43 protein-coding genes, 1 tRNA gene, 2 rRNA genes and 1 pseudogene (2 of these 47 running past the window's edge) are annotated in these 57,671 nt (G+C 71.1%); 31 read left to right on the forward strand and 16 right to left on the reverse strand.

Features of this window, described 5'->3' with window-relative positions; translation table 11 throughout:
* The 3 genes from KK483_RS26775 to KK483_RS26785 all read left to right on the forward strand — a co-directional run.
* Positions 1 to 1,603 (forward strand): 23S ribosomal RNA (locus KK483_RS26775) (it extends 1,516 nt beyond the left edge of the window).
* Positions 1,604 to 1,683: 80 nt separating this feature from the next.
* A 5S ribosomal RNA gene (gene rrf, locus KK483_RS26780) occupies positions 1,684 to 1,800 on the forward strand.
* Between the two features lie 176 nt (positions 1,801 to 1,976).
* Positions 1,977 to 2,049: transfer RNA gene (locus KK483_RS26785), tRNA-Thr, on the forward strand.
* Between the two features lie 74 nt (positions 2,050 to 2,123).
* On the opposite strand, the gene KK483_RS26790 is transcribed toward KK483_RS26785, so the two are convergent.
* Complete coding sequence (locus KK483_RS26790) at positions 2,124 to 4,778, reverse strand: SpoIIE family protein phosphatase (RefSeq protein WP_262007772.1); 2,655 nt, start codon at positions 4,776 to 4,778, stop codon at positions 2,124 to 2,126.
* A gap of 323 nt (positions 4,779 to 5,101) precedes the next feature.
* On the opposite strand from KK483_RS26790, the gene KK483_RS26795 reads away from it, so the two are divergent.
* The 10 genes from KK483_RS26795 (at position 5,102) to KK483_RS26840 (ending at position 20,371) form a co-directional block, all read left to right on the forward strand.
* Entirely contained in the window at positions 5,102 to 10,618 is a 5,517-nt protein-coding gene (locus tag KK483_RS26795) for a HAMP domain-containing protein (protein WP_262007773.1), read from the forward strand.
* 306 nt (positions 10,619 to 10,924) lie between these two features.
* A complete protein-coding gene (locus KK483_RS26800) occupies positions 10,925 to 11,605 on the forward strand; it encodes a two-component system response regulator (protein WP_242330216.1) in 681 nt (226 codons plus the stop codon).
* Positions 11,606 to 11,962: 357 nt separating this feature from the next.
* Positions 11,963 to 14,797, forward strand: a complete 2,835-nt coding sequence (locus KK483_RS26805) for a DNA translocase FtsK (RefSeq protein WP_262007774.1) — start codon at positions 11,963 to 11,965, stop codon at positions 14,795 to 14,797.
* A 213-nt stretch (positions 14,798 to 15,010) separates the two neighbouring features.
* Positions 15,011 to 15,856 carry a helix-turn-helix domain-containing protein gene (locus KK483_RS26810; protein ID WP_262007775.1) on the forward strand — a complete coding sequence of 282 codons (846 nt, stop codon included), beginning with the start codon at positions 15,011 to 15,013 and terminating at the stop codon, positions 15,854 to 15,856.
* Between the two features lie 82 nt (positions 15,857 to 15,938).
* Positions 15,939 to 17,495, forward strand: a complete 1,557-nt coding sequence (gene rimO, locus KK483_RS26815) for a 30S ribosomal protein S12 methylthiotransferase RimO (RefSeq protein WP_262007776.1) — start codon at positions 15,939 to 15,941, stop codon at positions 17,493 to 17,495.
* Positions 17,492 to 18,184, forward strand: a complete 693-nt coding sequence (gene pgsA / locus KK483_RS26820) for a CDP-diacylglycerol--glycerol-3-phosphate 3-phosphatidyltransferase (protein WP_262007777.1) — start codon at positions 17,492 to 17,494, stop codon at positions 18,182 to 18,184. The genes rimO and pgsA overlap by 4 nt, the downstream gene beginning before the upstream one ends.
* Positions 18,181 to 18,798, forward strand: a complete 618-nt coding sequence (locus KK483_RS26825; protein WP_262007778.1) for a CinA family protein — start codon at positions 18,181 to 18,183, stop codon at positions 18,796 to 18,798. Before pgsA ends, KK483_RS26825 begins: the two co-directional genes overlap by 4 nt.
* 109 nt (positions 18,799 to 18,907) lie before the next feature.
* Positions 18,908 to 19,291, forward strand: a complete 384-nt coding sequence (locus tag KK483_RS26830) for a helix-turn-helix domain-containing protein (protein WP_262007779.1) — start codon at positions 18,908 to 18,910, stop codon at positions 19,289 to 19,291.
* A 166-nt stretch (positions 19,292 to 19,457) separates the two neighbouring features.
* Positions 19,458 to 19,928: a Dps family protein gene (locus KK483_RS26835; protein WP_262007780.1), complete on the forward strand. Its 471-nt coding sequence runs from the start codon at positions 19,458 to 19,460 to the stop codon at positions 19,926 to 19,928.
* Between the two features lie 188 nt (positions 19,929 to 20,116).
* Positions 20,117 to 20,371, forward strand: a complete 255-nt coding sequence (locus KK483_RS26840; RefSeq protein ID WP_262007781.1) for a hypothetical protein — start codon at positions 20,117 to 20,119, stop codon at positions 20,369 to 20,371.
* Here KK483_RS26840 and KK483_RS26845 read toward each other — a convergent pair.
* The 3 genes from KK483_RS26845 to KK483_RS26855 form a co-directional block, all read right to left on the reverse strand.
* Entirely contained in the window at positions 20,319 to 21,083 is a 765-nt protein-coding gene (locus KK483_RS26845; protein WP_262007782.1) for an SDR family NAD(P)-dependent oxidoreductase, read from the reverse strand. The two genes, KK483_RS26840 and KK483_RS26845, sit on opposite strands and share 53 nt — an antisense overlap.
* Positions 21,084 to 21,232: 149 nt before the next feature.
* On the reverse strand, positions 21,233 to 22,060 hold the full coding sequence (locus KK483_RS26850) for an Fpg/Nei family DNA glycosylase (RefSeq protein ID WP_262007783.1): 828 nt from the start codon (positions 22,058 to 22,060) through the stop codon (positions 21,233 to 21,235).
* Between the two features lie 125 nt (positions 22,061 to 22,185).
* Positions 22,186 to 26,811, reverse strand: coding sequence for an ATP-dependent helicase (locus KK483_RS26855; RefSeq protein ID WP_262007784.1), 4,626 nt, complete (start codon positions 26,809 to 26,811; stop codon positions 22,186 to 22,188).
* Between the two features lie 55 nt (positions 26,812 to 26,866).
* Here KK483_RS26855 and KK483_RS26860 point away from each other — a divergent pair, with 55 nt between their 5' ends.
* The 3 genes from KK483_RS26860 to KK483_RS26870 all read left to right on the forward strand — a co-directional run bounded on the left by KK483_RS26860 (position 26,867) and on the right by KK483_RS26870 (position 29,006).
* Positions 26,867 to 27,700, forward strand: coding sequence for an AraC family transcriptional regulator (locus KK483_RS26860; RefSeq protein WP_262007785.1), 834 nt, complete (start codon positions 26,867 to 26,869; stop codon positions 27,698 to 27,700).
* 125 nt (positions 27,701 to 27,825) lie between these two features.
* Positions 27,826 to 28,701 carry an AzlC family ABC transporter permease gene (locus KK483_RS26865; RefSeq protein WP_262007786.1) on the forward strand — a complete coding sequence of 292 codons (876 nt, stop codon included), beginning with the start codon at positions 27,826 to 27,828 and terminating at the stop codon, positions 28,699 to 28,701.
* Positions 28,698 to 29,006, forward strand: coding sequence for an AzlD domain-containing protein (locus KK483_RS26870; RefSeq protein WP_262007787.1), 309 nt, complete (start codon positions 28,698 to 28,700; stop codon positions 29,004 to 29,006). Before KK483_RS26865 ends, KK483_RS26870 begins: the two co-directional genes overlap by 4 nt.
* 82 nt (positions 29,007 to 29,088) lie before the next feature.
* Here the strand turns inward: KK483_RS26870 and KK483_RS26875 are convergent, their stop codons facing one another.
* Positions 29,089 to 29,994 (reverse strand): hypothetical protein, encoded by a 906-nt coding sequence (locus tag KK483_RS26875; protein ID WP_262007788.1) that lies wholly within the window; start codon positions 29,992 to 29,994, stop codon positions 29,089 to 29,091.
* Between the two features lie 79 nt (positions 29,995 to 30,073).
* Here KK483_RS26875 and KK483_RS26880 point away from each other — a divergent pair, with 79 nt between their 5' ends.
* The 4 genes and pseudogenes from KK483_RS26880 to recX form a co-directional block, all read left to right on the forward strand.
* The gene (locus tag KK483_RS26880) at positions 30,074 to 30,268 is read left to right on the forward strand and encodes a DUF3046 domain-containing protein (RefSeq protein WP_262007789.1); all 195 of its coding nucleotides are present in this window, start codon (positions 30,074 to 30,076) and stop codon (positions 30,266 to 30,268) included.
* A 441-nt stretch (positions 30,269 to 30,709) separates the two neighbouring features.
* Complete coding sequence (locus KK483_RS26885; protein ID WP_313879517.1) at positions 30,710 to 31,873, forward strand: AI-2E family transporter; 1,164 nt, start codon at positions 30,710 to 30,712, stop codon at positions 31,871 to 31,873.
* A gap of 191 nt (positions 31,874 to 32,064) precedes the next feature.
* On the forward strand, positions 32,065 to 33,198 hold the full coding sequence (gene recA / locus KK483_RS26890) for a recombinase RecA (protein ID WP_262007790.1): 1,134 nt from the start codon (positions 32,065 to 32,067) through the stop codon (positions 33,196 to 33,198).
* Positions 33,174 to 33,785 (forward strand): annotated as a pseudogene (gene recX / locus KK483_RS26895) (recombination regulator RecX); the annotation flags it as partial. The gene recA and the pseudogene recX, both read left to right, overlap by 25 nt.
* Positions 33,786 to 34,118: 333 nt before the next feature.
* Here the strand turns inward: recX and KK483_RS26900 are convergent.
* The 7 genes from KK483_RS26900 to KK483_RS26930 all read right to left on the reverse strand — a co-directional run bounded on the left by KK483_RS26900 (position 34,119) and on the right by KK483_RS26930 (position 40,495).
* Positions 34,119 to 34,526 (reverse strand): rhodanese-like domain-containing protein, encoded by a 408-nt coding sequence (locus tag KK483_RS26900; protein WP_262007791.1) that lies wholly within the window; start codon positions 34,524 to 34,526, stop codon positions 34,119 to 34,121.
* Positions 34,523 to 35,056, reverse strand: a complete 534-nt coding sequence (locus KK483_RS26905) for a cysteine dioxygenase (RefSeq protein ID WP_399016182.1) — start codon at positions 35,054 to 35,056, stop codon at positions 34,523 to 34,525. The genes KK483_RS26900 and KK483_RS26905 overlap by 4 nt, the downstream gene beginning before the upstream one ends.
* 224 nt (positions 35,057 to 35,280) lie before the next feature.
* Complete coding sequence (locus tag KK483_RS26910) at positions 35,281 to 36,915, reverse strand: FAD-dependent monooxygenase (RefSeq protein ID WP_262007793.1); 1,635 nt, start codon at positions 36,913 to 36,915, stop codon at positions 35,281 to 35,283.
* 169 nt (positions 36,916 to 37,084) lie between these two features.
* The gene (locus tag KK483_RS26915) at positions 37,085 to 38,023 is read right to left on the reverse strand and encodes an amino acid ABC transporter permease (RefSeq protein ID WP_262007794.1); all 939 of its coding nucleotides are present in this window, start codon (positions 38,021 to 38,023) and stop codon (positions 37,085 to 37,087) included.
* Complete coding sequence (locus KK483_RS26920; protein ID WP_262007795.1) at positions 38,020 to 38,670, reverse strand: amino acid ABC transporter permease; 651 nt, start codon at positions 38,668 to 38,670, stop codon at positions 38,020 to 38,022. The genes KK483_RS26915 and KK483_RS26920 overlap by 4 nt, the downstream gene beginning before the upstream one ends.
* Before the next feature lie 107 nt (positions 38,671 to 38,777).
* A complete protein-coding gene (locus tag KK483_RS26925) occupies positions 38,778 to 39,629 on the reverse strand; it encodes a glutamate ABC transporter substrate-binding protein (RefSeq protein ID WP_262007796.1) in 852 nt (283 codons plus the stop codon).
* An 80-nt stretch (positions 39,630 to 39,709) separates the two neighbouring features.
* A complete protein-coding gene (locus KK483_RS26930; RefSeq protein WP_313879485.1) occupies positions 39,710 to 40,495 on the reverse strand; it encodes an amino acid ABC transporter ATP-binding protein in 786 nt (261 codons plus the stop codon).
* Between the two features lie 292 nt (positions 40,496 to 40,787).
* On the opposite strand from KK483_RS26930, the gene KK483_RS26935 reads away from it, so the two are divergent.
* The gene (locus tag KK483_RS26935) at positions 40,788 to 41,495 is read left to right on the forward strand and encodes a response regulator transcription factor (RefSeq protein ID WP_242330237.1); all 708 of its coding nucleotides are present in this window, start codon (positions 40,788 to 40,790) and stop codon (positions 41,493 to 41,495) included.
* Positions 41,496 to 41,509: 14 nt separating this feature from the next.
* Positions 41,510 to 42,907, forward strand: coding sequence for a HAMP domain-containing sensor histidine kinase (locus tag KK483_RS26940; RefSeq protein ID WP_262007797.1), 1,398 nt, complete (start codon positions 41,510 to 41,512; stop codon positions 42,905 to 42,907).
* A gap of 757 nt (positions 42,908 to 43,664) precedes the next feature.
* On the opposite strand, the gene KK483_RS26945 is transcribed toward KK483_RS26940, so the two are convergent.
* Complete coding sequence (locus KK483_RS26945) at positions 43,665 to 44,666, reverse strand: TAXI family TRAP transporter solute-binding subunit (RefSeq protein WP_262007798.1); 1,002 nt, start codon at positions 44,664 to 44,666, stop codon at positions 43,665 to 43,667.
* A 229-nt stretch (positions 44,667 to 44,895) separates the two neighbouring features.
* Here KK483_RS26945 and KK483_RS26950 point away from each other — a divergent pair, with 229 nt between their 5' ends.
* Positions 44,896 to 46,137, forward strand: a complete 1,242-nt coding sequence (locus KK483_RS26950; RefSeq protein ID WP_262007799.1) for a hypothetical protein — start codon at positions 44,896 to 44,898, stop codon at positions 46,135 to 46,137.
* Between the two features lie 77 nt (positions 46,138 to 46,214).
* Here the strand turns inward: KK483_RS26950 and KK483_RS26955 are convergent, their stop codons facing one another.
* Positions 46,215 to 47,171 (reverse strand): hypothetical protein, encoded by a 957-nt coding sequence (locus KK483_RS26955; protein ID WP_262007800.1) that lies wholly within the window; start codon positions 47,169 to 47,171, stop codon positions 46,215 to 46,217.
* Between the two features lie 201 nt (positions 47,172 to 47,372).
* Between KK483_RS26955 and miaB the strand changes: the two genes are divergently transcribed.
* Together miaB and KK483_RS26965 are read left to right on the forward strand one after the other, a co-directional pair.
* Positions 47,373 to 48,893: a tRNA (N6-isopentenyl adenosine(37)-C2)-methylthiotransferase MiaB gene (miaB, locus tag KK483_RS26960; protein ID WP_262007801.1), complete on the forward strand. Its 1,521-nt coding sequence runs from the start codon at positions 47,373 to 47,375 to the stop codon at positions 48,891 to 48,893.
* Positions 48,894 to 49,107: 214 nt separating this feature from the next.
* Complete coding sequence (locus tag KK483_RS26965; protein WP_262007802.1) at positions 49,108 to 49,902, forward strand: class III extradiol dioxygenase subunit B-like domain-containing protein; 795 nt, start codon at positions 49,108 to 49,110, stop codon at positions 49,900 to 49,902.
* Positions 49,903 to 50,010: 108 nt separating this feature from the next.
* On the opposite strand, the gene KK483_RS26970 is transcribed toward KK483_RS26965, so the two are convergent.
* Together KK483_RS26970 and KK483_RS26975 are read right to left on the reverse strand one after the other, a co-directional pair.
* Positions 50,011 to 50,295, reverse strand: a complete 285-nt coding sequence (locus KK483_RS26970; protein WP_262007803.1) for an antitoxin — start codon at positions 50,293 to 50,295, stop codon at positions 50,011 to 50,013.
* 25 nt (positions 50,296 to 50,320) lie between these two features.
* Positions 50,321 to 50,566: a gliding motility protein gene (locus tag KK483_RS26975; RefSeq protein WP_262007804.1), complete on the reverse strand. Its 246-nt coding sequence runs from the start codon at positions 50,564 to 50,566 to the stop codon at positions 50,321 to 50,323.
* Between the two features lie 250 nt (positions 50,567 to 50,816).
* Between KK483_RS26975 and miaA the strand changes: the two genes are divergently transcribed.
* The 6 genes from miaA to hflX all read left to right on the forward strand — a co-directional run.
* Complete coding sequence (gene miaA / locus KK483_RS26980; protein WP_262007805.1) at positions 50,817 to 51,755, forward strand: tRNA (adenosine(37)-N6)-dimethylallyltransferase MiaA; 939 nt, start codon at positions 50,817 to 50,819, stop codon at positions 51,753 to 51,755.
* 107 nt (positions 51,756 to 51,862) lie between these two features.
* A complete protein-coding gene (locus tag KK483_RS26985; protein WP_262009706.1) occupies positions 51,863 to 52,423 on the forward strand; it encodes a hypothetical protein in 561 nt (186 codons plus the stop codon).
* Between the two features lie 43 nt (positions 52,424 to 52,466).
* Positions 52,467 to 53,387 carry a diaminopimelate epimerase gene (gene dapF / locus KK483_RS26990; RefSeq protein ID WP_262007806.1) on the forward strand — a complete coding sequence of 307 codons (921 nt, stop codon included), beginning with the start codon at positions 52,467 to 52,469 and terminating at the stop codon, positions 53,385 to 53,387.
* A 235-nt stretch (positions 53,388 to 53,622) separates the two neighbouring features.
* Positions 53,623 to 55,722 (forward strand): bifunctional (p)ppGpp synthetase/guanosine-3',5'-bis(diphosphate) 3'-pyrophosphohydrolase, encoded by a 2,100-nt coding sequence (locus tag KK483_RS26995; RefSeq protein ID WP_262007807.1) that lies wholly within the window; start codon positions 53,623 to 53,625, stop codon positions 55,720 to 55,722.
* Positions 55,723 to 55,844: 122 nt separating this feature from the next.
* Positions 55,845 to 57,335: a M1 family metallopeptidase gene (locus tag KK483_RS27000; protein ID WP_262007808.1), complete on the forward strand. Its 1,491-nt coding sequence runs from the start codon at positions 55,845 to 55,847 to the stop codon at positions 57,333 to 57,335.
* A gap of 201 nt (positions 57,336 to 57,536) precedes the next feature.
* Positions 57,537 to 57,671, forward strand: partial view of a GTPase HflX gene (gene hflX, locus KK483_RS27005; RefSeq protein ID WP_262007809.1) — the beginning only. Its footprint extends 1,359 nt past the window's final position; only the first 135 of its 1,494 coding nucleotides appear in the window; it begins with the start codon at positions 57,537 to 57,539; the stop codon falls past the right edge of the window.

Consider the following 57,671-nt stretch of genomic DNA (forward strand, 5'->3'; position numbering starts at 1 on the left):
GCTTTGAAACGCCCAATATCGAGCCCATTAATGCTAAGGCCGTGAAGCCGTCGGGTGCGTCTTCGGACAATCTCGGAGTGGTGGAGCCGCCGGTCCAAGGTGGTAGTAGGTAAGTGATGGGGTGACGCAGGAAGGTAGTCCAGCCCGGGCGGTGGTTGTCCCGGGGTAAGGGTGTAGGCCGTGTGGTAGGTAAATCCGTCACACATTGAGGCTGAGACCTGATGCCGAGCCGATTGTGGTGAAGTGGATGATCCTATGCTGTCGAGAAAAGCCTCTAGCGAGTTTCATGGCGGCCCGTACCCTAAACCGACTCAGGTGGTCAGGTAGAGAATACCGAGGCGTTCGGGTGAACTATGGTTAAGGAACTCGGCAAAATGCCCCCGTAACTTCGGGAGAAGGGGGGCCACGTCTGGTGAGGGAATTTACTTCCTGAGCTGGGGGTGGCCGCAGAGACCAGCGAGAAGCGACTGTTTACTAAAAACACAGGTCCGTGCGAAGCCGTAAGGCGATGTATACGGACTGACGCCTGCCCGGTGCTGGAACGTTAAGGGGACCGGTTAGCTCCATTTCGGTGGGGCGAAGCTGAGAACTTAAGCGCCAGTAAACGGCGGTGGTAACTATAACCATCCTAAGGTAGCGAAATTCCTTGTCGGGTAAGTTCCGACCTGCACGAATGGCGTAACGACTTCTCGACTGTCTCAACCATAGGCCCGGTGAAATTGCACTACGAGTAAAGATGCTCGTTTCGCGCAGCAGGACGGAAAGACCCCGGGACCTTTACTACAGTTTGATATTGGTGTTCGGTTCGGCTTGTGTAGGATAGGTGGGAGACTGTGAAGCGGCCACGCCAGTGGTTGTGGAGTCGTCGTTGAAATACCACTCTGGTCGTGCTGGATGTCTAACCTGGGTCCGTGATCCGGATCAGGGACAGTGTCTGATGGGTAGTTTAACTGGGGCGGTTGCCTCCTAAAGAGTAACGGAGGCGCCCAAAGGTTCCCTCAGCCTGGTTGGCAATCAGGTGTTGAGTGTAAGTGCACAAGGGAGCTTGACTGTGAGACCGACGGGTCGAGCAGGGACGAAAGTCGGGACTAGTGATCCGGCGGTGGCTTGTGGAAGCGCCGTCGCTCAACGGATAAAAGGTACCCCGGGGATAACAGGCTGATCTTCCCCAAGAGTCCATATCGACGGGATGGTTTGGCACCTCGATGTCGGCTCGTCGCATCCTGGGGCTGGAGTCGGTCCCAAGGGTTGGGCTGTTCGCCCATTAAAGCGGTACGCGAGCTGGGTTTAGAACGTCGTGAGACAGTTCGGTCCCTATCCGCTGTGCGCGTAGGAGTCTTGAGAAGGGCTGTCCCTAGTACGAGAGGACCGGGACGGACGAACCTCTGGTGTGCCAGTTGTTCTGCCAAGGGCATGGCTGGTTGGCTACGTTCGGGAGGGATAACCGCTGAAAGCATCTAAGCGGGAAGCCTGCTTCGAGATGAGGACTCCCACCTCCTAGAGAGGGTAAGGCTCCCAGTAGACGACTGGGTTGATAGGCCGGATATGGAAGCCAGGTAACTGGTGGAGTTGACCGGTACTAATAGGCCGAGGGCTTGTCCTCAGTTGCTCGCGTCCACTGTGTTAGTTCTGAAGTAACGAACTCGCCTTTTGCCGGCTGGTAGTTCGATATCTTCATAGTGTTTCGGTGGTCATAGCGTTAGGGAAACGCCCGGTTACATTTCGAACCCGGAAGCTAAGCCTTTCAGCGCCGATGGTACTGCAGGGGGGACCCTGTGGGAGAGTAGGACGCCGCCGAACAATCATTCAGGAAAGCCCCGGACCGTCACAGTCCGGGGCTTTCCTGCGTTCAGTGTCCTGAGACCCCGTCAGAAACTGGCGTCCACGCTGGCGTTCGGCGAGCGGGCGTTTGGACGCCCGGGCCGGATGGGATATGCTTCTTTCCGTTGCCGAGGGGAACGTCCCGAGGACAACAGGCCCCTATAGCTCAGTCGGTAGAGCGTCTCCATGGTAAGGAGAAGGTCAACGGTTCGATTCCGTTTGGGGGCTCCGAACGGAAGAAGGCCCTCGCCTCACGGCGAGGGCCTTCTTCGTGCTGTCCCACGGTCAGCCGGCTCACCGGCTCAGCTCTTGGGCGGCTCCGGGACACGCATCGCGAGGATCGCCATGTCGTCCGAGGCAGGCTCGGCGGCGAAGCGCTCGACCGCGCGCAGGATGCGGGCCGCGACCGCGCCGGCCGTCAGGCCCGTACAGGTCGTCAACACGTCGATGAGGCCGTCGTCGCCCAGCATCCGCGTGCCCTCGCGGCGCTCGGTGACGCCGTCCGTGACGCAGAGCAGGACGTCGCCGGGCTGGAGCGTGACCGTCTGCTCGTACAGTTCGAGGTCGTCGATGACACCGAGCAGCGGCTGCGGCTCCGCCGCGGGCTCGACGGAGCCGTCCTGGCGCAGGCGCAGCGGGAGTGGATGGCCGGCGCAGACGACCTTCAGGAGCGCCGAGCCGTCCTCCTGGGGCCACAACTCGCCGTAGAGGAGCGTGAGGAAGCGGCTACGGGCGCCCTCGTCGAGGATCGCCGCGTTGAGCCGCTCCAGCACCGCCGGGCCGCCGAAGCCCTCGCGGGCGAGCAGGCGCAGCGCGTGGCGGGCGAGGCCCGTCACGGCGGCCGCCTCCGGGCCCGTGCCGCAGACGTCGCCGATGGCGAAGCCGTAGGCGCCGTCGCGGATGGGGAAGAGGTCGTAGAAGTCGCCGCCCACCTCGTTGCCCTCGCCGGCCGCGCGGTAGATGACCTCGACCTCGACACCGGGGATCTGGGGGAGGCCGGGCGGCAGGAGGCTGCGCTGGAGGGACTGGCTGATGGCCGTGCGCTCGGAGTAGAGGCGGGCGTTGTCGAGGGCGAGGGCGGCGCGGCGCGAGAGGTCCTCGGCGAGTTCGAGGATCTCCTGGCGGAAGTGGTCGTCGGAGGGCTTGCCGAGCGTCAGCATGCCGATGACCCGGTTGCGGGCGACGAGCGGGAGGACGACGGTCTCGCCGCCGACCGCGGAGGCGGTGGTCAGCGTCGTTCCGATGCCGGAGGACAGCGGTGAGGCGGCGAGGCCCAGTTCACGCATGGAGGTGCGCAGGGCGGCCTGGTGGGCGGCCTCGGCGGGGGCGGTCCAGACCCGGGCGCCGGGGGTGGGGACCGGGTCGGGCGGGTCGATCCGGGACAGCAGCGCCTTGAGGCCGTCGATGCGCTCCTCGTCCTCGTGGAGGACGTACGAGAGGTATGGCTCTGATGCCTGGTCGGCGATCGTGTAGACCGCGCACCAGGTGGCGAGGGTCGGGACGGTCATCTGGGCCATCAGGGCCAGGGTCTGGTCCCGGTCGAGGGTGCCGGCGAGGAGGTCGGATGCCTCGACGAGGAAACTGAGGGAGCCGCGGCGCAGGCGTTCCAGCTCGCCGAGGCGGGCGGACTCGACGGCGAGGGCGATGCGGTCGGCGGCGAACTGGAGGCGCAGGGCCTCCTCGTTGGAGTACCGTCCCGCGGATTCCGCCGCCACGCCGAGGGAGCCGGTGAGGCGGCCCTCGACCTTGAGCGGGACGGTGACGACCGAGCGCATGCCGGTGCCGCCGAGCAGCGGGACGGCTCCGGGGACGGCGGTGAGGTCCTCGTGGACGGCCGGCATGCGTGCGGAGCCGTACCGACCGGTGCCGGCTTCGACGGGGACGCGGGCGAAGCGCTGGCGGGCCGAGGGGAGCCCGGTGGTGGCCCGTACTTCGAGCTCGGTCTCGTCGTCCGTCGCGAGCAGCAGGAAGGCGGAGTCGCCGTCGAGCATGTCGCGGGCGCGCTCGACGGTGCGCTGGAGGAGGCCGTCCAGGTCGTCGGGGGCGGGGGAGCCGATGAAGACCTCGAAGGGGTCCGCGTTGCGGTTCTCGGAGCCGACTCCGTCGTGGGAGGGGGCGCGCGTGGGTGTCTGGAGGACCGCGCGTTCGTAGTCGCGTACGAGGAGGCAGACGGTGCTGGCCTCGCCTTGGGTGTCGCGGACGCGGAGGTGGGAGGCGTAGACGGGAACGACGCGGCCGTCGGTGCCCCGGATGCCGTAACTGCCCTCCCAGCGGGAGAGTTGCAGGGCCTCGGCGATGCCGGTGCCGATGCCGGGGGTGTGCGGCCAGGCGGCGAGGTCGCCGAGCGGCTTGCCCAGCACCTTGGCGGCCGCGTACCCGAAGAGGTGTTCGGCGTCGTCGTTCCAGGCGCTGATCGCGCCGCTCCGGTCGATCTGGAGGACGGCGACGCGGACGCGCTCGTCGGCGACGGGGAGCAGGTCGGTGGGCAGGACGGGGCCTGCGGACCGGGTGCCGACCGTGCGCTGCGGGAGGTCGAGTTGGAACCAGACCTGCTTGTGGGTCTGGGTGTAGTCCACGCCCCAGCGGGAGGCGAGCGCGGCGCAGAGCAGCAGTCCGCGGCCGTTCTCACGGTCGGGGTGGGCGAACGCTCTCCCACCGGACTGGAGGGGGATCTCGCGCTCCGGGTAGCGGTCGGCGACCTCGACCCGTACGCCCTCGCCCGTGCGCAGGCACAGTACGTCGGCGGCGGTGCCGGCGTGGATGACCGCGTTGGTGACCAGCTCGCTGGTGAGGACGACGGCGTCGTCGACGACGTCGGTGTACCCCCAGCCCTGGAGCGTGTCGCGGACGAAGGCCCGGGCGGTCGCGACCGACCGCCCTACCGGGTCGAAGCTGGCAGCCGCCCGCGCGGTGATCACAGAACTCCTCGTACGCGTCTCGACGCCCGGCTCGGCCATGGTCGGTGCCTGCCCCTCCCGGTGCCCGGTGGTAGTCCTCGCTCCGTCCCGCCCCCCGCCGGGCGACCGGGGCGGTTGGACAGCCGGATGCCAGGTTACTTACCTTCGCTGTCCGAGTGGATGCCGGTCACCGCCGTTTCCGTCCTACGGGGGCGGGGACGCTACAGGTTGTCTCATGGATCACGCGAGCCCGGACCGGTCCATGAGACAACCTTTGAGCGAAGCTGCCGAACTGTTATGGCCTGGTTCGGCTGTGGTGAAACACTGGGAAAGCTTCCTGAGACAGCACGAGCATGACGGTCAACCCCTGTGGGAGGGACACGGTGGAGTCTGGTGCAGCGGCGCGGAGCACTGGCACGCGCGCACAAGGCGGACAGTCCCGGAGGAATCAGCCACGCGGGGGGATGACTGCGGTGGACACCGCGGAGCTGAACCGGTTGCTGGCGGCGCTCGTCTCGATGCGGGACGGGAACTTCCGTAAGCGCCTGACGGTCTCCGGCGACGGTGTGATGGCGGAGATCGCCGCCGTCTTCAACGAGGTCGCCGACCGCAATGTCCATCTCACCGGCGAGCTGGCCCGCGTGCGCCGGGTCGTCGGCCGTGAGGGAAAGCTCACGGAGCGGCTGGAGACCGGTGCCTGCGAGGGCTCCTGGGCCGCCGCCATCGACGCGTCGAACGCGCTGGTGGACGATCTGTCCCGGCCGGTGTCCGAGGTCGGCAGGGTGCTGTCCGCGGTCGCGGAGGGCGATCTGCAGCAGCGCATGGAGCTGAAGTCGCACGCGTCGGACGGCGACGGGGCGGTGCGGCCGCTGCGCGGTGAGTTCCTGAAGGTCGCGCGTACGGTCAACAATCTGGTCGACCAGCTGTCGGCGTTCACCGACGAGGTGACGCGGGTCGCGCTGGAGGTCGGCACCGAGGGCAAGCTCGGCGGCCAGGCCCAGGTGCGCGGTATGTCCGGTTCGTGGAAAGACCTCACGGATTCGGTGAACACGATGGCGTACCGGCTGACGGCCCAGGTGCGTGATATTGCTCTCGTTACGACGGCGGTCGCCAAGGGCGATCTGTCGCGGAAGGTCACCGTCCATGTGGCCGGCGAGATGCTCCAGCTGAAGAACACCGTCAACACGATGGTGGACCAGCTGTCCTCGTTCTCCTCCGAGGTGACGCGGGTCGCCCGCGAGGTGGGTACGGAGGGCGAGCTCGGCGGTCAGGCGGCCGTGCCGGGCGTCGCCGGCGTGTGGAAGGACCTCACCGACTCCGTCAACACGATGGCGGGCAATCTGACCTCGCAGGTGCGGGGCATCGCCGAGGTGACGACCGCGGTCGCCAACGGTGACCTGTCGCAGAAGGTCACGGTCAGCGCGCGCGGCGAGGTGGCGCAGCTCGCCGAGACCATCAACCAGATGACGGAGACGCTTCGTACCTTCGCCGACGAGGTGACCCGGGTGGCGAGCGAGGTCGGCGCCGAGGGTCTGCTGGGTGGTCAGGCGCAGGTGCCGGGCGCGGCGGGCACGTGGAAGGACCTGACCGACTCGGTCAACACCGTCTTCCGCAACCTGACGACGCAGGTGCGGGACATCGCGCAGGTGACCACGGCGGTCGCCAACGGTGACCTGTCGCAGAAGGTCACCGTCGATGTCGCGGGCGAGATGCTGGAGTTGAAGAACACCGTCAACACGATGGTGGACCAGCTCCAGTCGTTCGGTTCCGAAGTGACCCGGGTGGCCAGGGAGGTCGGCGTCGAGGGCCGGCTCGGCGGTCAGGCCGAGGTGCCGGGCGCGGCGGGCACGTGGAAGGACCTCACGGACTCGGTGAACACGGCGTTCCGTAACCTCACCGGCCAGGTGCGGGACATCGCGCAGGTGACGACGGCGGTCGCCAACGGCGATCTGTCGCAGAAGGTCACGGTCGACGTGGCCGGCGAGATGCTGGAGTTGAAGAACACCGTCAACACGATGGTGGCGCAGCTGTCGTCCTTCGCCGACCAGGTGACGCGGATGGCCCGGGACGTGGGTACGGAGGGCCGGCTCGGCGGCCAGGCCCGCGTCCCCGGTGTCTCCGGCACGTGGAAGGAGCTCACCGACTCCGTCAACTTCATGGCGGGGAACCTGACCTCGCAGGTGCGGCAGATCGCCCAGGTGACCACGGCCGTGGCGCGCGGTGACCTGTCGCAGAAGATCGACGTGGACGCGCGCGGCGAGATCCTGGAGCTGAAGAACACCATCAACACGATGGTCGACCAGCTGTCCGCGTTCGCCGAGCAGGTGACCCGGGTGGCCCGCGAGGTGGGTACGGACGGGCGGCTCGGCGGTCAGGCGCAGGTGCCGGGCGTCGCCGGTGTGTGGCGCGATCTGACGGACTCGGTGAACGGCATGGCCGGGAACCTCACCGCCCAGGTGCGCAACATCGCCCAGGTCGCAACGGCGGTGGCCCGGGGTGACCTGTCGCAGAAGATCGACGTGGACGCGCGCGGCGAGATTCTGGAGCTGAAGAACACCCTCAACACGATGGTGGACCAGCTCTCGAACTTCGCGGAGCAGGTGACCCGGGTGGCCCGGGAAGTGGGCACGGAGGGCATCCTGGGCGGCCAGGCCGAGGTGCAGGGCGTCTCCGGCACCTGGAAGGACCTCACCCAGTCCGTCAACTTCATGGCGAACAACCTGACCTCGCAGGTGCGCAACATCGCCGAGGTGACGACCGCGGTCGCCAAGGGCGACCTGTCGAAGAAGATCACCGTCGATGCCAAGGGCGAGATCCTGGAGCTGGTCACGACCGTCAACACGATGGTGGACCAGCTCTCCAACTTCGCCGACGAGGTGACCCGGGTGGCCCGCGAGGTGGGCACGGAGGGCATCCTCGGCGGTCAGGCCCGGGTGCGGGGCGCGACCGGCATCTGGAAGGACCTCAGCGACAACGTCAACACGATGGCCGCCAACCTGACCAGCCAGGTGCGGAACATCTCGCGTGTGTCGTCCGCGGTCGCCAACGGCGATCTGACGAAGAAGGTGACGGTCGAGGCGCGCGGCGAGGTCGCCGAGCTCGCGGACACCGTCAACACGATGGTGACGACGCTGTCGTCGTTCGCGGACGAGGTCACACGAGTGGCCCGCGAGGTGGGCACCGAGGGCGAGCTGGGCGGCCAGGCCCGCGTCCCCGGCGTCTCCGGGACGTGGAAGGACCTCACCGAGTCCGTGAACTCGATGGCGTCCAACCTCACCGGCCAGGTGCGCCAGATCGCCACGGTCACCACCGCCATCGCCAAGGGCGATCTCACCAAGAAGATCGACATCGACGCCCGCGGTGAGATCCAGGAGCTGAAGAACACGATCAACACGATGGTCGACCGGCTGTCGTCGTTCGCCGAGGAGGTCACGCGAGTGGCCCGCGAGGTGGGAACGGACGGCATGCTGGGCGGTCAGGCGCGGGTGCGGGACGTCGACGGCACCTGGCGCGACCTCACCGAGTCCGTGAACGAGATGGCGGGGAACCTGACCCGGCAGGTGCGCGCGATCGCGGCCGTGGCCACCGCGGTGACCCGCGGCGACCTCAACCTCAAGATCGACGTGGACGCGGCGGGCGAGATCCAGGTCCTCCAGGACAACATCAACACGATGATCGCGAACCTGCGCGACACCACCCTCGCCAACGAGGAGCAGGACTGGCTCAAGGGCAACCTGGCCCGTATCTCCGGCCTGATGCAGGGCCGCCGCGACCTCGACGACGTCGCCTCGCTCATCATGAGCGAGCTGACGCCGGTGGTGTCGGCGCAGCACGGCGCGTTCTTCCTGGCGATGCCGACGGGCGGCGGGGAGCTCGGCGGTGGCGAGGCTTCGTACGAGCTGGTCATGCGGGGCAGTTACGGCTACTCGGCGGGCTCGATGCCCACGTCCTTCCGGCCGGGGGAGACCCTGATCGGGACAGCGGCCGAGGAGAAGCGGACGATCCAGGTCAATGTGCCGCCGGGCTATCTGAAGATCTCCTCGGGGCTCGGAGAGGCCTCCCCGGCCTATGTGATCGTGCTGCCGGTGCTGTTCGAGGGCAAGGTCCTCGGAGTGATCGAGCTGGCGTCGTTCCAGCCGTTCACCCAGATCCAGCGGGACTTCCTCAACCAGATCGCCGAGATGATCGCGACGAGCGTCAACACCATCAGCGTCAACACCAAGACCGAGGTGCTGCTCAAGCAGTCGCAGGAGCTCACCGAGCAGCTGCGGGAGCGCTCGGAGGAGCTGGAGAACCGGCAGAAGGCGCTCCAGTCGTCCAACGCCGAACTGGAGGACAAGGCCGAGCTGCTGGCCCAGCAGAACCGCGACATCGAGGTGAAGAACACCGAGATCGAGGAGGCGCGGCAGGTGCTGGAGGAGCGGGCCGAGCAGCTCGCGGTCTCCATGCGCTACAAGTCCGAGTTCCTGGCGAACATGTCGCACGAACTGCGCACCCCGCTCAACTCGCTGCTGATCCTCGCCAAGCTGCTCGCGGACAACGCCGACAGCAACCTCACGCCGAAGCAGGTGGAGTTCGCCGAGACGATCCACGGCGCGGGCTCCGATCTGCTCCAGCTCATCAACGACATCCTCGACCTGTCGAAGGTCGAGGCGGGCAAGATGGACGTCAGCCCGACCCGTATCGCGCTCGTGCAGCTCGTCGACTACGTGGAGGCGACGTTCCGGCCGCTCACGGCGGAGAAGGGGCTCGACTTCTCGGTGCGGGTGTCGCCGGAGCTGCCGGCCACGCTGCACACCGATGAACAGCGGCTCCTGCAGGTGCTGCGCAACCTGCTGTCGAACGCGGTGAAGTTCACCGACACCGGCGCGGTGGAGCTGGTGATCCGGCCCGCCAACGCGGATGTGCCGCAGTCGATCCGGGAGCAGCTCCTGGAGGCGGGCTCGCTGCGCGACGCCGACAGCGACCTGATGGCCTTCTCGGTCACGGACACCGGCATCGGGATCGCGGCCAGCAAGATGCGGGTCATCTTCGAGGCGTTCAAGCAGGCGGACGGCACGACGAGCCGCAAGTACGGCGGTACGGGCCTGGGGTTGTCCATCAGCCGGGAGATCGCGCGGCTGCTGGGTGGCGAGATCCACGCGGCGAGCGAGCCGGGCCGCGGATCGACGTTCACGCTGTATCTGCCGCTGCATCCGAGTGAGCTGCCGCCGCAGGGCTTTCCGCAGCTCGCCCCGGGCAGCGACGCCCGTATCGTCCCCGCGGACGACCAGGCGGCGATTGCGCCCGTCGACAGCGGTCCGCAGTCCGCTCCGCAGCTGTCGGTGCCGTCGGCGCCCGTGCCGTTCGACGGCCACGGCGCCCCCGGGACGCTCTTCAGGCGCCGCCGCAAGGCCCTGGGCGGTATGGAGCTGAGTGCCGCGCTGCCGGGGCAGCCTGCCGGGTCACCGGGCTCGGCACAGGAGTCCTGGGCCGGTTCGCACTCCCAGGAGCCGGCGGGCGAGCAGCGCCGCACCTTCGAGTTCCACGGGGAGAAGGTGCTCATCGTCGACGACGACATCCGCAACGTCTTCGCGCTCACCAGCGTGCTGGAGCAGCACGGGCTGTCGGTGCTGTACGCGGAGAACGGGCGCGAGGGCATCGAAGTCCTGGAGCAGCACGACGATGTGACGGTCGTACTGATGGACATCATGATGCCCGAGATGGACGGCTATGCGACGACGACGGCGATCCGCAGGATGCCGCAGTTCGCCGGGCTGCCGATCATCGCGCTGACCGCGAAGGCGATGAAGGGCGACCGGGAGAAGGCGATCGAGTCGGGCGCCTCGGACTATGTCACCAAGCCGGTCGACCCCGATCACCTTCTCTCGGTCATGGAGCAGTGGATGCGCGGAAAATGACGGTGGTTGGTCGCGGGCGCATCACGGTCCGATTGCGGACCGTGCGAAATTCCGCGGGTTGCTGACCGGCTGTGGCCGAAGGCGTGTGAGGTGGCAGTATGCGGGGAACCTTCTGGTCTCCCACTGCGTTTCTGCTACGTGCACAGTGACATCGCGGTGACAGGGTGTGTCGACGGGCGGGGTGCGGCTACCATGACCGGCACAAGGACGGACGGCGCAAGGGAGTCGTCCCCTGGGGCGGCGCCCGGTGTTTCCCCCGGCTCTTCGGGCCGGGGTGACCCCAAGCCGGGGCGAGGAGGGCGAGGCATGGTGCAGAAGGCCAAGATCCTCCTGGTCGATGACCGGCCGGAGAATCTGCTGGCGCTGGAGGCCATCCTCTCTGCGCTCGATCAGACACTGGTGCGGGCATCGTCAGGGGAGGAGGCGCTCAAAGCGCTGCTGACGGACGATTTCGCGGTCATTCTGCTGGACGTCCAGATGCCTGGAATGGACGGATTCGAGACCGCCGCGCACATCAAGCGGCGGGAGCGGACCAGAGACATCCCGATCATCTTCCTGACCGCGATCAACCACGGCCCGCACCACACCTTCCGCGGTTACGCCGCGGGCGCGGTGGACTACATCTCCAAGCCGTTCGACCCGTGGGTGCTGCGCGCGAAGGTCTCCGTCTTCGTCGAGCTCTACATGAAGAACTGCCAGCTGCGCGAGCAGGCCGCGCTGCTGCGGCTCCAGCTCGAGGGCGGCCACGCGGGCGCGGGCGACAGCAAGGAGCCCGCGGGTCTGCTCGCCGAACTCTCGGCGCGGCTCGCGGCCGTTGAGGAGCAGGCCGAGGCGCTGTCCAAGCAGCTGGACGACGAGTCGGCGGATGCCGCGGCCGTCGCCACCGCGGCGCACCTGGAGCGCAAACTCACCGGACTGCGCAGGGCGCTGGACGCGCTGGAGCCCGGCACGGGCAGCGGCGCGCCGACGCTGCCTTCGCAGAACTAGGTCGTGTCTTCACAGTCCCGTCTGCCCGGCGACGTCTGGCACGCTCCCCTCCCCTGAGCTCGTGCCTGGGAGGCGCCCCCACCCCGTAGCCCTTCGGGCGGACGACACTCCTTCGAAGACACTCCCTGGCCTTCGGCTGCGGGCGTTCCGCGAAGGCTCTGTGGGAGTCACCGCGTGGACCGTGCGCGGCTCACCAGCTGTTGGTGGTCCGTTCCTGCGGCGTTCATGGGTCGCTCGGGGTTGGTTTCGAGAGCCCTTTGAGGGGGCGTCAGCTTCCGTGCGGGCCACGGGCGACACGAACGGGTGAAGCAGTGGGCACACGTGTCCGCTGCCGTTCACACCGGTAACCTCACCACCATGGCCTCACGTACGTCCGGCAAGGGTTCCCAGGGCACGGCGGGCACCGCGAAGCCGCGCGCCGGCCGTACGACTGGCGCCGCGAAGAAAGCCGCGCCCGCCAAGAAGACCGCCGCCAAGAAGACCGCACCCGCGAAGAAGGCGCCTGCCAAGAAGGCGGCCGCGAAGAAAGCCGTGCCCAGGCCCGCGCCCAGCCCCACCGGGGGCGTGTACCGGTTGGCGCGCGCCCTCTGGCTGGGTCTCGCGCACGCCGTCGGCGCCATGTTCCGGGGCATAGGGCGCGGCGCCAAGGGTCTCGACCCGGCGCACCGCAAGGACGGGCTCGCGCTCCTGCTGCTCGCCCTCGCGCTGATCGTCGCCGCCGGCACCTGGTCCAGTCTGCGCGGCCCGGTCGGCGAACTCGTCGAAATGCTCGTCACCGGCGCCTTCGGCCGGCTCGATCTGCTCGTGCCGCTGCTGCTCGCCGCGATCGCCGTACGGCTGATCCTGTACCCCGAGAAGCCCGAGGCCAACGGACGTATCGTCATCGGCCTCTCGGCCCTCGTGATCGGCGTGCTCGGCCAGGTCCACATCGCCTGCGGCTCACCGGGGCGCGGGGAGGGCTCCGAGGCGATGCAGGACGCCGGCGGGCTCATCGGCTGGGCCGCGTCGAAGCCACTGGTCTTCACCATGGGCGAGGTTCTGGCCGTACCGCTGCTCTTGCTGCTCACGGTCTTCGGGCTGCTCGTCGTCACCGCCACCCCGGTCTACGCCATCCCGCAGCGCCTGCGCGCGCTGGGTGTCCGGCTCGGACTCGTCGACGCCCCGTACGAGCCCGACGGGAGCGAGGACGACGCCGAGCGCTACGACGACCAGTGGCGGGATACGCTGCCGCCCGCCCGGCGCCCGCGCCGCCGCGGCCCCGCCGGGGACGAGGTGTACGACGCCGAGCAGGCGGAAGAGGAGGCGCTCTCCTCCCGGCGCCGCCGGACCCGCGGCGCCTCCGCCCGCCCCTCCGCCCCGGACCTGCCCCTGGACCTGGACCCGGTCGACGTGGCAGCGGCGGCCGCGGCGGCGCTCGACGGAGCCGTCCTGAACGGAATGCCGCCGTCGCCGATCGTCGCCGATCTGACCCGGGACCTCGCCGCCGACCGTGCGCGGGCCGCCGACCGCGAGGGCGCCTCAGGACCGGTGCCGGGCGCGCGGACCGAGCAGCCCGGCCGCCCCGCACGGCCCGGCGGCACCGAGCCCGGCGGCACCGAGCCCGGCGGCACCGAGCCCGGCGGCGCCGCGTGCGGCGCCGTACCGGATCTGACCAAGCCGGCGCCCGAGGAGTCCCAGCCGCTGCCGCCGCGCGCCGAGCAGCTCCAGCTCTCCGGCGACATCACCTACTCGCTCCCGGCGCTCGACCTGCTGGAGCGGGGCGGCCCCGGCAAGACCCGCAGCGCCGCCAACGACGCCATCGTCGCCTCGCTGACGAACGTCTTCAGCGAGTTCAAGGTCGACGCCGCCGTCACCGGCTTCACCCGCGGCCCTACGGTCACCCGCTACGAGGTGGAGCTCGGCCCCGCCGTGAAGGTCGAGCGGATCACGGCGCTGACCAAGAACATCGCGTACGCCGTGGCCAGCCCGGACGTACGGATCATCTCCCCGATCCCCGGAAAGTCCGCCGTCGGCATCGAGATCCCGAACTCCGACCGCGAGATGGTCAACCTCGGCGACGTGCTGCGGCTGGCCGACGCGGCGGGCGACGACCACCCCATGCTCGTCGCGCTCGGCAAGGACGTCGAGGGCGGCTACGTCATGGCCAACCTGGCGAAGATGCCGCACGTCCTGGTCGCCGGAGCGACCGGCTCCGGCAAGTCGTCCTGCATCAACTGCCTCATCACCTCGGTGATGATGCGCGCCACCCCGGAGGACGTCCGGATGGTCCTCGTCGACCCCAAGCGGGTCGAGCTCACCGCGTACGAGGGCATCCCGCACCTGATCACGCCGATCATCACCAACCCCAAGCGGGCCGCCGAGGCGCTCCAGTGGGTCGTCCGCGAGATGGACCTGCGCTACGACGACCTCGCCGCCTTCGGCTACCGCCACATCGACGACTTCAACCAGGCCGTGCGGAACGGGAAGGCCAAGGCCCCCGAGGGCAGCGAGCGCGAGCTCCAGCCGTACCCGTATCTGCTGGTGATCGTCGACGAGCTGGCCGACCTGATGATGGTCGCGCCGCGGGACGTCGAGGACGCCATCGTCCGGATCACCCAGCTGGCGCGCGCGGCCGGCATCCATCTGGTACTGGCCACTCAGCGGCCGTCGGTCGACGTCGTCACCGGCCTGATCAAGGCCAATGTGCCTTCCCGGCTCGCGTTCGCGACCTCGTCGCTCGCCGACAGCCGCGTCATCCTCGACCAGCCGGGTGCCGAGAAGCTGATCGGCAAGGGTGACGGCCTGTTCCTCCCGATGGGTGCCAACAAGCCGACCCGGATGCAGGGCGCCTTCGTGACCGAGGACGAGGTCGCGGCCGTCGTCCAGCACTGCAAGGACCAGATGGCCCCCGTCTTCCGGGACGACGTGGTGGTCGGCACGAAGCAGAAGAAGGAGATCGACGAGGACATCGGCGACGATCTGGATCTGCTCTGCCAGGCCGCCGAGCTGGTGGTGTCCACCCAGTTCGGGTCCACGTCCATGCTCCAGCGGAAGCTGCGCGTGGGCTTCGCGAAGGCCGGCCGGCTGATGGACCTGATGGAGTCGCGGAACATCGTCGGACCCAGCGAGGGCTCCAAGGCGCGCGACGTTCTGGTGAAACCCGATGAGCTGGATGGAGTGCTCGCCGTGATCCGTGGGGAGTCTGAGTCGTAAGGGATGCCATAACGGATGTCGTACGAGAATGTGAGGCAACCGTTTCCCTTGGTCGTACGTCCAGTTGGAAGGAGGGACGGCTGCGTGTCCCACCGTCCCGCTGTCCGGCCATTCTGATGGCGTACAAACAGCATCCGCCCGGTTGCCCCACCCTTTCGTACCACCCCTAGACTGAACCTCCAGCAGGTGGCTACACGCTCGAAAGGCGCCCCCGTGTCCATCGGCAACTCCCCCGAAGACGACCGCCCTTCCACCGATGCCGACCAGCCCCCGGTCGATCGCGAGGACGACCGGCCTTCGATCGGTTGTTCGCTCCAGCAGGCTCGAGCCGACGCAGGTCTGACCATCGACGCGGTCAGTACCTCCACTCGAGTGCGTGTCCCCATCGTGCAGGCGATCGAACAGGACGACTTCTCCCGCTGCGGCGGTGATGTGTACGCGCGCGGACACATCAGGACGCTCGCACGCGCCGTAGGACTCGATCCGGCCCCGCTGGTCGCGCAGTACGACGCCGAGCACGGCGCCAGGACCGCGCCCACCCCCGTCGCGCCGCTCTTCGAGGCGGAACGTATCCGCTCCGAGCCCAGGCGCCCGAACTGGACCGCCGCGATGGTCGCGGCCATCGTCGCGGTCATCGGCTTCGCCGGTTTCACCCTCTTCAACAGCGGCGAGGGCCAGAGCGGCAAGCAGGTCGCCGAAGGCCCCGCCCCGGCGAAGACCTCACCGAAGCCGGCCCCCACCAAGCCCGCCCCGCCCGCGCCCAACCCCTCGGAGAGCGCGATCGCCGCCATCCCCCAGGACAAGGTGACCGTGAAGCTGACGGCCGTGGACGACAAGAGCTGGATCTCCGCCAAATCCGCCAACGGAAAGCTGCTCTTCGACGGACTGCTCCTCCAGGGCGAGTCCAAGACCTTCCAGGACGACGTGCGGGTGGACCTCATCCTCGGCAACGCCGGGGCCATCGAGCTGTTCGTGAACGGCAAGAAGCTCGAAGACAAATTCAAGGCCGGCCAGGTCGAGCGGCTGTCGTACGCGAAGGGCGACCCCCAGGCCGGCTGAGCCAGAGGAAGCTGAACCGGCCCCTGAGGGCCGGTGAACCTCGCGGATCGGGCGTGGGTCGGGACAAAGTAGTCTTGAGCCCATGCCCGAACGCCGTACCGTCGCCCTTGTCACTCTTGGCTGCGCCCGTAACGAGGTGGACTCGGAGGAGCTCGCAGGCCGCCTGGCAGCGGACGGCTGGGAGCTCGTCGACGAAGCCTCCGACGCGGATGTCGCGGTCGTCAACACCTGCGGATTCGTCGAAGCCGCCAAGAAGGACTCCGTCGACGCGCTCCTTGAGGCCAACGATCTGAAGGATCACGGCAGGACCCAGGCCGTCGTCGCCGTGGGCTGTATGGCCGAGCGGTACGGCAAGGAGCTCGCCGAGGCCCTGCCCGAGGCGGACGGTGTGCTCGGCTTCGACGACTACGCCGACATCTCCGACCGGCTGCAGACCATCCTGAGCGGCGGGATCCACGCCGCGCACACCCCGCGCGACCGCCGCAAGCTGCTGCCGATCAGCCCGGCTGAACGCCAGTCGGCCGAGGTGGCGCTTCCCGGGCACGCCCAGGCGCCCGCCCCGGAGACCGTGCCCGCGGACCTGCCGGAGGGCCTCGCGCCCGCCAGCGGGCCGCGTGCCCCGCTGCGCCGCCGTCTCGACACCAGCCCCGTCGCCTCCGTGAAGCTGGCATCCGGCTGCGACCGGCGCTGCTCCTTCTGCGCCATCCCGTCCTTCCGCGGCTCGTTCATCTCACGCCGCCCGAGCGACGTGCTGGGCGAGACCCGCTGGCTGGCCGAGCAGGGCGTCAAGGAGATCATGCTGGTCTCCGAGAACAACACCTCGTACGGCAAGGACCTGGGCGACATCCGGCTGCTGGAGACGCTGCTGCCCGAGCTGGCGGCCGTCGACGGGATCGAGCGGGTCCGGGTCAGCTATCTGCAGCCCGCGGAGATGCGCCCCGGCCTCATCGACGTCCTGACCTCGACCGAGAAGGTCGCGCCCTACTTCGACCTGTCCTTCCAGCACAGCGCGCCCGGCGTGCTGCGCGCGATGCGGCGCTTCGGCGACACCGAGCGGTTCCTGGAGCTGCTGGAGACGATCCGGTCCAAGGCCCCGCAGGCCGGTGTGCGGTCCAACTTCATCGTCGGCTTCCCCGGCGAGACCGAGGCCGACTTCGCCGAGCTCGAAGGCTTCCTCACGGCGGCGCGGCTGGATGCCATCGGCGTCTTCGGGTATTCGGACGAGGAGGGCACCGAGGCCGCCACGTACGAGCACAAGCTGGACCAGGACATCGTGGACGAGCGGCTCGCGCGGCTGTCCCGGCTCGCCGAGGAGCTGACCGCCCAGCGTGCGGAGGAGCGGATCGGAGAGACCCTGGAAGTACTCGTCGAGTCCGTCTTCGGCACCGCCGGCGACGGCGACCACGGTGCGGACCAGGGTGCGGACCTCGGTGAGGCCCTCGACGAGGACGAGTACGCGGCCGTGGGCCGTGCCGCTCACCAGGCGCCCGAGACCGACGGACAGGTGGTCTTCACGGCTGCCGCGGGACTGGTGCCCGGACGTATCGTCGAGGCCAAGGTGGTCGGTACGGAAGGTGTCGACCTGGTGGCCGAGGTTGTTGCCGGCGCCCTGGAGTGTCACGAGGAGGCAGCCAGATGACGGGAGTCCCGGCGTCCGCGGCGAGTGGGACCGGCAGGCCGGCGCCCGGGGGCAAGCTGGGCGCTGCGGCCGTCAATCAGGCCAGCCTGTGGAACATCGCCAACATCCTCACCATGGTGCGCCTGCTTCTCGTACCGGGCTTCGTGATCCTGCTGCTCCAGGACGGCGGCCACGATCCGGTCTGGCGGGCCTGGGCGTGGGCGGCGTTCGCCGTCGCCATGATCACGGACATCTTCGACGGGCATCTGGCCCGGGCGTACAACCTGGTCACCGATTTCGGGAAGATCGCGGACCCGATCGCCGACAAGGCGATCATGGCGGCCGGTCTGATCTGCCTCTCTGCGCTCGGCGATCTGCCCTGGTGGGTGACGGGAGTGATCCTCTTCCGTGAGCTCGGCATCACGCTGATGCGCTTCTGGGTGATCCGGCACGCGGTGATCCCGGCCAGCCGCGGTGGCAAGCTGAAGACCCTCGCCCAGGGCACGGCCGTGGGCATGTACGTGCTCGTGCTGACCGGGCCGCTGGCCACCCTGCGCTGGTGGGTGATGGCCGCGGCGGTCGTGCTGACCGTGGTCACCGGGCTCGACTATGTGCGTCAGGCGGTGGTCCTGCGGCGCAAGGGGCTCGCGGCCGAGCGCGCCGAGGCCGCGAGGGCGGCCGGGCGGGACACCGCGGAGCGCTCGCGATGAACGCCGTCGCGACCGGCGTCCGGCCGGGCACCGGCAGCCCGGCCGGGGTGCTCGCGGCCAGGGCGCTCGCCCTGCTCGAGGAGCGCGGCGAGACGCTGGCCGTCGCCGAGTCCCTCACCGGCGGTCTGGTGGCCGCGGAGCTGACCGCGGTCCCCGGCGCCTCGAAGTCCTTCCGCGGCTCCGTGACGGCGTACGCGACGGGCCTGAAGCAGGACGTCCTCGGCGTCGACGGGGCCCTGCTGGCCGCGCGCGGCGCGGTGGACCCGGAGGTCGCGGGCCAGATGGCGGCGGGCGTGCGGGAGCGGCTGGCGTCCGGCTGGGGGATCGCGACCACGGGCGTCGCGGGACCCGAGCCCCAGGACGGCCGAGCCGTCGGAACGGTCTTCGTGGCGGTCGCGGGCCCGGGCGGGACACGGAAAGTGGCCCCGCTGCGATTGAACGGTGACCGTGCGGAAATCCGTAGAGAGAGCGTACGGAGCGTGCTCGAACTGCTCGTGGCGGCGCTCGCCGGAGAAGCCCCGGCAGGGCTCACGGGAGACCTCGCCGGAGGACTCACGGGAGAACTCCCGGGGAATGAGCGGGCACAGGATACGGAACAGAACGGGGGGACTTGATGTTTGCAGCCCTGAGTGAACACGTCATCGCTCCCCGCACGGCCGCAGCGCGAGGCGGTACGGTGGGGCGTGAAGGATGCGGCTACGCGGTCCGAGGAGGGAGCCACCGATGATTCTGCTCCGTCGCCTGCTGGGTGACGTGCTGCGTCGGCAGCGCCAGCGCCAGGGCCGTACTCTGCGCGAAGTCTCCTCGTCCGCCCGAGTCTCGCTCGGCTATCTCTCCGAGGTGGAGCGGGGGCAGAAGGAGGCGTCCTCCGAGCTGCTCTCCGCGATCTGCGACGCGCTTGACGTACGGATGTCCGAGCTCATGCGGGAAGTGAGCGACGAGCTGTCGCTGGCCGAGCTTGCCGAGTCGGCAGCGGCGAGCGAGCCCGTGGCTGCGCCGGTGCGCCCGATGCTCAATTCCGTGTCCGTGACGTCGGTGGCGGGCGTGCCGACGGAGCGGGTGACGATCAAGGCGCCCGCGGAAGCGGTGGACGTCGTCGCTGCCTGATCCCGCTGTGGCTGTGCGAGCAGCGAGTGCGGGACGCGTGAGCGCCTGAGTGTGTGAGCCCCGGTCGGGTGGGTACCCGACCGGGGCTTCGCTTTGCCGTCGAATGACCGTTTTCCGTCGTATGTGCCATCGTGGGAAGCGGTGCCATGAGCAAGGGAGGTCACACATGTCTGTGGTGAAGAGCCCGCTGCCCGAGCAGGATCGCAAGGTCACCGGGGAGGCGCTCCAGGGCGCGCTGGTGGATCTGGTGGATCTGGCGCTGGTGGCCAAGCAGGTCCACTGGAACGTCGTCGGGCCGCGCTTCCGCTCCATCCACCTGCAACTGGACGAGGTCGTCGCCACGGCCCGCCTGCACTCCGACACGGTGGCGGAGCGAGCCTCGGCCATCGGCGTCTCGCCGGATGGGCGGGCCAGGACGGTCGCGTCGTCGAGCGCCGTCGGGAAGGTGCCCGAAGGGTGGATCCAGGACACCGACGTGGTCAGCCTGATGGTGAAGGCCCTCGGCGCCGTCATCGGCAAGATGCGGGAGCGTATCGACGCCACGGCGGAGCCGGACCCGGTGAGCCAGGACATCCTGATCGGGCTCACCCGCGACCTGGAGAAGCACGCCTGGATGTTCCAGGCGGAGAGTGTCTAACGGTGCCGCCGTCTCCGGCCGGCGGGGCCGAAGGGCCTGGTGGGGCGGTCGGCGTGCGCGGGCGCATGGTCCGGTGCGCGGACCCCTGGGGCACCTGGCGCATATGCTGCGGGCGCGCCCTGTGTGCATCTGGTGCGCCCTCCCGCCGAGTGATCGGTCCGGTCTAGCGTCGACCGGAGGAGGCGGCCATGGTGAGGCGATGGGTCCTGCTGCCGGCGCTCGCTCTGGGCGCACTGTGGTGGTGGGCCGTTCTGCGGCTGGCGCTGGTGCCGGAGCATGCGGGGCTCGTTGAGGGGGCAGTGGCGGCAGGCGGGTGGGGGCTCAGTCTGCTGCCGGTGCATGTCGCGTCGCGCGCCGGGGAGGCCGGCACGGCCGGGGGAACGCCCACGGCTACCACGGCATCGCGACGCCCCCGTTCGGCCGGAGGATCTGACCCGTCGTGAACGACGACGCGTCGGAGGCGAGATGGAGGACGGCGTGAGCGATGTCCTCGGGCTCGCCGACCCGGCCGAGCGGTGACAGCCGGACCATGGCGGCCTCCGCCTTCTGCTGAAGGCCCGCGTCGTGCCGGTCGGTCATCGGCGTACGGATCCAGCCCGGGGCCACCGCGTTCACCCGGATGGAGTACGGACCGAGCTCGGCGGCCAGCGTCTTGGTGAGCTGGACGACGGCGGCCTTGGCCGCGCTGTAGCAGAGCAGGCCCGGGTTCGCGGCGTCGACCGCGCCGGAGGCCATGGTGACGAGGGAGCCCTTGACGCCCCTGTCGATCATGGATCGGGCTGCGGCCTGACAGGCGTGGAGCACGCCTTTGAAGTTCACCGCGAGTACGCGGTCGAGGTCCTCGTCGCGGGTCTCCAGGACCGGACTGGAGTGCATGATCCCGGCGATCGCGGCCAGGATGTGGAGTGCTCCCGCCGACTCGACGGCCGCGTCGAGCCGGGCGCGGTCGGTGACGTCCACGAGGTGGGTGTGGGCCGTCCCGCCGGCGTCGGCGATCAGGGTCTGCGTCTCGTGGAGGCCCTTCTCGTGGACGTCCGCGCAGTGGACGGTGGCGCCCGCCTCGGCGAGCAGGAGGGCCGTGGCGCGGCCTATGCCGCTCGCCGCGCCGGTGACGAACGCGGTGCGGCCGGTGAGGTCGTACGCGGTGAGGGGCATGCCGGTGACCGTACGATCGTATCTGACGGTCCGTCAATCAGTGGGTGGCGGCTGCCCGGAGACCGCTCGGGCGAGGCCCGGACGGCGGACCGGCCGGCCGATCAGGGGGTGTACCGGACGGCTGCTCAACAGGTGGACCGGACGGCCGTTCAGGCGGCGGTGGGTCCCGACTGGCAGCCCGGGCACCAGTACGTCACGCGCTCGTCCTGGCCCGCCTTGCGGATCGCGGTGCCGCAGCGCAGACAGGGGCGTCCCTCGCGGCCGTACACGAACAGATGCTGCTCGCCGGGGCGCCGGCCGGCGCCGCCGGCGGGCGCGGGGGTGCGGGCCGTCGTGGTGGTGCGGCGGTCGAAACGGTTCTTGTTCTCCTCCAGGAGGCGCTGGGCCGTTGCGACCAGCCGCTCGGGGACGCCGGGTGCCAGTTCGCCGACGGGGAGCCAGGGCGTGACCCGGGCCATGAAGGCGAGCTCCGACTTGTAGACGTTGCCGATGCCGGCCAGATTCCGCTGGTCGAGCAGGGTTTCGCCGAGGGGCCGCCCGGGGTCGGCCAGGAGATTGCGCACGGCGGTGGTGGGGTCCCAGTCCGGGCCGAGCAGATCGGGTCCGAGGTGGCCGACGACGCGGTCCTCGTCCTGGGTGCGGAGCAGTTCGAGGACCGGCAGCCGGTAACCCACGGCCGTGTGCTCCGTGTTGCCGAGGACCACCCGGACCTGGTGGGACGGGCCGCCCCGCCAGCGCTCTCCTGCCGCGAACACCCGCCAGGCGCCATCCATCCGCAGATGCGAGTGGAGCGTGAGCCCGCCCTCGATACGGGTGAGGAGGTGCTTGCCGCGCGGGGTGACGTCGAGGATCTCCCGGCCGGTGAGATCAGCGGTGGCGAACCGCGGAACCCGCAGGTCGGAGAGGGTGAGCGCGCGTCCGGCGAGGGCGTCGTGCAGCTTCCGCGCGGTCAGCCAGACGGTGTCTCCTTCGGGCATGACTCCATGATGCGGGACGGGATGCGACGGCGGACGGACGGGAAGCGGCGCGGGGAGGGGTTGGGACGCCGGGGGATGCGGCGCGGGCGGGCCCGCGGCGGCGGACGGGAAGCGGGCCCGGTCCGTCAGGCCCGTATGCGCAGGCCCCGGGGGGTGGCGTGGAAGCCGGATTCCTCCAGCGTCCGGGCGAGCCGGGAGGTCAGCGAAGAGGCGCCGTTGATCCGCTCGACCGTGACCGTGCCGAGTGTGCCCGCCAGGGCCGCCGAGGCGAGGGCGTCGGTGGCGGCCCGGAGCGGCGGCGCGTCCGGCTCCGTGGGCCAGGACAGCAGGGTCTTGCCGCCCCGCTCCATGTAGAGCGTGAGCTCGCCGTCGACGAGGACGACCAGGGAGCCCGCCTTGCGGCCCGGCTTGTGCCCGGCGTCGGTCGGCGGCTCGGGCCAGGGCAGCGCCGCCCCGTAGGCGTTCGCCGGATCGGCGGCCGCCAGGACCACGGCGCGGGGTGCGGCCTGCCCGTCGGCGCGGTCCCGGGCGGTGGCCGCCGCGCGCAGCCTGTCCACGGCGCCGTCCATCGCGAACTGCGCGGCGCCCAGGCCCTCGACGACATACCCGCGCCGGGCCTGCCCGCTGTCCTCGAATGCGGACAGGATGCGGTACGTCGCCGAGAAGCCGCCCTCGACCCCCTCGGCGGCGACGGCGCCGCGGGTGACCACACCGTGCCGGTCGAGCAGGGTGCGGGCCAGGGCGTGGGCGCGATGCGTCGGGTCCGGCTCCTGGGCGGGGAGCAGCGACCAGCGGCCGGAGACGGTCGGCGGGCCGGTGCGCGACACCGGCCGGGCGGCCGCCGCGGTCAGCGAGCCGTAACGGCCGCGCGGGACGGTGCGCTTGGCCCGGTGAGCCGTGGAGCCCGCCGTGCGGCCCGAGCCGAGGAGCGAGCGCAGCGGTGCCAGGGTGTCGTTGGTGAGCCGCCCGGACCAGGCCAGCTCCCAGAGGACATCGGCCAGTTGGAGGTCCGTCGCGTCGGGATGGGTGGTGGCGCGGACCTGGTCGGCGATCTGGCGGAAGAACAGCCCGTATCCGCCGGAGAGCGCGGCGAGCACGGATTCGTGGAGGGCGGTCGGCTCCAGCGGGTGCGGCTGAGGGAGCAACAGCGGGGCGGCGTCCGCCAGATAGAGGGAGACCCAGCCGTCCTTGCCGGGCAGGGCGCCCGCACCGGCCCACACCACCTCGCCCGTCGTCGTCAGCTCGTCGAGCAGGGCCGGCGAGTAACCCGAGACGCGGGAAGGGAGGATCAGCTTCTCCAGCGCGGAGGCGGGCACGGGAGCACCCTGCAACTGCTCGACGGAGCGGGCCAGTCCGTCGATGCCGCGCAGGCTGTTGTTCCCCAGGTGCTGCCACTGGGGGAGGAAGGTGGCGAGCGCGGCCGGGGTGACCGGCTCCAGCTCCTGGCGCAGCGCGGCCAGGGAACGGCGCCGCAACCTCCGCAGCACGGCAGCGTCGCACCACTCCTGGCCGATGCCCGAGGGGTGGAACTCGCCCTGCACCACTCGCCCGCCCGCGGCGAGGCGCTGGAGCGCCCCGTCGGTGACCGCCGCCCCCAGGCCGAACCTGGCGGCCGCCTGCGACGAGGTGAACGGCCCGTGCGTACGGGCGAAGCGGGCCAGCAGATCGCCCAGCGGGTCCTTGACCGGCTCCATGAACGCCTCGGGGACACCCACCGGGAGCGCGGTGCCCAGCGCGTCCCGCAGCCGTCCGGCGTCCTCGATCGCCGCCCAGTGGTCGCCCCCCGCGATCCGCACCCGGATGGCGCGGCGGGCCCCGGCGAGCTCCTCGGGCCAGCGCGGATCGGCCCCGCGCCCGGCCAGCTCGGCGGTCGTCAGCGGCCCCAGGACCCGCAGGGCGTCGGCGACCCCCTCGGCGTCCTTGATCCGGCGGTCCTCGGCGAGCCACTGGAGCTCGCGCTCCAGCTCGGTCAGCACATCGGCGTCGAGCAGCTCGCGCAGCTCGGCCTGGCCGAGCAGCTCGGCGAGGAGCCGGGAGTCCAGGGACAGGGCGGCGGCGCGCCGCTCGGCGAGCGGCGAGTCCCCCTCGTACAGGAACTGCGCCACGTATCCGAAGAGGAGGGACCGGGCGAAGGGGGACGGCTCGGGGGTGGTGACCTCGACCAGCCGGACCCGGCGCGACTCGATGTCGCCCATCAGTTCCTCGAGGCCCGGGACGTCGAAGACGTCCTGGAGGCACTCGCGGACGGCCTCCAGGACGATCGGGAAGGAGCCGAACTCGCTCGCCACCTGCAACAGCTGTGCCGCGCGCTGACGCTGCTGCCACAGCGGAGTGCGCCGGCCGGGGCTGCGCCGCGGCAGCAGGAGCGCGCGCGCCGCGCACTCGCGGAACCGCGAGGCGAACAGGGCGGAGCCGCCCACCTGATCGGTGACGAGCCCGCCGATCTCGCCCTTGTCGAAGACGGTGTCGGCCGCGCCGACGGGGGCCTGCTCGCTGTCGTAGGCCGTGTCCGAATGGACCGGGTCCTGGTCGAGCAGGTCGAGGCCCATGAGATCGGCGTCGGGCAGCCGGAGCACGATGCCGTCGTCCGCGTGCATCACCTGGGCGTCCATGCCGTACCGCTCGGCGAGACGGGCGCCGAGCGCGAGCGCCCACGGCGCGTGGACCTGGGCGCCGAACGGCGAGTGCACCACGACCCGCCAGTCGCCCAGCTCGTCGCGGAACCGCTCGACGAGGATCGTCCGGTCGTCGGGCACATGGCCGCAGGCGCGGCGCTGCTCGTCCAGATACGCGAGCACATTGCCGGCCGCCCACGCGTCGAGACCGGCCGTCATCAGCCGCAGCCGGGCGTCCTCCTCGGAGAGGGAACCGACCTCGCGGAGGAACGCGCCCACCGCACGGCCGAGTTCGAGCGGGCGGCCCAGCTGGTCGCCCTTCCAGAACGGCAGCCGGCCGGGAACCCCGGGGGCCGGGGAGACCAGCACCCGGTCGCGCGTGATGTCCTCGATCCGCCATGAGGTGGTGCCCAGGGTGAAGACGTCCCCGACGCGGGACTCGTACACCATCTCCTCGTCGAGCTCGCCGACCCGGCCCCCGCCCTTCTTGGGGTCCGCCCCGGCGAGGAAGACACCGAACAGACCCCGGTCCGGGATCGTGCCGCCCGAGGTGACCGCGAGCCGCTGCGCGCCGGGACGCCCCGTGACCGTCCCGGTGACCCGGTCCCACACCACGCGCGGACGCAACTCCGCGAAGGCGTCGGACGGATAGCGCCCCGCGAGCATGTCCAGCACGGCCGTGAAGGCCGACTCGGGCAGCGAGGCGAAGGGCGCGGCGCGCCGCACCAGGGCGAGCAGATCGTCGACCTGCCAGCTGTCGAGGGCGACCATGGCGACGAGCTGCTGCGCCAGCACGTCCAGCGGGTTGGCGGGGATGCGGAGCGACTCGATCGAACCGGTGCGCATCCGCTCGGTCACCACGGCCGCCTGGACCAGATCGCCCCGGTACTTGGGGAAGACCACGCCCGTGGAGACCGCGCCGACCTGGTGCCCCGCGCGGCCCACGCGCTGCAGACCGGAGGCGACGGACGGCGGTGACTCGACCTGGACGACCAGGTCCACGGCGCCCATGTCGATGCCCAGCTCCAGACTGGACGTCGCGACGACCGCGGGCAGTCGGCCCGCCTTCAGGTCCTCCTCGACGAGGGCACGCTGCTCCTTGGAGACCGAGCCGTGATGGGCGCGGGCGAGCAGCGCCGGGGCGCCGTGCGCCGCCCCGGACTGCGCCATGATCTCGGCCGGGGGAGCGCCCTCGGGGAGCGGCTCTCCCACGGCCCTTTCGTACGCGATCTCGTTCAGCCGGTTGCACAACCGCTCCGCCAGACGACGGGAGTTCGCGAAGACGATCGTCGAACGGTGAGCCTGCACCAGGTCCGCGATCCGCTCCTCCACATGCGGCCAGATCGACGGCTTCTCACCTGGGCTGTCCGGCTCGGAGGCCGGTGAGCCGCCGAGCTCGCCCAGGTCCTCGACCGGGACGACGACGGAGAGGTCGAACTCCTTGCCGGACGGCGGCTGGACGATCTCCACCTTGCGCTGCGGCGAGAGATAGCGGGCCACCTCGTCCACGGGCCGGACCGTGGCCGAGAGCCCGATCCGGCGGGCCGGGCGCGGCAGCAACTCGTCCAGCCGCTCCAGCGACAGGGCGAGGTGCGCGCCCCTCTTGGTCCCCGCGACCGCGTGCACCTCGTCCAGGATCACCGTCTCGACGCCGGTCAGCGCCTCGCGAGTGGAGGACGTGAGCATCAGGAACAACGACTCGGGGGTCGTGATCAGGATGTCCGGCGGACGGGTCGCCAGTGCCCTGCGCTCGGCGGCCGGGGTGTCACCGGAGCGGATCCCGACCCGCACCTCGGGCTCCGGCAGGCCCAGGCGAACGGACTCCTGGCGGATACCGGTCAGCGGGCTGCGCAGATTCCGCTCGACATCGACCGCGAGCGCCTTCAGCGGGGACACGTACAGCACACGGCAGCGCTTCTTCGCGTCCGCGGGCGGCGGACCGGACGCCAGCCGGTCCAGGGCCGCGAGGAACGCGGCCAGGGTCTTTCCGGAGCCGGTCGGGGCGACGACCAGCACGTCCGAACCCCGTCCGATCGCCTGCCAGGCGCCCTCCTGGGCCGCGGTGGGCGCACGGAACGCCCCCGTGAACCATCCGCGGGTCGCGGGGGAGAAGGCGTCGAGCGCGGTCCTGGACATGCACCCATCCTGCACCCGACCACTGACAACCGCCCCGACCTGCGAGAATGTCCGTATGGCCAAGGACGAGTGGGCGCGGCTCTGGCAGCACGAGCGGCTGCCCGGCATCGATCTGCTCAGGGCCCGCTACGTGCGCCACACCTTCCCCCGCCACAGCCACGAGGGGTACGTCTTCGGCACGATCACCGGCGGGATCGAGGAGGTCGGACTGCCCGGCGGAGTCGTGCACGCCGGGCCCGGCACCGTCGTCATGATCAACCCGGAGGTCCCGCACACCGCCAGGGCCGGGGTGCCCGAGGGCTGGGTGTACTCGATCCTGTACCCGTCGTCACAGGTGGTCGCCGAGATCGCCGCCGAGACGACGCCGATCCGCGGTACGCCGGGCTTCGCCGAGACCGATGTGGCCGACCGCCAGGCGGCGCACCTCATCCGCGAGTTCCACCGCGCGGCGGAGCAGGGCAACGCCCTCGCCGCCGACAGCGTGCTGAGGATCGTGGTCGCCCGGATGCTGCGCCGGTACGGGAGCGCACTGCCGACGCGTGAGACGCGAACGGCCGGCGCACTCAACGCGGAGCGCGCCCGGGCGCTGCTGGAGGAGCGCATGGACGACCCGCCCACGCTCCATGCCCTGGCCTCCGAGCTCGGCACCAGCCCGTTCGCCCTGCTGCGCGCCTTCCGCGACAGCTACGGGATGCCCCCGCACACCTGGCTCACCGACGCGCGGGTCCGCCGCGCCCGCCAGTTGCTGGACGGGGGCGCCGCTCCGGCGGAGGCCGCCGTCTCGGTCGGCTTCACCGACCAGCCCCATCTCACCCGGCACTTCGCGCGGATCGTGGGCGTGCCGCCCGGCGCGTACCAGCGGGGGCGCGGGCTCGGCGCCGCCCGCTGACGCAGGCGCGGGGCCGGGCGGGCGCGCAAGAACGTACAAGACCGGGTCCGGAGCGCTCCCGTACCGTCCACGACGTGGCAGAACGGACAGCACCAGCAGACATACCCATGGATCCCACGACCCCCATGGATCCCACGACCCCCATGGACACGACGGCCCCCTTGGACGACGGGCCGACGACCGAGGCTCCCACGCCGGCGTCCTCCACCCCGTCGTCCTCCGAGCCGGCGGCTCCCGCGGACGTACCGGCGAAAGCCGATACCGCCGTCGTACGCGACGCCCTCGGCGTCGGGGTCGCCGTGGGACTCTCGGGCTTCGCCTTCGGCGTCACCGCGGCGGGCGCGGGACTCGGCCTCCTGCAGATCTGCGCGCTCAGCCTGCTCGTCTTCACCGGCGCCTCCCAGTTCGCGCTGGTGGGTGCGCTGGCGGCGGGCGGCAACCCGCACACCGCCGCGGCGGGCGCCTTCTTCCTCGGTACCCGCAACGCCTTCTACGGCCTGCGCCTCTCCCAGTTGCTCGCCGTGCCGCGGGCCGTGCGGCCCTTCGCCGCCCACTGGGTCATCGACGAGACCGCGGCAGTCGCCCTGGCCCAGCCCACCCGTCGTGCCGCACGCCTGGGCTTCACCGTCACCGGCCTCACGCTCTACGTGCTGTGGAACCTGACCACGCTGCTCGGGGCGCTCGGCGCGGAGGCGATCGGCGACACCGACGCCTGGGGGCTCGACGCCGCAGGGCCCGCGGTCTTCCTCGCCCTGCTCGCACCCATGCTGCGTACGTCCACCGAGCGGGTCGTCGCCGGCGTCGCGGTCGTCCTCGGGCTCGGCCTGCTGCCGGTGCTCCCCGCAGGGGTGCCCGTGCTCGTCGCGGCGCTCGCCGCGCCCGCAGTCCTCTGGCTCGAAGGCCGCAGGATCGGGAACAAGCGGAGCCCCAGCGACCGGACCACCGGTGACCTGGCCACCAGCGACTCGACCACCAACAAGCGGAAGGCAGCGGACCGTTGAACGTCTGGATCGCGATCGGGGCGACCGCGGCCGCCTGCTACCTCGTCAAACTGGCGGGGCTCCTGGTCCCCGCCGGAGTCCTGGAGCGCCCGCTCGTCCAGCGGCTCGCCGCCCTGCTCCCCGTCGCGCTGCTGGCCGCACTCACGGCGCAGGAGACGTTCAGTTCCGGCAGCGCCCTGGTCTTCGACGCGAGGGCCGCGGGACTGGGCGCGGCGGCCGTCGCCCTGGTGCTCCGTGCGCCGTTCCTCGTTGTCGTCGCGGCGGCCGTCCTCGTCACCGCGGGCGTGCGCGCGCTCGGGGGCTGACACGCCGGAGGCCGACGTCCCTGAGGTCGGCACGCCGGAAGCCGGCACCCCGGAGGCCGGCGCATGGGGCCCACGCCCTCCCTCAGCGCAGCGCCCGTCCGTGCGCTCTGAGGGTCCGCAGCGCCTCGATCGACACGATCGGGCGGGACTCCAGGGCCGTGCCCGGTGCCCATTCGCGCCAGCGGATGGGCCAGCCACCGTCCCTCTGCTGCTCACTCGCGAGATGGTCGAGCGAACGCTCCATCTCCTCGTCCGTGAACCAGCGGCGCGCGAGCGAGCCCGGCAGGCGCGCGAAGTCGTACGGGAAGTGCCGCTCGCCCGGCGCGTACCCCGGGGCGACCGGATACGAGTCCTGCCGCCCCGGGTCGAGGACCACGAGCCGCTGCTCGCGCACCAGCCGTCCGAGCCGGTCCGCCGCAGCCTCGGCGCGGGACCGGTCCGGGACGCCGTCCAGGAACGCGACCGCCGCCTCGATCTCGTACGGATGCGACTTCTCCAACGCGTCGACCGCTGCCCAGCAGAAGTCGGTCGCCCGGAACAGCCAGGCGTGCCACACCTGATTGCGGTGCAGCAGCCCGACGACCGGCCCGGTCGCCAGCAGCTCGCTCGGGGGGTCGTCGACGACCGGGATGAACGGCGCCGAGGGATAGCCGCGCTGAGAGGGGTGGATCGCGGGGAGCGCGCCGTCCTCGGTGGCCACGTCCGTGAAGTAGCGGCAGATCCGTTCCACCCGCAGTCCGCCGCAGCGTCCGATGGAGTCCAGGACCCGCAGCGCGTGCGCCGTGTGCAGCGGCTGGCTCACGGGGCCGCGCAGATCGGGGTCCAGGGCGTGTCCGTACCCGCCGTCGGCGTTGAGATACGCGCTGAGCGCGGCCTCGACCGGTTCCGCGTCCGCGCCCAGGAAGTGGTACGCGAACCGCCGCTGCTCGAGCACACGGGCCGTCAGCCAGATGAAGTGCTCGGCACGTGCCAAGGGTGTTCCAGCCATGTTCCGACCGTAGGACGGAAAGGGCTTTCGGCAAGGGGGACCGGCTCGGCTGCACTCTCAGGAGCGCGATACTGGGGTCATGCGGTTGACGATTTTCTGGGAGCGCATGGAAGAGCACTTCGGCGCGGCGTACGCCGATTCCTTCGCGCGCGACCATGTGATGGCCGAGCTCGGCGGCCGCACGGTGCACGAGGCACTGGCCGCCGGGTGGGAGACGAAGGACGTCTGGCGCGGGGTGTGCGCCGCGATGGGGATCCCCGCGGACAAGAGATGAGCGGGGACGCGCGGCGCCGAACCGGGGCTTTCCGCGGGCCGATGGCGAGTTGGGGTGTTTTCCACAGGCTGTCGTCCGGTTGTCGGGGCGGTGCGCGAGACTTGGTCCGTGGCACCGACTGACGAGACCGTCCAAGACGAGAACCGTCCGCCCGTCCGGCCCTCGCAGACCGGGCGGGCGGACGTCGACGCCGTGCGCCCGCCGGCGGGGGGCGAGGAAGCGCCGACGGTCCCCGCGCCCGCGGCCGCAGGGCAGCTCCGGTCGGGCCCGGCGCAGGCGGCTTCGCCGCCCGGCGATGCGGCGCGCGACGGCGACGGGCCACGCGACGGCGGCGCACTGCCGGATGCCGGTGCACTGCGCGACGGTGGCGCGCTGTCGGATGGCGCGGTTGCCGCCGGAGCCGGCAGGCCCGTCGGCTCCGGAGTCGGCGGGAGCGGCCGTATGCCCCGGTGGCTGCCCCGTGCCATGGTCCTCGCGCTGGCGCTCTACGCCTGCTTCCAACTCGGCAGCTGGGCGTTCCACCAGCTCGTCGGGCTGCTCATCAACGTCCTGATCGCGTTCTTCGTGGCGCTGGCCATCGAGCCCGCGGTCGGTCGCATGGCGGCTCGCGGCATGCGCCGCGGATTCGCCACCTTCATCGTCTTCTTCGCGGTCCTGGTGGCCGCCGTCGGCTTCGTCGTGCTGCTCGGCTCGATGCTGGCGGGCCAGATAGTCGAGATGGTCGAGGACTTCCCCAAGTATCTCGACCAGGTGATCAACTGGATCAACGAGACCTTCCGCACCGAGCTGTCCCGTGTCGAGATGCAGGACAGCGTGCTGCGCTCCGACTGGCTGCGGAAATACGTCGAGAACGGCGCGACCGGCGTGCTCGACATCTCCGCGACCGTGCTCGGCGGGCTGTTCAAGCTGCTGACGATATTCCTCTTCTCCTTCTACTTCGCGGCCGACGGACCCCGGCTGCGGCGTGCGCTCTGCTCGGTGCTGCCGCCCGCGAAGCAGGCGGAGGTGCTGCGTGCCTGGGAGATCGCGGTCGACAAGACCGGCGGGTACATCTACTCGCGCGGTCTGATGGCACTGATCTCCGGAGTCGCGCACTACGTCCTGCTGGCGCTGCTCGGCGTGCCGTACGCTCCGGCGCTGGCGGTGTGGGTGGGCCTCGTCTCCCAGTTCATCCCCACGATCGGTACGTATCTGGCGGGCGCCCTGCCGATGCTGATCGCGTTCACGGTCAACCCCTGGTACGCGCTGTGGGTGCTCGGCTTCGTGCTGATCTACCAGCAGTTCGAGAACTATGTGCTGCAGCCGAAGCTCACCGCCAGGACCGTCGACATCCACCCCGCGGTGGCGTTCGGCTCGGTCGTCGCGGGCACCGCGCTGCTGGGTGCGGTCGGCGCGCTGATCGCGATCCCGGCGGTCGCGACGCTCCAGGCGTTCCTCGGTGCGTACGTGAAGCGGTACGACGTGACGGACGACCCGCGCGTCCACGGCCACCGGCGCCACGGCGAGGCGGTGGTGGCCCGCCTTCAGCAGGTGCTGAGCAGCAGAGGCGCGGGCGGAAAGCGGGAGCAGCGGCCGCCCGCGGAGCCTGAGGAAGACCGCGCCTGAGACTCCCCGGGGCCGGGTGGTGCGCTTGACACCAAAATCGAACATACATTCTCATGGGACTCCAGCCCTTGAAATCCCGGGGTTCTCGCCGGGTTTTCCACAGGTTGGAGGGACGTCGGGGCGCATTGTCAGTGGCAGGGGTTAGCGTCTTTGACGTGAAGCGATCGACTCAAGCAAACCGGGTGGAACCCATGGCAGGAACCGACCGCGAGAAGGCGCTCGACGCCGCGCTCGCACAGATTGAACGGCAATTCGGCAAGGGCGCCGTGATGCGCCTCGGCGAGCGGCCGAACGAGCCCATCGAGGTCATCCCCACCGGGTCGACCGCACTCGACGTCGCGCTCGGCGTCGGCGGCCTGCCGCGCGGCCGTGTGGTGGAGGTGTACGGGCCGGAGTCCTCCGGCAAGACGACCCTGACCCTGCACGCCGTGGCCAACGCGCAGAAGGCCGGCGGCCAGGTCGCCTTCGTGGACGCCGAGCACGCCCTCGACCCCGAGTACGCGAAGAAGCTCGGCGTCGACATCGACAATCTGATCCTGTCCCAGCCGGACAACGGCGAGCAGGCGCTCGAGATCGTCGACATGCTCGTCCGCTCCGGTGCCCTCGACCTGATCGTCATCGACTCCGTCGCCGCGCTCGTGCCCCGCGCAGAGATCGAGGGTGAGATGGGCGACTCGCACGTGGGTCTCCAGGCCCGCCTGATGAGCCAGGCGCTCCGGAAGATCACCAGCGCGCTCAACCAGTCGAAGACCACCGCGATCTTCATCAACCAGCTCCGCGAGAAGATCGGCGTGATGTTCGGCTCGCCGGAGACCACGACCGGTGGCCGCGCGCTCAAGTTCTACGCCTCGGTGCGCATCGACATCCGCCGTATCGAGACCCTCAAGGACGGCACGGAGGCGGTGGGCAACCGCACCCGCTGCAAGGTCGTGAAGAACAAGGTGGCGCCCCCCTTCAAGCAGGCCGAGTTCGACATCCTATACGGGCAGGGGATCAGCCGCGAGGGCGGCCTCATCGACATGGGCGTGGAGCACGGCTTCGTCCGCAAGGCCGGCGCCTGGTACACGTACGAGGGCGACCAGCTCGGCCAGGGCAAGGAGAACGCACGGAACTTCCTGAAGGACAACCCCGACCTCGCCAACGAGATCGAGAAGAAGATCAAGGAGAAGCTGGGTGTCGGGGTGAGGCCGGAGGCCCCGTCGGCTGAGCCGGGAGCGGACGCGGCGGGTGCCGCGGCCGCGGGCGCCGAGCCCGCGAAGGCCGTGCCCGCGCCCGCCACGAAGGCGACGAAGGCCACCAAGGCGGCGGCCTCGGCCAAGAGCTGAGCCGGTCCGTGACCCGGCGCACCGAATGGCCGGGCGACAGCCCCGACTCGTCGAGGGCCGAGAAGGAGCTGTCGCCCCAGGATCCGGCCGAGCGGGCGCGGGCGATCTGCCTGCGCCTGCTCACCGGAACGCCGCGCACGCGGAAGCAACTCCGTGATGCGCTGCACAAGCGGGACATCCCGGAAGAGATCGCCGATGAGGTCCTGTCCCGGTTCGAGGACGTCGGCCTCATCGACGACGGGGCGTTCGCGGACGCCTGGGTCGAGTCCCGGCACCACGGGCGTGGGCTGGCCCGCCGCGCCCTCGCACGTGAACTGCGCACCAAGGGCGTCGACTCGGCGCTGATCGACGAGGCGGTCGGGCAGCTCGACCCGGACCAGGAGGAGGCGACCGCCCGCGAACTGGTCGCCCGCAGACTGAGGTCCACCCGCGGCCTCGAGCGGGACCGCAGGCTTCGCCGGCTCGCGGGCATGCTCGCCCGCAAGGGGTACTCGGAAGGTATGGCCCTGCGCGTCGTCCGCGAGGCACTGGAGCAGGAGGGGGAGGACGTCGAGGGCCTGGACGAGGGCCTGGGCGACCGTTACTGACCGGACCGGCGGTGGAGGGGCATGGCCGGCCGGAGGCCCGGAGGGGACAGGGCGCGGGGGCGGACAACCTCACCCCGGGGCCACCGGCCCGTGCCGGACGGCCGCCTCGGCCGGCCGCGGGTCACGGGCGCAGCCCGTGCACCTGAGCCGTGGCCGGACACTCCCAGGGCACGGCCGCTGTGCATCTGCCTGCGGACGTGAAGCGTCAGCCAGTCAGCCAGTCAGCCAGTCAGCCAGCCAGGCAGTCAGGCAGTCGGTCGGGCTGCCCGGTCCGGACCCGGTCTGCCCAAGAGGAAGAAGTCGACACGGCCCAGGGCATGGCCCAGGCACCGCCTACGCCGTCGTGTCGCCCGGCTCGCGTACCGGCAGGCCCGCTGACCGCCATGCCTGGAAGCCGCCCACCACGTCGGTCGCACGGTGCAGGCCCAGCTGCCGGAGGGAGGCGGCCGCAAGGGAGGAGGCGTATCCCTCGTTGCAGATCACCACGACCCGCAGATCGTGATCCGTGGCCTCGGGCGCACGGTGGCTGCCCCGCGGGTCCAGGCGCCACTCCAGCTCATTGCGCTCCACGACCAGTGCGCCCGGGATCAGCCCGTCCCGTTCGCGCAGCGCCGCATAGCGGATGTCCACCAGCAGCGCCCCCTCGGCCGCCGCGTCGAAGGCATCGCGCGGCCCGATCCGGTCCAGGCCGTCCCGCACCTGCTCCAGCAACTCGTCGATCCCCACGGGGTCGTTGCTCACTGCCAGTCCTCCGGACGCTCGACCTGCTCAAGACGGAGCACCGCGCCGGACCGGCTGAAGCGCCGGAGCAACGGCAGTGGCGGATAGTACGCGTGGACCGAGATCGCGTGCTCGGTCCCCGACTCGTTCAGCACCTCGTGCACATGGTGCTGTCCGAACGCCCGCCCCTGGCCGGGGCCCAACTGCCGTTCGCGGTCCACCCCTTCTGCCAGCTCCAGAGTCTTCCAGCCACTGGCCGGGAGCCGCACCGCGAGGGCGTTCTCCTTCAGCTCGCCGGAGGCCGTGGCGAAGGCGCCGATCGACTCGGCATGGTCGTGCCAGCCCGTTCCGGTGCCCGGCGGCCAGCCGATCACCCATGCCTCGCTGCCACCGGGCCCCTCCAGCCGCACCCAGGTGCGGCCCTGCGGGTCGAGCGGAAGGGAGGCGATCAGTCCGGTGTCGTCGGCGCTGCGCCGGACGAATGCGAGCAGATCGGCCGCGGTGGGCGCGGCCGGCTCCGGCGGTACGGAGAAGGCGGCAGGCTGGGACAGCTGAGACACGGGGAACCGTCCTGGAAGTTCGCAGTTCACAGAGGCGCGTGGCCCGGCGTACGCAGAAGCGGGCGCGGGCGCGCAGAGGAGAAGAAGGAAGGCGAATCAGCAGGACGGGCGACACACGCAGCCCGCATAGCGGAGGAAGTCCATATGGACCCTCCGCCACAGGCGCACATCGGTGTCGGTCATGTCCGGGAGTACACCATGTGCTCCCGTGAAGGTCAATTGATGTCCACAGTGCGGGCGGACCCGGTGCGGGTGGAGCCGGTGCGGGTGGATCCCGCCCGGGCGGGCGGGCCGCCGCGCACCGCGTCCGCCGCCGCGTACAGCTCGGCCGGCCGCACCCCGGCGAAGGCCGCGACGAGATGCCCGTCGGGCCGTACCAGCAGCACGGTATGGGCCGAGGCCCCCGGATAGCTCTCGGCGACCAGCAGCTCGGCACGCAGAGGCAACGCCTCGACGGCGGACTCCAGCCGGGGCATCACACCCGCGCCCGCCCAGTGCCGCCGGTCCCACACACCCGTGCCCGGCGCGACGAGGACGACCAGCAGCCGGCCCCGCCCCAGCCGGTCCCGCAGCCGCACGGTCGTGCCGTCCGGCGCCGTCACCCGGGCGTCGGCCACCGGTGCGCCGAACGGGGTACCGACCGAGGTGTGCGCCTCGGTGGGCTGAGGCGCGAGGGGGGAGTGCGGATACGAGGGGGGCGCGCCCAGCGCACCGAGTCCCAGATGACCGTCGGTCAGCAGGATGTCGTGCCCGCGCCCCGTCCCCGGCAGATAGGTGCGCAGCCCGCCGCTGCCCCGCAGTATCGGCAGCGACTGGTCCGCGGCGCGCAGCCGCGCGGCGACGGCCGTGCGCCGCTCCGCCTGATAGCTGTCGAGCAGCGTGTCCGATGCGCCGTGGTGCCAGGCCAGCGCCAGCTTCCAGGCCAGATTGTCGGCGTCGCGCAGCCCCTCGTCGAGCGCCTGCGTGCCGACGGCCCCGAGGAGGTGGGCGGCGTCCCCGGCGAGAAAGGCCCGGTCCACTCGCCAGCGCCGGGCGAGCCGGTGGTGCAGCGTGTAGACGCCGGTGTCGATGAGGTCGTACTGCGGCGTACGGTCGCACCATCCGGAGAGGGTGTCCCGCACCCGGGACACCAGCGCCTCGGGTGTGACCAGCTCGCCGCGGGCCGGGAGCAGCCAGTCGAGGCGCCAGGCGCCGTCCGGCAGCGGCCTGGCCGTCACCTCCTCGCCGCCCGCGCGCCAGGGCGGCATCCGATGCAGCACCGCCTCGTCGGGCCAGGGCAGTTCGGTGCGCAGCGCGGCGACGGCGTGGCGCTCCACGGCGGTGCGTCCCGGGAAGCGGACGCCCAGCAGCTTCCGTACGGTCGAGCGCGCCCCGTCGCATCCGACCGCGTAACTCCCGCGCCACCAGGTCGCGTCGGGTCCGCGCGTGTGGACGGTGACGCCGCCGTCATCCTGCTCCAGCGAGTCGAGCCGGCTGTGCGCGGCGAGCCGCACCGGCCCCTCGGGGCCCAGCTCGGCGATGGCGTCGCGCAGCCCGCGCACCAGAGCGTGCTGCGGGATGTGCACCGGGGCCGGGCAGTCGTCCCCGCCGAGCTCCAGGGCGCGCATCTCCTGCTTGCGGCGCAGCGACCGCCAGCCGACCCAGCGGGCGCCCTCGTCTCGGATCGTGGTGCAGCCGAGCCGCTCGATCAGCGCCGCGGTGTCGGCGCGCAGGACGACCGTACGGGCGTGCCGGGGCTCTTCCTTTCCGGCCCCCTCGTCCAGCACGACGGAGGGAACTCCCTGCGCGGCCAGGGCGAGTGACAGCGCGAGCCCGACAGGGCCCGCGCCGACCACGATCACCGGGTCCACTGTGCTGCTCCTGTGGCCTGCCGGGACAGAGGGAACAGAGGGAAAGGGCTGGCCGGAGCCCGATGCGCGATCACAGAACGTATGCAACAGACTGCCGGTGTCCCCGTCAAGCGACGAAGGGGCGGCAGCGCTCGCGCGCCGCCGCCCCTCGGGAGTATGACCGCCGTGGTCAGATACCGCCGCCTCCTGCGCCGGACTTGAAGTCACCTTGCGTCGAGATGCCACCACCAGGGGCCTCGACGGTCTCCAGCCCTCCGCCGGGTCCGGCGTGGACCACCGCGCCCGTGCTCTTCTTGCCGCGGCGCAGCTTGCGCTCCAGCCACCCCGCGGCGGAGGTGAGGGCGAAGTTCAGCGCGACGAAGATGACGGCGACGATGGTGAAGCTGGCGATGGTGTTCGCACCGTAGTTGGCGCTCATCGGCCGGACCGACGCCAGCAGCTCGGAGAAGTTCAGCATCGCGCCACCCAGCGCGGTGTCCTTCACGATGACCACCATCTGGCTGACGATCGCGGGGAGCATCGCGGTCACCGACTGCGGCAGCAGCACGAACCGCATCGTCTGGCCCTTGCGCATGCCGATCGCCTTGGCGGCGTCCGTCTGCCCCTGGGGGAGGGACAGGATTCCCGCCCGGACGATCTCCGCGAGGACCGAGGCGTTGTAGAGCACCAGGCCGGTGACGACCGCGTAGAGCGGGCGGACGTCGCTGCTGATGTCCGTGAAGTCGGCGTACGCCTGGTTGGCGAACAGCATGAGGATCAGCACGGGGATGGCGCGGAAGAACTCCACGACCGTGCCGGCGACACCTCGGACCCATGCGTGGTCGGAGAGCCGGGCGATGCCGAAGACCGCGCCGAGCGGCAGTGCGATGACCAGCGACAGCGACGCCGCGATCAGGGTGTTCTGGAACCCCGGCCAGATGTAGGTCGTGTACGGCTGCGTGCTGGTGAAGAACGGCTCCCACTTGACCCAGTCGAGCTGGCCCTTGGAGCTGAGACCGTCGTACACCCACCACAGCACGGCCGCGAGGCCGACGGTGAACAGCGCCGTGTAGAGGATGTTGCGCCGCTTGGCGCGCGGCCCCTGGGCGTCGTAGAGAACGGAGGTCATCGCTTCACCGCCACCTTCCTGCTCACCCAGCCGAGGACCAGGCCGGTCGGCAGCGTGAGGCAGATGAATCCGAACGCGAAGACGGCCACGATCGGAATGAGGGCGGCGTACTCCTCGATCCAGCCCTTCATGAGGTACGCGGCCTCGGCGACACCGATGACCGACGCCACGGTCGTGTTCTTGGTCAGTGCGATCAGCACGTTGGCCAGCGGGTTGACGACCGAGCGGAAGGCCTGCGGAAGGATGATCAGCCGCAGCACCTGGGGGAAGCTGAGCCCCAGTGCACGGGCCGCTTCCGCCTGCCCGACGGGCACCGTGTTGATGCCGGAGCGCAGTGCCTCGCACACGAAGGCCGCGGTGTAGGCGATCAGGCCGAGCACCGCCAGCCGGAAGTTGATCATCGCGATGTCGCCTTCGGCGCCGAGGCTGATGCCGAGGGTCGAGTAGAGGCCCAGCGACGCGAAGACGATGACGACGGTGAGCGGGATGTTACGGACGACGTTGACGTACGCCGTACCGAAACCCCGCATCGGCGGGACCGGGCTGACCCGCATACCGGCCAGCAGCGTTCCCCATATCAGGGAGCCGAGGGCCGAGTAGACGGTGAGTTTCACCGTCACCCAGAAGGCCCCCAGCAGGGCGTCCATATCAAGAAAGTCGAACACGATCTCCCGCGCTTCCGCGTGTGCGTGTGGGAAGGGCCGACGCGCCGCCGCCGCTGTGAGCGGCTGCGGCGCGCCGCATCACCCCGTGGTCACTTGACGATGTTGCCGATCTTCGGCGCGGGCTCGTTCTTGTAGCCGGCCGGGCCGAAGTTGGCGTCCACGGCCTTCTGCCAGGAGCCGTCCGAGACCATCTTCTCCAGCGCCTTGTTGATCTTGTCCTTGAGCTCGGTGTCGCCCTTCTTGAGGCCGATGCCGTAGTTCTCGTTGCTCATCTTGAAGCCGGCGAGCTTGAACTTGCCCTTGAACGCGTCCTGCGAGGCGTAGCCGGCGAGGATGGAGTCATCGGTGGTCAGCGCGTCGACGACCTTGTTCTCGAGGCCGGTCAGGCACTCCGAGTAGCCGCCGTACTCCTGCAGCTGGGCCTTCGGGGCGAGCTTCTCCTTGACGTTCTTCGCCGAGGTCGAGCCGGTGACCGAGCACAGCTTCTTGCTGTTCAGGTCCTCGGGCTTGGTGATGGAGCTGTCGTCGGCGCGGACCAGGATGTCCTGGTGGGCCAGCAGGTACGGGCCGGCGAAGTCGACCTTCTGGAGCCGCTCGTCGTTGATCGAGTAGGAGGCGACGATGAACTTGACGTCACCGCGCGAGATCGCGGTCTCGCGGTCGGCGCTCTTCGTCTCCTTGAACTCGATGTCGCCCTCGTCGTAACCGAGCTCCTTGGCGACGTACTTCGCGACCTCGACGTCGAAGCCGGTGTACTTGCCGTCCGGAGTCTTCAGGCCGATGCCCGGCTGGTCGATCTTGATACCGATCGTGATCTTGTCGCCGCCACCCGCGGAACCGCTGCCGGAGGCGTCGTCCTTCTTGCCGGAGCCACAGGCGGAGACGGTGAGCGCGAGCGCGACGGCGGCAGCCGCGGCGGCGGAGACCTTGCGGAGCTTCATGATGAACTTCCCTTGGTTAGACGTGATGTGGGCGATCAGCAGAACCCTGCCCGGTCAACGGTGCCCACGAGCGGATGGGTTCAGTGGTGCAGGATCTTCGAAAGGAAGTCCTTGGCCCGGTCGCTGCGCGGATTGCTGAAGAACTGGTCGGGCACGGCCTCTTCGACGATCCTGCCGTCCGCCATGAACACGACCCGATTGGCCGCCGACCGTGCGAAGCCCATCTCGTGCGTGACGACGACCATGGTCATGCCGTCCCGCGCGAGCTGCTGCATGACCTCGAGCACCTCGTTGATCATCTCGGGGTCGAGCGCGGAGGTGGGCTCGTCGAAGAGCATCACCTTCGGGTCCATCGCCAGCGCGCGGGCGATCGCGACGCGCTGCTGCTGACCGCCCGAGAGCTGCGCCGGGTACTTGTCGGCCTGCGAGCCGACGCCCACGCGGTCGAGCAGCGCCCGTGCCTTCTCCTCGGCGGCCTTCTTCTCCGTCCTGCGGACCTTGATCTGGCCCAGCATGACGTTCTCCAGCACGGTCTTGTGTGCGAAGAGGTTGAACGACTGGAAGACCATGCCCACGTCGGCACGCAGCCGGGCGAGCTCCTTGCCCTCCTGGGGCAGCGGCTTCCCGTCGATCGCGATCGTGCCGGAGTCGATGGTCTCCAGCCGGTTGATGGTGCGGCACAGCGTGGACTTGCCGGACCCGGAAGGCCCGATCACGACGACGACCTCGCCGCGCGCGATCGTCAGGTCGATGTCCTGGAGCACATGCAGCGCGCCGAAGTGCTTGTTGACGTTGCTCAGTACGACCAGGCCGTCCGCCGCCGGTACGGCGTCCTCGGCGCCCTTGGTCACTGACACTCCGCTCATCGGCTTCTTGCTCCGTCCTCCTCGGTTGGGAGGACCCTAAGCACGCACCGCGACCAGCGTCAGTACATCTGAGCTGAAATTGAGCATAACGATCCGGCTGCAACCGGACACACAGGGTGAACGGGGCGGCAGGATGCCGGGGTGCGCCGTACCGGGTGGGTAACGGAAACCCCGGTGCAACGAGATGCCTCTTGACTGACGGGGCGGCGATCGGCGTTCATGCCCTGTACACACGCAAGAGCTGGGCCCGCAAGAGGGCCAGGCCCGCAAGCACGCAGCCCGGAGGGGGGCCATGAGACTTCTGCTCGTCGAGGACGACAACCACGTGGCCGCGGCCCTGTCCGCCGTGCTCGCCCGGCACGGCTTCGCCGTGACGCACGCCCGCAGCGGCGAGGAGGCGCTGCACGCCGTGCTGCCCGCGGCGGCCGAGGGCAAGCCGCCCTTCGGGGTCATCCTGCTCGACCTCGGACTGCCCGACCAGGACGGCTACCAGGTCTGCGGAAAGATCCGGAAGCTCACCTCGACCCCTGTGATCATGGTGACGGCGCGGGCGGACGTGCGTTCCCGGATCCACGGCCTCAACCTCGGCGCCGACGACTATGTCGTCAAGCCGTACGACACCGGCGAGCTGCTCGCCCGCATCCACGCCGTCAGCCGGCGCACCGCGCCGGGGGACGACGCCGTCCCCGCCGCCGACAGTGCGCTGAGGCTGGGCTCCGTCACCATCGAACTCGCCACCCGCCGCGTCAGCGTCGACGGCGCCGACGTCCAGCTGACCCGCAAGGAGTTCGACCTGCTGGCGCTGCTCGCCCAGCGGCCCGGGGTCGTCTTCCGCCGGGAGCAGATCATCAGCGAGGTGTGGCGTACGAGCTGGGAGGGCACCGGCCGGACGCTCGAAGTGCACGTCGCCTCGCTGCGCTCCAAGCTGCGCATGCCCGCACTGATCGAGACCGTGCGGGGCGTCGGCTACCGCCTGGTCGTGCCCGCCGCGTCCGCGTAAGGCAGCCGCTCCCGTTGCGTACCCGCCTGCTTCCGCTCCTCATCGTCCTCATGGCGGGCGTGCTCCTCGCCCTGGGCTTTCCGCTCGCGGTGAGCCTCGCGGCGGCCGAGCAGCAGCGCGTCGTCGTCGACCGGCTGGACGACACGGCGCGGTTCGCGGCCCAGGCGCAGTTCGTCACGGACGGGATCTCCGGGCAGGACGAGCGCCGCGAGACGCTCGAAGAGGAGCTGAGCCGCTACCACTCCGTGTACGGCATGCGCACCGGAGTCTTCTACCGCACCGACGCGGCCATGGCCCGTGCACCCGAGTTCTGGCAGATACCGGAAGGGGAGGGGCGCCGGGCCTTCAACGAGGCGCTGCTGGGACGCCGCAGCCATGACCCGCCCCAGGTGTGGCCGTGGCAGGAGAACGCCAGGCTCGTCATCGCCTCACCGGTGGTACGGGACGGGGACGTCGTCGCCGTCGTCGTCACCGACTCGCCCACGGGGCAGCTGCGGTCGCGGATCCTGACCGGCTGGCTGCTGATCGGCGCGGGCGAGACCGCGGCGATGCTCCTCGCGCTCGTCGCCGCGGAGCGGCTCACGGGCTGGGTGCTGCGACCGGTACGGGTCCTCGACGCCGCCACCCACGACATCGCGACGGGCAGGCTGAACTCGCGCGTCGCGGCGGCCGGCGGGCCCCCGGAACTACGGCGCCTGGCCCGCTCGTTCAACGAGATGGCGGACAACGTCGAAGAGGTGCTGGAGCAGCAGCGCGCCTTCGTCGCGGACGCCTCCCACCAGCTGCGCAACCCGCTCGCGGCCCTGCTGCTGCGGATCGAGCTCCTCGCTCTCGAACTCCCCGAGGGAAACGAGGAGATCGCCTCCGTGCGCACCGAGGGCAAGCGTCTCGCCCAGGTCCTCGACGATCTGCTGGACCTGGCGCTGGCCGAGCACGCCTCCACCGACCTCCGGCTCAGCGACATCGGCGCGCTGGCGGCGGAGCGGGTCGCGGCCTGGCGCCCGCTCGCCGACGAGAAGGGCGTGCGGCTCAGCGGCCACGGCAGCCCGGCGGTCACCGCCTGGGCCGATCCCGTCGCGCTCTCCAGCGCCCTCGACGCCGTGATCGACAACGCCCTGAAGTTCACGCCGGCGGGAGAAGAGGTCAGGGTCGAGGTCTCGGCCGACGGCGAGACCTCCACGATCGTGATCACCGACCGCGGTCCGGGCCTGACCGACGAGGAGCTCGGCCGCGTCGGCGACCGCTTCTGGCGCAGCAACCGGCACCAGAACGTCAAGGGCTCGGGCCTCGGCCTCTCCATCACCCGGGCGCTGCTCACGGCCGGCGGCGGCTCGATCTCGTACGCGCACGCCGAGCCGACCGGCCTGCGGGTGACGCTCACGGTCCCCCGCACGAGCCCGCCCACGGCCTGAGGCGGGCCACGCCGCGAGGGCGCGGTGCCCCGGGCTACGGACCCCGGGCGACCGACCCTGGGCCGCAACCCGGGCCGCGCGGCGCCGGGCGGAGCGGGTGCTCGGGGCCGCAGTGTGCCTGGGCGCGGATCCCGGGTGACCGACCTTGGGCCGCAACCCGGGCCGCGCGGCGCCGGGCGGAGCGGTGTGCGGTGGTGTGAGTGCTCGGGGCCGCAGCGTGCCCGGGTGTGGATCCCGGGTTACGGATCCTGGGTCGTGGCGCACCGGGCCATGGAACGCCGGGCGGCGGTGTGCGGTGGTGTGGTCCTCGGGCCGGGTGGGCCGGGTCAGGGATCCCGGGCCTTGGTATGCCGGGCCACGGAACGAGGGGTGGCGGTGTGCGGTGGTGTGGGTGCTCGGGCCGCAGTGCGCCCGGGTGTGGATCCCGGGTTACGGATCCTGGGTCGTGGCGCACCAGGCCATGGAACGCCGGGCGGCGGTGCGCGGTGGCGCGGTCCTCGGGCCGGGTGGGCCGGGTCAGGGATCCCGGTCCTTGGTATGCCGGGCCACGGACGAGGGGTGGCGGTGCGCCTCGCTGCGGGTCCTCGGACCGGGGGCTGCCAGGCCCTCCGCTACGGATTCGGCGGGGGCGGCGGTCGCCCCGCCTTGCGCGGCGGCTGCGTGCCGCGACGAAGCGCTCCAGCCCTGACGGGACACCGCCACGCGCGCCGGGAACGCCGGTGCACTCGTTCGTCGCGCTGCGAGCCCGTCCCCGACGCTACGGCTTCGCCGAGCGGTAGTACCGCCGCGCTCCGTCGTGGAGCTCCAGCGGATCGGTGTAGATCGCCGTCCGCAGGTCCACGAGCTGCGCCGGGTGCACCTCGCCGCCGATCCGGTCGCGGCTGTCGATCACCGCACGCGTAAGGCTCTCGGTGAGCTCCGGGTCCGCGTCCGCCGTCGTGACCAGGAGGTTCGTCACCGCGAGTGTCTCCACCTGCACCGAGCCGCCCATGATCAGCGGGTAGGCGTCGGCGGGCACGACCGCCGAGCGGTAGTAGCGGGTGGCCTCGCCCGCGTTGTGGACGCGGTCGATCAGGTCCTCGTCGAGCGGAACCAGCCGTACCGCGGTGCGCCCCGAGAGCTTCTGGAGGGCGCCGGTGGGCAGCCCGCCCGACCAGAAGAAGGCGTCCAGCTCACCGCGCTCCAGCAGGCCCGGCATGGTGTCGATACCCGCCGAGACCGGTGCGATGTCCTCCGCCGGGTCCAGGCCCGCCGCGGACAGCACCCGCTCGGCGATGATCCTGACCCCCGATCCGTCCTGTCCGACGCCGACCCGCAGGCCGCGCAGGTCCCCGGGGGTCCGCACCAGCGAGCCCTGCCCCACCACGAGCTGCACGTAGTCGTCGTACAGCCGGGCGCAGCCCCGCAGTCGCCCGGCGCCCGGCCTGCCCTCCTGCTGGTACTTGGCCACCGCGTCGGCCGTGGCGATCGTGAAGTCGGCCTCGCCGCTCGCGACCCTGGCGAGGTTCTCCTGGGAGCCCTCGCTGGTCCGCAGCTCTATGGAGACCCCGGGCAGATCGCGGGCGAGCGCGCCCTTCAGCAGCTCGCCGTAGCGCTGGTAGACCCCGGTCTTCACACCCGTGCTGAACGTGAGCCGCCCGGTCGGGGTCGTCTCCCCGGCCGGCAGCAGCCACCACAGCAGCAGCCCGCACACGACGGCCAGCGCCACGGACCCCTGGAGGGCGCGGCGGCGGGTGAGGCGGGGGAGTGCGGGGGACATGGGCGCGATCCTGCCAGGTCACTCCGGGGCAAGGCCAGGCCCGCGGTCGTTTCCACCGCTCCGTCCTGCCTTTCCCGTATTTCCGCCCGTTGCTCCGGGATGCCGGGGCGGCAGCGTTCAGCTTTGCTCTCCGCGTCGTTCTCGTCTCGTACGCAGGCCCCCGTAGAACTCCTCTCGCACGTGGCGCGCGGCGCCGCGGATGCGAGCAAGGGCAAGGAAAGGCTCTGTTGTGAGACGACTGATATGGCGGCTGACCGTGGCCGCGATGGCCACCGTCGGTGTGGTGGCGCTGGGAGGCGGGACGACGCATGCGGAGTCCGCGCCGGTCGCCGGGGCCGTCGCCGAGGCTCCGGCCTATGGAAGCTTCCGGCTGATCAAGGAGCGGGCGGGGACGGAGCCCGGCGCGCCGGAGATCGTGCTGCCCGAGGGCTACTCGCTGGTCCAGGGCGCCAACTACCAGGTGGCGAGCAAGCTCGAGTACTACTCGTTCATCACGGGCCCCAAGAACACGTCCGTGCCGGTGACCGTGCGCTGGCCCGGTGAGCGGATCGCGTCCGTGGTCAGCCACAAGACCCGGCCCGCCCTGACCCGCGACGAGGCCGCCGGCACGGTGACCTTCTCGATGCCGGTGACCTCGACCTCCGCGTCGAGCGCGAAGAACACCCTGGAGGTGTTCTCGTATCTGCACCGGGTGCCCGGTACGTACTTCCGCCTGGAGCACAACGACGAGGAGCGCGCGGCCGGCTACTACGCCGACAACCCCTGGGTGGGTAAGGAGTCGCGCGCCGCGCACAACCAGCTCTTCGCGGCCGAGGCGGTGCTCATCGACTCCGGCCTCGCCGCCGAGGCGAAGGCGCGCGGCCACCACTGGACGCTGATGGGCTTCGAGACGAACAACCGGCTGCACCCGGACAACCCGCCGCACTGGCACCTCGCGTACTACCCGGGGGCGCCCTTCAGCGCGAACGGCAACCTGCCGCACCTCTGGCTCGACCCCAAGGGCCGCAACATCAAGAACAGCATGGACGTCGCGGGTCTCGGTCACATCAACTACACACCGGGCGAGGTCGCCCCGGTCCGGCTGATGGACGGCAGCAACGTCGCCACGCTGACCATGCGCACCAAGGACGGCGGCCTCGACATCGACCCCGGCCAGGGCCGACCGGTCTACAGCATCATCGGCGGCCTCGCGCGCGACAACCTCAGCAACTCGGTCCGGGTCCTCAAGGACGGCAGGCCGTGGCTGTGGCTGAGCACGTACGACAACGTCAAGACCGGTGAGCTGTACGTGCACAAGGCGGATCTGAGCGCCCTGCGCTGGACCACCCTGCGCTGCAACTACGACGCCCAGATCGGCACGCTCAAGAACCTGGAGACGCTGGCGGACTGGTCCGCCGCCGATCTGAAGGCCCAGGGCCGGAGCCTGCCGGAGCTGATGGCGGCCCCGCCGGCCCCGCCGGCCGCGTCGTAACGCACGGGCCCGGACACACACGCGGCGCCGCACCCCTGTCCGCAGGGGTGCGGCGCCGCACCCCTGCGAGGCGGCGGTCAGGAGCGGTAGGGGTTGCGCAGGTAGTTCCGGTCCAGGCTGCCGGTGTTGCCGAAGTACGTCGCGACGAGCAGCGCCGGGTCGGTGGCGATCACCCCGGGCTGGAGCGCACTGCCGTCGTTCGAGTCGTCCCAGGCCCAGGGCGCATGTGCCGCGTTGTCCTTGCCGTTGTCGCCCCGGAACGTGCCCCAGGAGGCGTACGTCTCGGTGTTGTTGCGGCGCTCCCAGAGGCCCCCGCCCGCCATGATGTCGACGAGCTGGTACGACGCGTTGCGGTCGTTGCCGCCGGTGGGCACCGAGCCCGCGCCCCGGCTGGGCCGGTAGACGATTCCGTCGCCGCCGGGGAACTCGGCGCCGTCCCAGGCGTAGGCGCCGTGGCCGCGCGCCTCCTGGAAGCTGGTCGGATGGCCGGCCCCGTCGAAGTCCTGCATGACGAGGGTGCCGTCGATGTTCTCCTGGCCGTCGGTGAGGGGGCTGCCCGGCGGCGTGTAGGAGTAGAAGTTGTCGTGGGCCAGGGTGACCACGGCCTCGAGCGTCCCGTGGGCGCTGCCGTCCTTGCGGACCACTTCGAGCTGCCCCTCCATGTCGTTCTCGTGCGAGAACAGGTTGAGGGGGTAGTCCTTCCAGTCGCGGGGGTGGAAGAAGGCGTACGTCAGGTACCAGTGGGTGCTGGTCTCGGCGACGGAGTAGTAGACCGTGCCCGTCAGCCGGCCGGCGTTGGCGTCGAGCTGGTCCCAGTTGTCGAGGGTGTTCCAGTCGGCGTCGTAGTCGACCGCGGCGAGGTAGTCGGCGGTGTAGTACGAGGACGAGCTGTCCTGGTAGTGGATCGGGGCCCAGCGGTAGGCGAGTTCGGCGTCCGCGGGGGCCGCGTGGGCGGGAGCGGGGGCGAGGAGCAGCGCGGCGACGGCGACGGCGGCTGCGGGCAGGGCGGTGAGAGCGGATCTCCAGCGTGACATGGGCACCTCCAGTGCGCGGGGTTGCCCGCATCCTGGAGGTGCCGTGGTGCGCCCGGAGGCCGGTACGCCGGGAATTCATGCGCCCCTCGCCCGGTGCGGAACGACCAGTGGTTGATCGTTCATCGACCGGTCGGTTTCGGCCGGGCCGGCCGGGCGGCGACGGGGACGAGAGCTCCCTCGGCCACCGCCTACCCTTGTTCCATGACCAGCAGCGACCGGAGCCAGGCAGTGGACGAACACAGGACCTATGCGATCCGCACCTACGGGTGCCAGATGAACGTCCACGACTCCGAGCGGCTCTCCGGCCTCCTGGAGAACGCCGGGTACGTCCGCGCTCCCGAAGGCACGGCCGAGGGCGAGGCCGACGTCGTGGTCTTCAACACGTGCGCCGTCCGCGAGAACGCGGACAACAGGCTCTACGGCAACCTCGGCCGGCTCGCCCCGATGAAGACCCAGCGGCCCGGGATGCAGATCGCCGTCGGCGGCTGCCTCGCCCAGAAGGACCGCGACACCATCGTCAGGAAGGCGCCCTGGGTCGACGTCGTCTTCGGTACGCACAACATCGGCAAGCTCCCGGTGCTGCTGGAGCGCGCCCGCGTCCTGCAAGAGGCACAGGTCGAGATCGCCGAGTCGCTGGAGGCGTTCCCCTCCACCCTGCCGACGCGACGCGAGAGCGCGTACGCCGCGTGGGTCTCCATCTCCGTCGGGTGCAACAACACCTGCACCTTCTGCATCGTCCCCGCACTGCGCGGCAAGGAGAAGGACCGCCGTCCCGGCGACATCCTCGCCGAGGTCGAGGCGCTGGTCGCCGAGGGCGTCTCCGAGATCACGCTGCTCGGCCAGAACGTCAACGCGTACGGCTCCGACATCGGCGACCGCGAGGCGTTCGGCAAGCTGCTGCGGGCCTGCGGCGCGATCGAGGGGCTCGAGCGGGTCCGCTTCACCTCGCCGCACCCTCGCGACTTCACCGACGACGTCATCGCGGCGATGGCCGAGACGCCGAACGTGATGCCGCAGCTGCACATGCCGCTGCAGTCCGGCTCCGACCCGGTCCTCAAGGCGATGCGCCGCTCGTACCGGCAGGAGCGCTACCTCGGCATCATCGAGAAGGTCCGTGCCGCGATCCCGCACGCCGCGATCTCCACCGACATCATCGTGGGCTTCCCCGGCGAGACCGAGGAGGACTTCGAGCAGACCATGCACGTCGTGCGCGAGGCACGCTTCGCGCAGGCGTTCACCTTCCAGTACTCCAAGCGGCCCGGCACGCCGGCGGCCGAGATGGACGGGCAGATCCCCAAGGAGGTCGTGCAGGCCCGCTACGAGCGGCTGGTCGCCCTCCAGGAGGAGATCTCCTGGGAGGAGAACAAGAAGCAGGTCGGCCGCACCCTGGAGGTGATGGTCGCGGAGGGCGAGGGACGCAAGGACGGCGCCACCCACCGGCTCTCCGGCCGCGCCCCCGACAACCGCCTGGTGCACTTCACCAAGCCCGAGGCCGAGGTGCGCCCCGGCGACGTCGTCACCGTGGAGATCACCTACGCTGCCCCGCACCACCTGCTGGCCGAGGGCCCCACGACCGCGGTACGGCGCACCCGCGCGGGCGACGCCTGGGAGAAGCGCAACGCGGCACCCGCCCAGCCGGCAGGGGTGATGCTGGGCATCCCGACGATGGGAGTCCCCGCACCGCTTCCGGCCCCGACGGGCAGCTGCTCGGCCGTCGGCTGACGGCCGCGCCGGCGGCGATGATCGGCACCCGCGGGCATAGGCCGGTGTCGATGGCATCGGCCGGCGTCGTGCGGTATCGGCCGGTGTCGACGGGCTTCGTGCGGTTGGCCGGCATCGGCTGGGCGCCCGCTCCCGTATCCCGGGGCGGCCCCGCCCCGGCCCCGGCCCCCGCCCCGTTCCTGGAAGTGCCGGAGCGGCGGGCTAGGCTGCGATCATGCTGGTCGCCGCTGCCGTCTGCCCCTGCCCTCCGCTCCTGGTGCCCGAGGTGGCCGCCGGTGCGGCACCCGAGCTCGACGCCGCCAGGACCGCGTGCGCGGACGCGTTGAGCGTGCTGGCCGCGTCCCGCCCGGACCGGCTGATCGTGGTCGGCCCCACCGGACCCGGCGAGGCCGGCCCGTACCCCGAGGGCGCGCAGGGTTCCCTCAAGGGCTTCGGCGTCGACACCGACGTACGACTCGGCGAGCCCGGCGCCGACGTACGACTCGGCGAGCCCGGCGCCGACGTACGACTCGGCGAGCCCGGCGCCGACGTGCGACTCGGTGAGCCCGGTGCCGAGCCGTCCGCGCCTCCGCTGCCGTCCGCGCTCACCGTCGCCGCATGGCTGCTGGAGCGCGCACGGTGGGCCGCGGCGCCGGTCGAGGGGCTCGGTGTCGACCGGCGGCTGGCCCCCGAGCGCTGCGCGGAGACCGGCCGCGAGCTCGCCGCCCGTGCGCCGCGCGTCGCGTTTCTGGTCATGGGCGACGGCAGCGCCTGCCGCACGCTCAAGGCCCCCGGCTACCTGGACGAGCGCGCCGCCGCCTTCGACGCGGCCGCGGCCCGGGCCCTGGGCGCGGCGGACACGGCGGCGCTCATGGCGCTGGACGTCTCGCTCGCGGACGAGCTCAAGGCCGCGGGCCGGGCGCCCTGGCAGGTGCTTGCGGGGGCGGCCGAGGGGGCCGAGCCGGGCGGGCAGCTGCTCTACGAGGACGCTCCGTACGGTGTCGGCTACTTCGTCGCGGCCTGGTCCTGACGCCGCCTCGCCCTCGCCGGTCTTCGCCCCGGCCGCCCGGTGTGCACCGACGGCGGACGGCCGCGGAGCCATCGGCTCCGCGGCCGTGTGCCGTAGGTGCTGCTGTCGTCAGGAGGCCGGCGGCATCGTGCCCTGGTCCTTCTGGCCGGTGCTCTTGTCCGTGCCGGTGCCCTCGTCCTTCTGCGTGAGGCGGCCCAGGGCGTCCTTGGCCTTGCCGGTGCCCGACTCGATCTTGTCGCTGTACTTGCCCTTGGTCCGCTCGTCGACCTTCCGCGCGGCCTTGTCCAGACCGTGCCCAAGCTTCTCGATCTTGTCCTCGTGGTGGTGCGCGAGGCCGGAGACCTTTTCCTTGGCAGGGGCGAGCTTGGTCTTCAGCGTCTCCAGGATGCCCATGGGTCGGTCACCTTCGCTCGTCGGTCTACTTACGGGCGCCCTCACCGGCTTCGCTGTCCGCGGCCTCCTCGACGGACTGCTGCCTCGGGATCTCGACGCTCTCCGCCGCGGGGGACGCCGTCGGGGGGACCGCCGCAGCGGCCTCCGTCTCTTCGACCTCGGCCTTGGCCTCTTCGGACGCCACCTCCTCGGACGACGCCTTCGGCGCTGCGGGTGTCTCCGAATCCGTCGGTGCCACCGAAGCCGCAGGCGCCGCCTCGGGCGATGTCATGCCCTCCCGCGTTGACGCCTCGGCAGTTCCCTTGCTCTTCCGGCGAAACCTTGCAAAAACGCCCATTTCAACTCCATAGCGTACTCGTGCGGGCGAAATTCCGCCCTGCCCCGGGGCGTCCCATTGCGCCGCGCCGGGGCGCCGGTTCGGAAACCGGCTGCCGGAACCTCGCAACGGGCAACGAACCCCGCTGGGGCGCCGTCACGTAGCTCGTTCGGGGACGGCCCGCGAGGTTTGCGAGACTGGGGCGGTGAGAAGTGCAGCTCCCGCACCGCGGGTCATCGCCGTCGTCGGTCCCACAGCGGCCGGAAAGTCCGATCTGGGAGTCCAGCTGGCCCGGCAGCTCGGCGGCGAGGTCGTCAACGCCGACTCGATGCAGCTGTACCGGGGGATGGACATCGGCACCGCCAAACTGACCGAGGACGAGCGCGGCGGCATCCCGCACCACCTGCTCGACATCTGGGACGTCACCGAGACCGCGAGCGTCGCCGAGTACCAGAAGCTCGCCCGCGCCGAGATCGACCGGCTGCTCGCCGAGGGCCGCACCCCCGTTCTCGTCGGCGGCTCCGGACTGTACGTGCGGGGGGCGATCGACGCCCTCGACTTCCCCGGCACGGACCCCGAGGTCCGCGCCCGGCTGGAGGCCGAGCTGGAGGAGGGCGGCTCCGGCGTGCTCCACGCCCGGCTCGCCGCCGCCGACCCGGACGCCGCCCGCGCCATCCTGCCCAGCAACGGCCGGCGCATCGTCCGCGCGCTGGAGGTCATCGAGATCACCGGCAAGCCCTTCACGGCCAACCTCCCCGGCCACGACGCGGTGTACGACACCGTGCAGATCGGCGTGGACGTCGAGCGCCCCGAGCTCGACGCACGCATCACCCTGCGGGTGGACCACATGTGGGAGGCGGGACTCGTCGACGAGGTGCGCACCCTGGAGGCACAGGGCCTGCGTGCGGGGCGCACGGCATCACGCGCCCTCGGCTACCAGCAGGTGCTCGCGGCGCTCGCGGGGGAGTGCACCGAGGACGAGGCGCGCGCAGAGACCGTGCGCGCCACCAAACGCTTCGCACGCCGCCAGGATTCATGGTTCCGCCGCGACCCCCGTGTCCACTGGCTGAGCGGGGCCGTCGCCGACCGCGCGGAACTCCCGGAGCGTGCCCTCGCGTTGGTCGAACGAGCGGTCACAGCCTGATCACGTGATGGCATCGGGACGTCCTGCTCGTCATTCCGGTGCCCGGCGCCGTGCCATCATCAATCATCGATCCACCAGTGGAGTCCGAGTTGGGAGGGCGCGTGGCGATGGAGGCCGGCCCTCGCGAACGAGACCAGGAAGCACGGGAGCGGAACGACGCGCCCCGGCTCGGCCCGGACGGCACCGACGACGCTCTGGACGGCCACCTGGGGGTGACGCTCGACATGGACGGGCGCATCCCCGTGGACCACGACGTCCCGGTGGACCACGATGTGCCTTTGGGCGACGACGTGCCCGTGGACGACGCCGAGACGGGCGTCGTGGTCGCCCCCGAGGTCGAGGTCGAGATCCGCCCGCAGCGCAGGCTCCGGATCTGGCAGCTCGCCCCCATCGTGGGGCTGGCCGCCGTCGGCTCGCTCATGTTCGCGTTCCCCCTCGCCTTCGGCTCGGGTGACGGCGGCGCCGTCGTCGCCATGCTCGGTGTGCTGATCAGCGGCTGCGCGGCGGGGTGGGGCCTGATGGCGGCCCGCAGGGTCGGCCACACCTGGCCCGGACTGCCCGAGCGGGGCTCCGGCGAGCGCCCCGACTGGCGCGTGTTCGTGCTGTACGTCGCCGTCGCCGCAGCCCTGGTCGCGCTCGCCGTGTGGCGGGTGGCCCGCCTGCGCTGACGCCGGGCGCGGGTTGTCGTACCGGCCCCGTACGATTGATCGCGTGACCACAGCGCAGACCCCGCAGACCTCGCCGTCAACGGCCTCGCTCGCCTTCCTCAAGGGCCACGGCACGGAGAACGACTTCGTGATCGTCCCCGATCCCGACGGCGTCATCGACCTGCCCGCGGCCACGGTCGCCCGGATCTGCGACCGCCGGGCCGGTATCGGCGGCGACGGGCTGCTGCGCGTCGTCCGCACGGCCGCCCACCCCGAGGCGCGCTCGATGGCCGACGAGGCCGAGTGGTTCATGGACTACCGGAACGCGGACGGCTCGATCGCCGAGATGTGCGGCAACGGCGTCCGCGTCTTCGCCCGCTATCTGGAGCACGCCGGCCTGGCCACCGCGGGCGACGTCCCGATCGCCACCCGCTCCGGCGTCAAGCAGGTCCACATCGCCAAGGACGCGTCCGGCAGCGCCTCCGCCGCGGGGGACATCACGGTCGCGATGGGCCGCGCCCTGCTCCCCGAGGACGGCGTCACGGTCACCGTCGGCGGCCGCAGCTGGCCCGCCCGCAATGTGAACATGGGCAATCCGCACGCCGTTGCCTTCGTCGACGACCTGGACCACGCGGGCAGCCTGTTCGCCGAGCCGGCGTTCGCCCCGGCCTCGGTCTACCCGGACGGGGTGAACGTGGAGTTCGTCGCCGACCGCGGCCCGCGCCATGTGGCGATGCGCGTGCACGAGCGCGGCGCTGCCGAGACCCGCTCCTGCGGCACGGGCGCGTGCGCGGTCGCCGTGGCCGCCGCGCGGCGGGACGGCGTGGACCCCGCGACGGCCGGCGAGCCGGTGACGTACACGGTGGACGTCCTCGGCGGCACCCTGGTGATCACCGAGCACCCGGACGGCGAGATCGAGATGACCGGTCCCGCGGTGATCGTCGCCGAGGGGCGTATCGACCCCGCCCTGCTCGACCCGTCCTGATCGACGGGAACGAGCGGGCGCGTCGGACGGCAGGCGCGCCCGGTCCGCGCCCGCTCGACGGGCGGGCATCGGACGAGGGCACGGTCCTCGCATAGAGCTTCGCTCGAATGGGTGATCCGGTTCACGCTGAGCGAGAGGTGGACTCCGCCACGTGGTGGGCTCGGTAGCATCAAGCACCGGCCCGGAGGGCAAGCCTGCCCCTTCCACCGCCGGTCGACGCTGCCGGAGGTGCCCCATGAATGGCGAGGCCCCCAACCCTGGTGCTCCCAGCCGCAGGCGCGGCCGCCCCAGGATCGACATCCGTCGGCTGGGCCGGGCCGCGCTGCTCGGCCCCGGGACACGGGACCGGCTGCCCGACGCGATCAGCCATGTCGCGGAGGCGCACCGCGCCCACCACCCCGACGCCGATCTCGCCATCCTGCGCAAGGCGTACGTCCTCGCCGAGTCCTCGCACCGCGGCCAGTTCCGCAAGAGCGGCGAGCCGTACATCACCCACCCGCTCGCCGTGACCCTCATCCTCGCCGAACTGGGCGCCGAGACCACGACCTTGACCGCCTCCCTGCTCCACGACACCGTCGAGGACACCGAGGTGACGCTCGATCAGGTCCGCACGGAGTTCGGCGACGAGGTCTGCTATCTCGTCGACGGCGTCACCAAACTGGAGAAGGTCGACTACGGCGCGGCCGCCGAGCCCGAGACCTTCCGCAAGATGCTCGTCGCCACCGGGAACGACGTCCGGGTCATGTCGATCAAGCTCGCCGACCGGCTCCACAACATGCGCACGCTCGGCGTGATGCGTCCCGAGAAGCAGTCCCGAATCGCCAAGGTGACCAGGGACGTCCTGATCCCGCTCGCCGAACGCCTGGGCGTACAGGCGCTCAAGACCGAGCTCGAGGACCTCGTCTTCGCGATCCTCCACCCCGAGGAGTACGAACGCACGCGCGCCCTCATCGCGGAGAACGCCGACGCGGCGGACGCACTCGCCGCCATCGCCGAGAACGTACGGTGCGTGCTGCGCGAGGCCGGCATCCCGGCCGAAGTCCTCGTCCGGCCACGCCACTTCGTCTCCGTGCACCGCATCCGGCTCAAGCGCGGGGAGCTCAGGGGCACCGACTTCGGACGGCTGCTCGTCCTCGTCGGCGAGGACGCCGACTGCTACGCGGTCCTGGGCGAACTCCACACCTGCTTCACCCCGTTGATCTCCGAGTTCAAGGACTTCATCGCGGCACCCAAGTTCAACCTGTACCAGTCGCTGCACACCGCGGTCGCCGCGGCCGACGGCGCCGTCGCCGAAGTCCTCATCCGTACCGAGCAGATGCACAAGGTCGCCGAGGCCGGCGTCATCGCGCTCGGAAACCCGTACGTGACGGCGGAAGCCGCCGAGCCGGAACCGGCCGGGCGCGGCGACGGCGAGCGCGTCGACCCGACCCGCCCCGGCTGGCTGTCGCGGCTGCTGGAATGGCAGGAGTCCGCCCCCGACCCCGACACCTTCTGGTCCTCCCTGCGCGCCGAGCTCGCCGAGGACCGCGAGATCACCGTCTTCCGCGTGGACGGCGGCACGCTGGGACTGCCCGCCGGCGCGAGTTGCGTGGACGCCGCGTACGCGCAGTACGGAGAGAGGGCCCACACCTGCATCGGGGCCCGGGTCAACGGCCGGCTCGCCGCGCTCAGCACCCAGCTCGGCGACGGCGACACGGTCCAGCTGCTGCTCGCCCAGGACGGCGCCTCCGGGCCGTCCCCCGACTGGCTCGACCATGCCCGTACGCCCGCCGCCCGGATCGCCATCGGCCGCTGGTTCGCCCTGCACCCGGAAGGCGCCAAGCCGCCCGCCGCCGCACCCCGCGCACCCATGGCCGCGGCCGTCGCCGCGGGCCGCCGCGCCGCCCCCGACGCCGTCACCGATCTGCCCGGAGCGAGCGTGCGGCTCGCCGGCTGCTGCACACCGGTGCCCCCTGACGCGGTCACCGGCTTCGCGGTCCGCGGCGGCGCCGTCACCGTCCACCGCGAGCAGTGCCCCGCCGTGACCCGGATGCGGGCGCTGGGGCGGGAGCCCCTGGGGGTGCGCTGGGGCGACGCGTCCGAGTGCCGGGTCACGCTCGTCGCGGAGTCCTTCGGGCGCCCCGGGCTGCTCGCGGACCTCACCGAGGTCATCGCGACGGCGGGCGCGGCGATCGTCTCCGCCATCGTCGAACCGCCGAGCGAGCAGCGCGTACGCCACACGTACACGCTCCAGCTCCCGGACGCGGCCGGGCTTCCTGGGCTGATGCGGGCGATGCGGGACGTGGCGGGGGTGTACGACGTGAGCCGTGCGCAGCACCCGACGGCGACGATCTGAACCGCGGCCGAACGCCCCTGCGCCCCAGCCGGTCGAGGCGGAGCTGATCGAGGCGGAGCCGATCGGGTGGGCACGGAGCGCGCCGTCGCCGCGGGCGATCATCGCACTGGTAGCGGTGGGGAATGCTCCTCACTTCACGACGCCTGCGGGGCGCACTGCTCGCCGCCGCCTCGGTCACCCTGGTCGCCGCCACCCTGCCCGCGGCCGAGTCCGCCCCCGAGGCGCTCGGCATCGGAGATCCGCTCTTCCCGCACCTGGGCAATCCCGGGTACGACGTCCTCGCGTACGACATCGCCTTCACCTACGGCGGCTCGAACTCCAAGCCCCTGGACGCCGTCACCAAGATCGACGCACGGGCGACCGACCGCCTGGACAGGATCAATCTCGACTTCTCCCGCGGCACCGTGCGGAGCGTGCGGGTGAACGGGGAGAGCGCCGGATTCGAGACCGTCGGCGAGGATCTGGTGATCACGCCCGCACGCGCCGTCGCATCCGGCCAGGGCCTGGCGATCACCGTCACGCACACGAGCGCCCCGATCGGCAAGGGCGACGGCGGCTGGGTGCGTACCGCGGACGGGCTGGCCATGGTCAACCAGGCCGATGCCGCCCACCGGGTCTTCCCCTGCAACGACCACCCCGCCGACAAGGCCCGTTTCACCTTCCGGATCACGGCGCCCGCCGGGCTGACCGCCGTCGCCAACGGACTGCCGCTGGCGAAGGCACAGGCCGGCCCCACGGCGACCTGGCTCTACCGCACCCGGCACCCCATGGCCACCGAGCTGGCCCAGGTCAGCATCGGCAAGTCGGCCGTCGTCCACCGCAGCGGTCCGGGGGGACTGCCCGTGCGGGACGTCGTCCCCGAGGCCGACCGCGCCCTCCTCGAACCCTGGCTCAAGAAGACGCCCGGGCAGATCGAGTGGATGGAGAGCAAGGTGGGCCGCTACCCGTTCGAGACGTACGGCGCGCTGATCGTCGCCGCCACCACGGGCTTCGAACTGGAGACGCAGACGCTCTCGCTCTTCGAGCGGTCGATGTTCACCCGTCCCGAGTTCCCCGAGTGGTACGTCGACTCGATCATGGTTCATGAACTCGCCCACCAGTGGTTCGGGAACAGCGTCACACCGCGCCGCTGGGCGGACCTCTGGCTCAACGAAGGGCACGCCAGCTGGTACGAGGCGCTGTACGCGGAGGAGCACGCGCAGCAGTCGCTGGAGGAGCGCATGCGGGAGGCGTACGCGCGGTCGGACTCCTGGCGCGCCGCCGGCGGTCCGCCCGCGGCCCCGAAGCCGTCGCCGCCCGGTGAGCAGATCGGTCTGTTCCGGCCCATCGTGTACGACGGCAGCGCGCTGGTGCTCTACGCACTGCGGCAGGAGATCGGCAAGGACGCGTTCGAGCGGCTGGAGCGCCTGTGGGTGGCCGAGAACCGGGACGACACGGCGACGACGGCGGACTTCACCGCCCTGGCGTCGAGGGTCGCGGGCCGTGACCTGTCGGCGTTCCTCAAGGCGTGGGTGTACGGCGAGAAGACTCCTGCGATGCCCGGGCACGCGGACTGGCGCAGTGCGGCCCCGACGCCACGCGCGGCGGCGGTCCGGGGCGGTGTCCGGCCGTGAGCCGTGACGAGCCGTAAACCGGGATGACGGCCGAGGCGGCACCGTGCGACCATCGACATGTCGGCGGTGCCGCCGGGGCCTGGGGCTGCGGCCGCCCGGACCCCCCTTCCGGGAGGCTCCGGGAATCTTTCCGGGTCGTCACGCGTTGTGACCGGCGTACCGTACGTTCCATACCGTGTTTCTCATCGACGTAAGGATCCAATGACCTCCTCTTCATCCCCTTCCCAGCGCGCACAGAGCTTCGCGGACACCAACCGCACGGAGAGCCTCCGGGCCGATGCCCTGATGGAAGAGGACGTCGCCTGGAGCTACGAGATCGACGAGGACCGGGACGGC

The sequence above is a fragment of the Streptomyces sp. FIT100 genome (assembly GCF_024584805.1).
Lineage (GTDB): Bacteria > Actinomycetota > Actinomycetes > Streptomycetales > Streptomycetaceae > Streptomyces.

Bases quoted from the DNA above. Each gene is read 5' to 3' on its own strand.
- miaB (WP_262007801.1), top strand. From the start codon at position 47,373: ATGACCAGCAGCGACCGGAGCCAGGCAGTGGACGAACACAGGACCTAT.
- KK483_RS26840 (WP_262007781.1), top strand. From the start codon at position 20,117: ATGGTGAGGCGATGGGTCCTGCTGCCGGCGCTCGCTCTGGGCGCACTG.
- KK483_RS26925 (WP_262007796.1), bottom strand. From the start codon at position 39,629: ATGAAGCTCCGCAAGGTCTCCGCCGCCGCGGCTGCCGCCGTCGCGCTC.
- KK483_RS26885 (WP_313879517.1), top strand. From the start codon at position 30,710: ATGCCCCGGTGGCTGCCCCGTGCCATGGTCCTCGCGCTGGCGCTCTAC.
- KK483_RS26975 (WP_262007804.1), bottom strand. From the start codon at position 50,566: ATGACATCGCCCGAGGCGGCGCCTGCGGCTTCGGTGGCACCGACGGAT.
- KK483_RS26935 (WP_242330237.1), top strand. From the start codon at position 40,788: ATGAGACTTCTGCTCGTCGAGGACGACAACCACGTGGCCGCGGCCCTG.
- KK483_RS26845 (WP_262007782.1), bottom strand. From the start codon at position 21,083: ATGCCCCTCACCGCGTACGACCTCACCGGCCGCACCGCGTTCGTCACC.
- KK483_RS26955 (WP_262007800.1), bottom strand. From the start codon at position 47,171: ATGTCACGCTGGAGATCCGCTCTCACCGCCCTGCCCGCAGCCGCCGTC.
- KK483_RS26985 (WP_262009706.1), top strand. From the start codon at position 51,863: ATGGAGGCCGGCCCTCGCGAACGAGACCAGGAAGCACGGGAGCGGAAC.
- KK483_RS26805 (WP_262007774.1), top strand. From the start codon at position 11,963: ATGGCCTCACGTACGTCCGGCAAGGGTTCCCAGGGCACGGCGGGCACC.
- KK483_RS26945 (WP_262007798.1), bottom strand. From the start codon at position 44,666: ATGTCCCCCGCACTCCCCCGCCTCACCCGCCGCCGCGCCCTCCAGGGG.
- recA (WP_262007790.1), top strand. From the start codon at position 32,065: ATGGCAGGAACCGACCGCGAGAAGGCGCTCGACGCCGCGCTCGCACAG.
- KK483_RS26800 (WP_242330216.1), top strand. From the start codon at position 10,925: ATGGTGCAGAAGGCCAAGATCCTCCTGGTCGATGACCGGCCGGAGAAT.
- KK483_RS26995 (WP_262007807.1), top strand. From the start codon at position 53,623: ATGAATGGCGAGGCCCCCAACCCTGGTGCTCCCAGCCGCAGGCGCGGC.
- KK483_RS26880 (WP_262007789.1), top strand. From the start codon at position 30,074: ATGCGGTTGACGATTTTCTGGGAGCGCATGGAAGAGCACTTCGGCGCG.
- KK483_RS26830 (WP_262007779.1), top strand. From the start codon at position 18,908: ATGATTCTGCTCCGTCGCCTGCTGGGTGACGTGCTGCGTCGGCAGCGC.
- KK483_RS26930 (WP_313879485.1), bottom strand. From the start codon at position 40,495: ATGAGCGGAGTGTCAGTGACCAAGGGCGCCGAGGACGCCGTACCGGCG.
- KK483_RS27000 (WP_262007808.1), top strand. From the start codon at position 55,845: ATGCTCCTCACTTCACGACGCCTGCGGGGCGCACTGCTCGCCGCCGCC.
- KK483_RS26915 (WP_262007794.1), bottom strand. From the start codon at position 38,023: ATGACCTCCGTTCTCTACGACGCCCAGGGGCCGCGCGCCAAGCGGCGC.
- KK483_RS26875 (WP_262007788.1), bottom strand. From the start codon at position 29,994: ATGGCTGGAACACCCTTGGCACGTGCCGAGCACTTCATCTGGCTGACG.
- KK483_RS26965 (WP_262007802.1), top strand. From the start codon at position 49,108: ATGCTGGTCGCCGCTGCCGTCTGCCCCTGCCCTCCGCTCCTGGTGCCC.
- KK483_RS26970 (WP_262007803.1), bottom strand. From the start codon at position 50,295: ATGGGCATCCTGGAGACGCTGAAGACCAAGCTCGCCCCTGCCAAGGAA.
- KK483_RS26860 (WP_262007785.1), top strand. From the start codon at position 26,867: ATGGCCAAGGACGAGTGGGCGCGGCTCTGGCAGCACGAGCGGCTGCCC.
- KK483_RS26835 (WP_262007780.1), top strand. From the start codon at position 19,458: ATGTCTGTGGTGAAGAGCCCGCTGCCCGAGCAGGATCGCAAGGTCACC.
- KK483_RS26865 (WP_262007786.1), top strand. From the start codon at position 27,826: ATGGATCCCACGACCCCCATGGACACGACGGCCCCCTTGGACGACGGG.
- KK483_RS26855 (WP_262007784.1), bottom strand. From the start codon at position 26,811: ATGTCCAGGACCGCGCTCGACGCCTTCTCCCCCGCGACCCGCGGATGG.
- KK483_RS26790 (WP_262007772.1), bottom strand. From the start codon at position 4,778: ATGGCCGAGCCGGGCGTCGAGACGCGTACGAGGAGTTCTGTGATCACC.
- KK483_RS26850 (WP_262007783.1), bottom strand. From the start codon at position 22,060: ATGCCCGAAGGAGACACCGTCTGGCTGACCGCGCGGAAGCTGCACGAC.
- KK483_RS26920 (WP_262007795.1), bottom strand. From the start codon at position 38,670: ATGGACGCCCTGCTGGGGGCCTTCTGGGTGACGGTGAAACTCACCGTC.
- KK483_RS26825 (WP_262007778.1), top strand. From the start codon at position 18,181: ATGAACGCCGTCGCGACCGGCGTCCGGCCGGGCACCGGCAGCCCGGCC.
- rimO (WP_262007776.1), top strand. From the start codon at position 15,939: ATGCCCGAACGCCGTACCGTCGCCCTTGTCACTCTTGGCTGCGCCCGT.
- pgsA (WP_262007777.1), top strand. From the start codon at position 17,492: ATGACGGGAGTCCCGGCGTCCGCGGCGAGTGGGACCGGCAGGCCGGCG.